Below are 57671 nucleotides of genomic sequence, written 5' to 3'. Positions count from 1 at the left end.
TTACCTGTGTGTTAGGCTGTTCGTTATCGGGTATTATCCGGTTGAGCACAATTACATTGCCCGATACCTCGTATTTGATATTTTGAGCGGTGAGCAGCTTTGAAAGGATAGCCGACAGCGTTTCATTTTTGAAATTTGCCGTTACCTTGTTGCTGGCCTGTATAAGTACAGGGCTATAAATAAAAGTGATATTGGCTTCCTTTTCAATAGAAACCAGCACTTTGCTTATCTCTTTATCCTTTGCATTAAGGCTCATTTTTTGGTCGAGGACCTGGGCCCGGGTATTGCTGGCAATGGCCCCGCTGATGAGCGTGAGGCTGAGAGCAATATTTATAACCGTTATGCGCATAATAGCAGTTAATGAATAGTTTTTTTTCATAAATTTGGTTTGGTTAATTGGATTTTATAAAAATTCGACAAAAGCCTTCCCGTACAATTTGTTGATTGCGAATAACAGGAAGAAACCGAATCATCGGCGGTGTGACAGCACTGCCGATTTCTTTTTTTAGTGCTTTTTTTGTGTATTTTTTTTACATATGGACTGGGGTTTAATTAGTTAAAATTCTATCAGTTGCCGCAGCCTTTACCTTGTATAATGATCTGGCCGCCGGTTATTTTATATTCGGCCTCAACGGCTTTGCAAATCAACTTCAGGCGCTCATCCAGGGGCTGATCAATAAGCGATGCCGTGAGCTGGCAATTGCCCATCACTTTTTCATCATAAATAATATGCACCCCATAAGCTTCTTCAATAGTTGTTACCACTTTTGAAAACGGCGTGCCCGAAAAATTAAAATGAATGGTTGTTGATTCTTTTGACAACAGCATCGGCTTGCTTAAAACAGCTTTCTCCAGCCTCAGCTCCTTCCGGTACAAAACAACCTGCTGGTTAGGGGTTAAAACTACCGCAGGCTTGCTATTTACCCCCGTGCCTTTACTGTTATGTGCCGATACCTCCACACGGCCGGTGCTTACTAATACTTTGTATTGATCATCGCTGTCATTGGCCATCACCTTAAAGCTGGTACCTACCACCCTAATTGTTAGCTCGTTTGAATACACATAAAATGGCCGGGCCGGGTTTTTACTCACCTCAAAAAAGGCCTCGCCTGTAAGGTTTACTTCGCGTTTATTCCCTGTAAAACTGTTTGGATAATTTACCTGGGCGCCGGGCTGCAATATAACCGAGCTGTTATCCGGCAGTTTTACAAGCATTGGTATTTCGCTCCTGTTAATTATATTCTGGCAGGATTGCAAATTGGCCTTGTTGTATACCTGCTTGTTTTTACCGGTATCAAAAACTACGTAGCCAAGGCCAACAGCCAGGGCAATAATGAGGATAGCCGCAAAACGCAACAGGTTATTCATCCTGAATTTAATCGGGCGAACATTATCGGCTGCAGGATAGCCGGCGATTCTGCTTTGTACATTATTTACCAGTTCATCAATTTCCGCTGCCGAAAGATCGCTCACGGGCTTAATCCTGAATGATTTTATGATAGTACAGGCCTGTTTAAAATTGTCTTCGGATGCAGGGTTATGCAAAGGAAAATTCTTCCAATAATCATCATCTTCTGTGTAATTGCCCGAGGCCCATTCTACAAAAGAATTGTCCATTAAAAAATCTTCAATTTTATGGTATTGATTGTCAAGCATGAAACAGGTATAATATGGTCTATATCTACCTACATGCAGAAAAAGGAAAAATCTACTGTAAAAATTTAAAAATAATTTTCAACGCCGCGAAACGGCGATTAAAGGCAGTAATAAACCGGGCTTTTCGCCCAATATTTTCGCAGGCTTAGTATTGAGTCGTGCATCAGGTTATACACCGATTGACGGTTGAGGTCCATCACTTCGGCTATTTTTTCCTGGGACATGCCCTCGTAAAATCTAAGGTACAGGATTTCTTTTTGACGTTTGGGAAGGCTCCCTAAAATAGACTGAAGCTTATGATAAATCTCCTGCGATAATTCTTCGCTGATGATGTTTGATTCCACATCAAATTCTATCATAAATTCATAATTATTTTCAAGAGGTTCCGCTTGTTTCCATTTTGGTTTCTCGCGGAAAATGCGCAGCCGCAGGGCCTTGTATAAATAGGATTTAACGCACTCCGCCTGCCTTATTTTATCGCGGCGGTTCCACAGCTCAAAAAACACATCCTGGATACAATCCTTTACAAAATCGGGATTATCAATAAACCTGATGCCATACCGGTACATGGGGTTACTGAAAATACGCATCAGCTCCGCGTATGAACGCTCATTCCCCAGCCTGAAATCGCTCCAGAGCTGAAGAATGCTTTCATTGGATATGTAGGTGCTGTTTGGCAAGGTAAACTGGTTTATAATATTAAATAACCGCGATTATAAATTGGGGATACAACCGGGCAAACAAATCTAAAACATTAAATCACAAATACAATCGATTGCAATAATTATTTTGAGCTACTTTTTATCAATTGAATGCTTAATCGTTTTACCAACCTATTTAAATTATTTTTTACTCCACCGATTAAAAATATTATGGGAAACTATTATTTGGCAGCCTGCTGGCCGGCTTTGATATAAGCGGCAACATCAACCATTGGAGCAATCCAGATGTCTTTAATCCAGATGTCTTTTTGGTGTTGATTAAGGTAGTGCAGCAACTTACTGTGGGCATCCAGGCTAACGTTAAGATTATGCCCGCCCCCAACGCCATGAAACAAAAATACAAGCAGGGTATGCGATTGCATGGCCTGTTTAACCAGGTTGATCAAATAGTCAGCCGATTGCCCGTTAATCATGAAGCTATCAATGTTATCCAGGTTTACCTGTTTTAATGTCTGCAGTCCGGGTGCTACCCCGCGTGCGCCTGCAAAATCGTTTTTAAGGTAATCGTAAAAATATTTATCTCCTATTTTAAGATCACCACAAGGGAATGCAAAGGTACGCGTAGTTTTACCGTCAATCGCTTTAAGCAGGGTATTGGTAGTCTTTATCTCTTTAACGGCACGTTCAAGCGAATACTTACCCAGGTCAGTTTCGGCAGTTACAAAACTGCGGCCTGGCAAACTGCCATCGCAAGGGTGATAAAGGGAATGATTGCCCAGCTCATGACCACGGGCTGCCGCTTTTCGCCATTCCGCCATCCGGTTTACCACAACCGGCGACGAGCCGATGAGGTAAAATGTACCTTTCAACTTCAGCGAGTCGAGCGCGGGCAGTACGTTATCCAGGTCGACGTCAATCGCGTCATCATAGGTTAATACAACTGCGCACTGCTTATTATTCCACAGCGGCTTATCCTGCGACCTGGAAGTTAGCGCAAGCAGCAATAAAAAAAATATGATAACGTATTTAATGGGTGTCATTTATTGTTTCGTTTTTTTTGATCTGATTACTTAGCTGCGGGCTTATCAGTACGGAAAGGTGATGCAGGCAAGCCTTCTTTATTATACAGGTTGGCCCCATCGGGATTATCGGCCCATGCATACCTTACATATAAGGGTGTTGGTACCTGATCACTCCATACCAGCACTTTATCGCCCTTAATAACGGCGCTGGCCCAAACAAACTTCTTATCGGCGCCAGCTATCGCAAATTGGGATAGTTCATCCCCATTTTTTGCAACAAGCCCTGTCCCTACATTTTTAAAAGAGAGCTCAATTTTACTCCCATCTACCCTTGCCGATTGATATATTGGGCCTGACGGAATTACATTACCATCTCCATAAGCTACATTTTGGGCGGCTATGGCCAGGCGCTCACCTACCGCTTTTTTATTCAGGGGATGTATATCGTTCCATTCGCCGGCATCAAGGGTTACAGCCATGCCTGTGTTTGGTAAGGCAAGAGCTTCCAATTGCCCCTCCCGTAATTGAGCCCAATCACTTTCTGCCGGAGAATATTGCGCCTCGTTGAAATTAGGGAGTTGGGCATATACAAATGGAAGGTTGCCCTGGCGCCATTTATCGCGCCAGTCGGCAATAAGGGCCTTTAATAAAACGCCGTATGTACTTGCGCTACCAGCGTTACTTTCGCCCTGGTACCAGGCCAGGCCTTTGATGCTGTAGTTGATCACCGGCGCAACCATGGCATTATAAAGGCCGGTCGGCTCACTTTGGCCAACAAATTCGGCAACGGGCTTAACCGGCTCAAACACCTGCCCTACTTTATACTGCCAATCGCCGCGCAGGTCGATGGTATCTTTGGCTACACTCAAATAATAGGGTTTATCGGGCACAAAACCGCCTTTACCGTTGGTGTTTACCACCCGCACAACTATAACATTTTTGCCGGGCTTTAGTAAACCGGCGGGTACGTTATATCGCCGCGGCGGATACTGGTAAGTAATGTTTCCCACAAGCTTCCCATTAACATAAGTTTGATCGGCATCAATTATCCTCCCTAAAAACAATTTGGCTGCTTTGCCATCAAAAGATGCTGGCAGGTTCACCTCCTTGCGGAACCAAACTACACCGTTCAAGCCTTTAACGCCCTGATCGGCCCAATAACCGGGGAGCCAGTAATGGTGCCAGTTATGCGGGACATACGCAGTATCATACCATGGTTTAATTTCTGTTAAGCCTTTATCACCCCCATAAACAGCTGTATTAAGCGGACTATTAGGTGCCGAATGCTTTTTTGTAACGCTATCTATAAAAACTGCATCGTCAAATTGCTTTATCCTATTATTGTAGGGTTTAATATTTTCCAATCCATTTTTACTAATCCAGGCCTCAATGGGCGTGCCTCCTACGCTTGAGTTAATAATGCCTATCGGCACGTGGTATTTTTGATAAAGTTGTTTGGCAAAAAACCATGATGTTGCACCAAAACCCAGCACCGCTTCGGGATCGGCCTTTACCCATTTACCCGGTTGCAGATCGGTATGTTGTTTGGTTACGTCAGCGTCTGTCTTCACAAAAAAGTTCCTGATTTGGGGGTAGTTGGCAGAGGCAATCTCATCGGGATATTTTTCCTTTACCCGCTCCATTTGTAAAGCCATATTTGATTGGCCAGAGCAAAACCAAACATCGCCAACTAAAATATCGGTAATCGTAATATGGTTGTTGCCCTGTATATCCATTGTGTAGGGCCCGCCGGCGGGCATCGCCGGTAAAACCACTTTCCATGAGCCATTTTTATCAGTTACCGTACGGAAAACCTTATGCTGAAATTTAACGCTAATTTTTTCGCCTGCATCTGCCCATCCCCAGATATTTACATGCGTGTTACGCTGCAACACCATGCCGTTTGCAACCAGCTGCGGCAGCCGCACCAAAGCATAGGCGGGCAATATAAAACTGGCAAACAGCGCGATAAGCAATATCTTCACTGATTTCATAATTCACAGGAACTTTTAATTTGGTGGTTTACTTTTACGAAGTAACAAATAAAAAAAGATTTGCGCAATCGATTGCACAAATCTTTTTTTACACTATTGCTCGCAACAACCATGCTATTGACCCTGCGGTTGGTTGTCTTCGTACCCACCCATGACTTATCCAATTTCCCCGTCATCCTGAATGATAAAATCTCGCGAAATTCTAAAAGGGACGTGACGTATATCGCATGGCGGCCAAGACTCACCCGGCGAGGCTACGCCCCCCACCCTCTCTTCACCTGCGGTGTAAAGAGGGGCTTGAATGCTGAATATCAAAATGTTATAAAAAATCCAAGTAATAAAATTTCAAGCCCCTCTTTCCGGCGAAGCCGAAGAGAGGGTGGCGGGCGTAGCCTCGCCGGGTGAGTCTTAGCCAGCGTTCAAAGCCAATGTTTGTGTAAATACTAAATATGTCACGAGTAGAATCCCAGACTTACGAAGTTTTAAAAACTTCGTAAGTCTTTCGCCGATTTGTCTTTCGCTCAATGCATAAAATCAAACCAAAGCGTGCCGCTCATCTTCTCTCCGTCGGCATGATTGGTTTGACTTTGAGGCCCCATCACTTTTGCAGGCTGAAATTTGGTGCCTATGGGAGCAATGGCATTTAAAAAACCGATACTTCCTTCAGGAAAAGCAGGCTCCACATTATTATTGCTCAGCGCGTCTTTTTCCCTTGCCGGGTGCAGCATTTGCAGGTAAGTGTTTTTATCGGCAGAATAAACAGTGAACGGCGACTCCTTATTTTCGATAGTTACCCAGTTTACTTCGGCATGATAACCTTTAAATTCCGGATAGCCCCAGGTTTCGCCGGTAATGGTATTATTATAGGCTTTATGCCAAACGCCAAACTGCTGGCCTTTCAGCCGGTTTTTCCAAACCCGGTACGGGCCGCGGCCAAGCCATTTCATGCCGGTAATTTCTTCTTCGGGATAGTTGAAGGTGATGCCCATAAAATCGGCATCGCCCTGCTGCGTGTATTGATATTCCAGTTTAGCCGGCCGCCCGGAAGCGAAAGTCCATTTTACGTGTAATGAACCAGCGCCCTGGTAATCGGCTTCTACCACATATTTTCCGGCGTTGGCTTTGTGTGTAAACTGTTTTAGTTCGGTTTTAACACCTGCCAATACAGGCCCACCCGATAAAGAAATTGTGGCGGCCGGTTTCACTACTTTTTGGATGTACCCAGTAACTTTATCAAAATCGTAGCTAATGCCATCGCATTTGAAGGTTAATAATTTATCTGTTTCTGTTATTTTTATAGCTGATTTACCCGGCGAAGCTGGTATTTTACCGGCGATAGCTTTCGGTGTGCTAATAGCCCAGCTCCAGGTAAATATTTCTTTTTTGTCGGGCCCGTAAGCTGCCAGGTACAGCGCATCACTTTTTTTCCACGATGCTGGCAGCGCTAAGTTCAAAGTACCCTTTTCGCCCGGTTTAAGATTAATTGGTTTAAGTAAACCTGTTGCCGTTACTATAGCAGCCGTAGTTTTATTTTGTGCCGATGGGAACTTAACCAGTTTCCACTTAAAACTACATTGATTAAGGTTAGTGAACGAATAGCGATTTTCGACAGGTATTTTACCATCAAAGCCGGCATCAATAGGTTGCGGATTAATATAAACCGGCGACCAGATCTCCTTTATCGCATAAAAGCTCCCCTCTTTTTCGCGGTGCGGCCCAACAATGCCATCGGGGGCGTGATTACCGTCGGCATCATAGGTGTTGTTTTTATCGGTACGGATTATGGCCTCATCCAAAAACGCCCAGATAAAACCACCTGCGCCGTGCGGATGTTTTACCATTTGCATCCAAAAATCATCAAGCCCGGCTGCCGCGCCGCCATCATACAGGCCATGCATAAATTCCGTCGGGAAAAAAACTTCTTGACCGTTGGCCGCCGCGTTAACCATGTAATTGTAATCGGGGTAATGTTTGGTATCGGTGCCGTTAAACTTTTCCCAGGGATGAATTACCGTGCGTTTTTGCGGATCATATAAAGCGTATTCACCGTCAAGCCCACGGTTCCAGCCGCCTTCGTTTCCATTATCCCAAAACAGGATGGAGGGATGGTTTACATCACGCACTACCAGTTCTTTAACCAGCTTGCGGCCTACCACGGTATCGTATTTAGCCTGCCAGCCGGTAAGCTCATCCAATACATATATGCCTAACGAATCGCAAACATCCAAAAAATCACGGTCGGGCGGGTAGTGCGACATGCGGACAGCATTCATGTTCATTTCCTTCATCAGCTTTGCATCCATTAAGTGAACACTATGGCTCAGGGTGCGGCCGGTTTCGGGCCAAAAGCTGTGCCTGTCGCTGCCCTTCATCACAATTTTTGCACCGTTTACATACAAACCATCGCCGGTGCACACCTCCACTGTGCGGAAACCAAATTTTTGTTTAACCCGGTGTACAACGCCCTTTTTATTCTTTATGGTAACCACAACCTGGTATAAATTAGGAAACTCGGCACTCCATAATAAAGGTTTATCAAAATTGGATTTTAATTCGAGATGATCGCCCGCGGCATTTGCATTAACAGCAAAGGGCTTTCCTACATTTTGGTCGTTAAGTTTTTGTACCTGGGCTTCAATCAGTTCATCGCCTCTTACGTTTTGCGCGTATACATCCAACCGGAAAGATCCATCGGCCCTGGCGTTTACCGCCATCCTGTCTATAAAAATTCCAGGAACAATTTCCAGGTAAACAGGCCGGTAAATTCCGCCCAAAACCCAAAAATCGCTGTTCCGGCGTTCGGCATCATTAACTGATGGATTTGCCGATGTTTTATCAACCGTTACTTCGAGCAGGTTTTGGGCCTTTGGTTTTATTAAACCGGTTATATCGTACTTAAAGCAATAAAAACTGCCCTGGTGTACCGGGCCTGCCTGCTTGCCGTTAATCATAACTTTGGTATCCGTCATCGATCCTTCAAAAACGATATATACCTTTTTGCCGGCCAGGTTATCAGCAAAAAACTCATGTTTATACAGGCCCTGCTCGTTGCTTTTAACTTTGTCATGACCATAATTATAGCTACCGAAGCCCTGTAATTCCCAGTTTGACGGTACCGCTATTTTTGTCCATACACCGCTCTTTCTTCCGCCGGTGCAATAAAAATCCCAGGGTACGGTATGATCCTTATCCGTTCCCGACAGGTATTTAACAATGGTTTCCTGCGAAAACACATCGAAGCAAACGAGCATGAGCAGTAATGGCAGTAATATCTTTTTCATAGTTGGGTTTATAAAACTGGTAGCACAGGTTTAATCAGCAAACAAGGTTAATTACTCCTGAGCGATTTAAAAAGAATACGCGTAATTAAAAGTATGCAATCGTTCCCGGAAATTATTTCAGGAAATCTGAATGGCAAAGCTTGAACTACAAAAGAGTGGAAAAAATATTTTACAGAACAGGCCATCTTCAAAACCGGCAGCATTTTAAAATCTGCTGCAGGCCTGGTTTCTGATCTGGTATCGGTAAGTCTTGAGTTTAAATAAGGTAATCACCATCAAAATTAAAAGCCCGGTAAAGTTTTAAATTTTACCGGGCTTTGCTTATTTTGTCCGTCACTATGGAAAACACCGACGACCTTTTTGACAAACCGCTAAGCGACGATCCCGAAGAAAACCTGCGGATGGAAAACGAACTGCTCCGTTTAAAATTGCAGGCCGAATTGGGTGCCGATCCGCATATGATCAATCCTGTTGACCCGGAAATTGAAAATATTTTTTTGAAGAATATTTTTGATTTTGAACATAACTACGCCAACGCCAAACGGATTAAGGTTTACGATTTGCTGGGCCAGCCCGAATTTAAACCAGCGGATGGATTAAGTGAAGCGCAGGTAAACGAGGCCTTGCAGCAGATTACCGATTTATTATTCAGCAAAAATATTGTTGTCGATTTTTCTGACGATTTGGACAACCGCACCAAATATGTTTTCATTACCGAAGAGTTGTTTGATCACGAGACTGACGATTTCTCGATACCGGGTATGACCAGCCATTTTGATTACGAAGAGTTTCATCCCAACCATAAAGCTAACATTGAAAATAAAGCCCTGGATTTTTTATCGGGATGGTTTAAACAAGACTTTAACGAACGCAGTTGGGTGCTGGGCGACTCGTTTGTGGCCCCCGACAGGAAAACCTATACCAGGATTGAAATTGTACACCAGCTAAAAAACATTTTTAGCGCGTATACAGCCTTCAACAACGAAGAGTATTTTATTTACGACGTCGGCTTTCAGTTACAGCCCGGCTCAAATTCGGGCCTTGGCCATGCCGAGGGTTCGGTAAAATATGATGCTGTATTGGAAAACAATGAAACCATCCATTTTGAAGGGCCATTTAAATTATACTTTTCGGTGGAGGATAACTGGTGGAGCATTTTTCATATTGTATTCCCTGGGTTTAAATATCCGTGAAAATAAGTCCGAAGTCGTAAGTCCAAAGTCTGAAGTCGGAGCTATCTTTTGACTTACGACTTCGGACTTACTACTCGAGACTTACTTTCGCTCTCCGGCGTTGTAAAACACCAGGCGTTTAACTTAAACTGGCGATTGAATAAAATAAGCCTGCTCAACAGTCCGGCCTACCATTCAACTGATAGGATTTCCTCACTATCTATAAGCCATTGGTTAAACAACGCAAGGTTAATTTCCCGCCCAGATATGTCAAACTCCATGATGCTTTGCATACCTGTCCGTAAAGTTTTAGTCTTGGCTATTTTCAGTTTTAGCGGCTTCGCCTGGTCATATAAAGTACTTAACCTCCAATCTTTTTTAAATACCAACCGGTAATGGCGATGTTCGAATTTATTATCTAACCAAACCTGGATAAAATCGAGGGTATACAATATAAACATAGTGGCAATCAGCGAAATTCCGGCAAGAGCAAACTCGCCAATACCTAAAAGCATTCCCAATGCGGCCGAAATCCATATAGAAGCTGCCGTAGTAATCCCCGAAACAGAGGAATTGTTACGAAATATCACCCCAGCCCCTATAAAACCCACGCCTGTAATAATGTTGGCCGCTATCCGGTCGCGGTTGGTTTCTACCCCAAGCAGGTATGAGCATATGGTAAAAACAGTAGCGCCCAAACAGATCAGGGCCAGGGTTCTGAACCCCGCCGATTTGCCCCTGATCTCGCGTTCCAGGCCAAGAACACAACCGGTTACCACGGCAAGAAACAGTTTTAGTATTTCGTGGCCATATATGTTATGGTTGGGGTTAAGCAAAATGGTACTGTCGAAGTTCATGGGGACTTGATTAGCTGCATAAATTGCTATTAAAAGTAAATATTTAGCACATTAAACTTACTATAAATGCGTATGTATTTTCTATCGGGCTTTTTTGTTAACGCGATAGCATTCGGATTAATAAGTAATATATTTATTCCGCAATGAAAATGACCGAGGCACAATTCCAAAAATCAATTGAGACGGGCGAACTTCAGTTGAGCGCCTTTGGAAAATTTAACCATTGGAGCCCTATCTTCTTTCTTATGCTCGCTCCGATGGTTATATTGATCTCTATTGCGGTGAGTATAATAAGCCAACATTCATATCATTTTTCCGAACCTGAGTTGCAGATAATTATAATCCCCTCTGTTTTGAGTCTTTTAATTTATTTACTTCAAAAAAGGAGGTTGAAATTTAAGATGATAAAAACAACCTTATCCCAACCCGAAATATTAAAAATCATTAAACAGGTTAGTACAGACTTAAATTGGATTCCGGATACTCATTCAGCAAATACTTATATTGCTACTACAAACCCCGGCTTTTTTTCAGGGAGTTGGGGTGAACAAATAACTATTTTGTTTCATGGCAACCAAATTTTCGTAAACAGCGTGTGTAATCCCGAAGACAGACCATCTTTAGTTTCCTTTGGGCGTAACAGGAACAATATAGAAACGTTATTTACCCGCATTACCGAGACCAATCAAGTTTAAATTCGGATAAATTAGACGTTTAGAACAGTATACCCATACAATAATTTTGAATAATACGATGACACATCGCATAGGCACAAATATACGCAGCTACAAAAACCTCATCCACTAAACCAATTTAGCTATTATATTAGCGATCTCAAAACATACAACCTATTATGAAAACGGGCATTTATCATACAATCCTTTTAACAACTATTACGGTTGTAGCAATGGCAGCACCAAACCGGCAAGCTTTGGCGCAGGATAAAAAAACATCGGGCAACCCGGTTGTTGAGGGCTGGTATGCCGATCCGGAAGCTAAAATTTTTAATAAACAATATTGGCTATACCCAACTTACTCGGCCAAATACGATGAGCAGGTTTACATGGACGCCTTCTCTTCGCCCGACCTGGTACATTGGACCAAACACCCCCACATTGTTGATACCAGCGGTGTAAAATGGGTTCGCTGGGCACTTTGGGCGCCCGCGGTTACAGAAAAGGGTGGTAAATATTATATCTTCTTCGGAGCCAATGATATCCAGAACAATAACGAAAAAGGCGGCATCGGCGTAGCTGTAGCCGATAACCCGGCAGGCCCGTTTAAAGATTACTTAGGTAAGCCGCTGATTGACCAGATTATTAACAAAGCCCAGCCTATTGATCAGTTTGTTTTTAAGGATGATAACGGCCAATACTACATGATTTACGGCGGCTGGGGCCAATGTAATATTGTAAAGCTAAAAGACGATTTTACAGGCATAATACCCTTTGAAGATGGTGTTACCTACAGAAAAATAACCCCCAAGGGCTATGTAGAGGGCCCGGTAATGTTTAAACGCAAAGGCAAATACTATTTTATGTGGAGCGAAGGCGGCTGGACAGGCCCCGATTACCGGGTAGCTTATGCCGTTGGCGATACCCCATTCGGTCCGTTTAAACGGATAGCTACTATTTTAAAGCAGGATGCCAGTATTGCCACCGGCGCGGGCCACCATTCGGTTATTAACGTGCCAGGCACGGATGAATGGTACATTGTATACCACCGCCGACCATTGACCGAGACCGACGGCAACCACCGCGTAATGTGCATTGATAAAATGTACTTTGATAAAGATGGCATGATACAGCCGGTGAAGATTACCAATGAAGGCGTAGCGGCGAGGAAGGTAAAATGATTTGAAGATTTGAGAATTTGAAGATTTGAAAATGAAATTATCTGAACCGGAATTCATCGAATTAAAGAATTTTTAGAATTCTGTTAATTCAATAAATTCCGGTTCAGACGAAAATTACCTCAACTTACTCAAGGCTGCTTTCACCCTTGGGATCAATTGCTCAATGTCCTGTAAAGTACTTGCACCTACAGATGCACGGAACCAGTTAACCGAATCATCTGTTCCGAAGGCCGAGAATGGCACCAGGGCCACTTTAGCTTCTTTGATGAGGTAAAAGTTAATATCGGCCGAGTCCTTTAATACCTTACCATCGGGTGTGGTTTTGCCAGTATAATCAATTTTAAGGGTAAGGTATATGGCGCCCATTGGGGTTATCGAATCTACGCTGAACCCTTCGGCTTTCATAGCCTGGAAACCTTCATGCAGGGTTGTTAAGCTGGCACGGATTTTCCCCTTCAAATCATCCAGGTAAGCATCAACAGCGGCGGTATCGGCAATAAAATGAGCCATGGCAACCTGCTCGGCCTTTGGCGACCATGCCCCCATGTGGCCAACAATGGCTTTCATATTATCAATAATATTTGCCGGGCCAAAACCCCAGCCTACGCGTACGCCTGTTGAGGCAAAACATTTGGATGCGCCATCAACAAATACGGTATATGGCCTTAATTCGGGGCGTAAAGTAACCGGATCGTAATGTTTAAAATCGCCGAAGGTTAATTGAGAGTAAATTTGATCGTACAACAGGTACAAGGGTTTTTCGCCGGCTGCACGGCTTTTGTTTTCGGCAATTACCAGGTCGCAAATTTCTTCCAGGTCTTTTTTGTTAAACATGGTGCCTGTTGGGTTCAGTGGCGAGCAAAGCGCCAATAAAGTTGCGCCTTTTAAATGCGGTGCAATTTCATCTGCCGTAGGCATAAAATTATTTTCGGGCTTGGTTTCAACAATAATGGCTTCGGCACTGGTAAGGTCGCTGTAGTGGTTATTGTTCCATGAGGGTGCCGGGAAAACTACTTTATCGCCCGGATCAACCAGGGCCAAAAAGGTTGAATAGATCAACGGGCGCGACCCGCCCGAAATCAGGATCTCGTTAGCTTTATAGTTTAAACCCATCCGGTTGCTTAAAAACACCGATACACTTTCGCGCAGGTTAAGCATGCCGTCAGCCGGCGGATAATTGGTTTGGTTGTGGTTATAAGCATCAACAATGCCATCCTTAAGGTCGGCAGGAATTGGATAAATATTGGAGTCGAAATCGCCGATAGTTAGGTTGGCAATATTTTGCCCCTGGCGTTTTAATTCATTTATCTCGCCCGCAATCTTAATGATCTCCGAGCCACGTAAATTTTGAGCTAATTTAGAAACACTCATGTTGTGAATTTTATGAGCGGCAAATATAGGGGGAAAAAGGTGAAAGGCTAAAGGTTAAAGGCGAAAGGTGAAAAAAGTGAAAGTCAGAAGGCAAAAGGTGGTTATTAGGGGATCAGGCTAAAATTGGCTTAAAACAAAAAAGCGAAAAGCCAATCCAACCAGATCACTTTTCGCTTTTATATATGGGCAAAAAACCTTTTACCTTTCGCCTTTATCCTTTTACCTTCTATAAATATGCTTTCCTCAGCCTGATAATATGCATCCAGTGCATTAATTTCATTACGGGGTAAACAGGGTCAATCTCGAACCATTTGGCGCCGAAGTTGGCACGGTTGGGGCGTTTGTGGTGATTATTCTGGAATAATTCGCCAAGCATTAAAAAATCAAACGGGGTGGTGTTTTTTGATTTGTCGCCGTTATCAAAATTGGCATAACCATATTTATGACCGCACCAGTTAACAATAGCACCATGGATAGGGCCCATTAAAAAGTGTACGGGGATTAACAGGTAAAACCACGGCGAAGTAGCAAACACAACGTAAAAAGCAATATATAAAACACCAAATGCTATACGCGATACCATAGACGAGCCAATGTAATCAACCGTACGCCATTCGGGAATATTTCCCTTAAAGCGTTCTTCAGGATCTTTCAGCCTTTTTTCGTGCATGCGGTAACTTTTGGCGGTATACACCATCATCTGGAAAACATCCCTGAAAAAATGTGGCGAATGCGGGTCCTTTTCCGTATCGCTATACGCGTGGTGCTCACGGTGCATAATTGCATAGGCACGCGGGTTTAAAAACGATGAACCCTGACAAATAAATGTCAGCAGATAAAATGTTCCCTCAAAAAATTTATTGGTAGTGAACATTTTATGAGATGCATACCTGTGTAAAAAGAACGTTTGGAAAAAGAGCGACAGGAACCAGTGCCCGATGAAGAATATTATTATTATCACTGAATTAGAATAGTTAGAATAATGAACTGTTATTTATAATCTTTCCAAAGATACGATTAAAACGCATAAAAAGTTTTAACCAATTTTTTTTTGAACCTATTTTATTTCCAAAAAAGGCCCTCCATATATACATAAACAGCCTTTTGGGGTAAAATATTTATTTTGTTTAATTACTGTAATTCAAATTGTTGGGCCAGTAACCGGTACGATTGCAGCCTGTCGTCAAAATCTTCGCAGATGGTAACGGCCATAATTTCATCAACATCGTAATCGTTGGCCAGCCAGGTTAGCTTTAGTTTAATTTGGGATGGGGTGCCGGTAATTACCCGGTAACGGTTGTGGCGGATGCGTTCCTGGTCATGCGCGGTGTAAACTTCGTTCTTTACATCATCATAACTTAAAGGGATTATCGGTCCGCCTTTTTCAAACTGCAAAAAGCGATGGTCCATTACCGCCTGGTGCTGTTTTATCTTTTCTTCATCCTCGCTGCAAAAAACAAAAACGGCCACATTAACTTCGGGCCGGGCAAGGTCGTCCGAAGGCTGAAAACGCTCACGGTACAGCTTCACGTTTTGCGGGCCGCCGTTTGGATTTATAAAATGGGCAAACGAAAAACCCATACCAAAATGCGCCGCAAATAAGCCGCTTTGCCCACTCGAGCTGAGCAGCCACTGCGCCGGAACCGTTTTAACCTGTGGAATAGCCCGTATTTTGGCCATTATGGTACCGGGCTCGTAAGTATCATGAAAATAGTTGTTTAAATCGGTAAGCTGCTCCACAAAATCCTGCTCTTTAAATTGGTTTGATGGGTTTAGCACCGATGCCGTAATCCTGTCTGTACCCGGCGCGCGGCCCATGCCCAGATCTATACGGCCGGGAAATAATGCTTCCAGCATCCGGAAGTTTTCGGCAACTTTTAATGTACTGTGGTTGGGCATCATGATGCCGCCCGAGCCAATGCGCATATTTTGCGTTTGACCGGCCAGGTGGGCTATCAATATTTCCGGGGTCGAACCTGCCAAAATACCGGTGTTATGGTGTTCGGCTACCCAATAACGGGTGTAGCCTAACTGATCGGTAAGTTTGGCCAACGCTATAGTTTCCTGTACGGCAAGCTCGGCAGTTGCACCTTTCCTGATAGGCGACTGATCGAGCACACTCAGGCGAATTTTTTTTGTATCCATAGTTATATCAGCACAAAAATAAACATAGCGTTGCCGCCGGAATAATGGTTTAGGTTTTATGGCTTTGGGATTACTTTTGTTAAATGCTATATGTATTGTAACAAATTTATTACATGCATTGCTTAAAGTCCGGGCCGGTTGGAACATTCCATACCATAGCTTTTGGTATTTCATGCTTTGGTACGTCGCTATCCGGCAATAGGCTAAATATTGCTCCAGGCGCTGGGTTAATGCGTTTATCCCGGATAAAAACTATCTTCACCAGTTAAACCGTCATTATCACGGTTTAATTTATCAGGGCATAAAATATTTTAGTAAAATACCGTTTTTGGGGGTATAACCTTTTAATTTAAGGTTCCGTATAAAGCATATCGATTTTAAGCGTATTATGACAATTAACACAAAATCCGTTAGTGTATTATTGGTTGATGATGATGAGATAAATAACTTCATCTCCATTAAATTGATAAAGAAAGCTTTATTAAACACAGAGATCATGGCCTGTTTGAACGGTAAATTTGCTATCGAGCAATTATCCGAAATTCAACAAAAGGACCCGGCTAAACTGCCCGATTATATTTTGCTGGATATTAACATGCCCATTATGAATGGTTGGGAGTTTTTGGACGAGTACAAACGTTTAAACCTCGATCCGCTGGGCAAAAGCAAAATTTTTATTATTTCGTCATCAGTATTCAGCAACGATATTAACAAAGCGCGCTCATACCCGCTGGTAAAAGATTTTATCAGCAAACCATTAAACGTCGAAAAAATTAAAGAGCTTTTTGAAGTTCAACCACAAGACTAAGCCGGCGTTACCTTAAAGTGCTCGCCGCCATCATCAGTGCTTACATTGCCAATGGCAAATGTTTTGGCATGATAAAACAGGCAGGTCCATCCTTCTTCGGATGCTAACTTTCCATATTCCTGGCGCAATTCCATCGCTTTGCGCCCATCCATATCATATTTAGCTATAAATTTTCGTATCAGTTGCTCCGGTTCGGGTAGTTCGTCGCCGCCAAACAACACTTTTGTACCTTCTATATCAATCCAGAATACCTGGTGATAAGGACAATGCCCGCCCGATAATTCATAACGGATACCTGGAATAATTTCGCCGCTGCCTTCAACAAACGCAATATCAACGCCTTGCAGGGCTTCAAATATCTCTTTATGGTATGATGATGATTTGCCGGTAATACCAAATTCCCATTCCCCTTTTTGTATCACGTGTTTGGCTTGCGGAAAACTGGGCTCCAGCTTGCCGTTGCGCTCAACCACCAAACCACCCGAATGGTCATAATGCAGGTGCGACATGAGCACCAGTGTTACATCATCCGGATCGAACCCCGCGTTACGGATATTCTGGTGCAGCAGCAATTCATCGCGGGTATCTTTAAAACCAAGGCCGGTATCCAGCACAATAAGGTCATGAGTGGTTTTTATCAGGAAAGGGTTTACATGGATAAACAATGAACCCGGCCGGTCCCTGAAATTGTCGGTTTCTGGATTAAAAGGGATAAATTTTTTAGTCGAATCAACTGAATATGAGCCTTCTCCTAACGCGAAAATTTCCATAGCTGCGATGTATCAGATTTTGAATGTAACTTTGGCCGTTTAAATACCAAAAAAATTATATTTACTGTTATAAAAGCTACAAAGATATGAATAAACGTTGGGCGATAAGGGATAATGCCGATGAGGATTTGGTACTCAAATTATCTGCCGAACTGAATATTGATACCGTTTTAAGCAGCCTGCTGGTACACAGGGGCATAAGTGATTACGAGGGTGCCCGGTACTTTTTCAGGCCCGATCAGCGCCACCTGCACGATCCTTTTTTGATGAAGGATATGGAGGAAGCCGTTATACGTATTGAAACCGCCATTGCCGCCGGCGAAAAGATCCTGGTTTATGGCGATTACGATGTGGATGGTACTACCGCGGTTGCCACTGTTTACAGCTTTTTTAGCAAGCAGTATAAAAACATGGAATATTATATTCCGGATAGGTATAAAGAGGGTTATGGCATATCAACCCAGGGGATTGATTATGCCGCACAAAATGGCTTTAGTCTTATTATTGCGCTTGATTGTGGCATTAAATCGGTAGATAAAATTGATTACGCCAATACCCTGGGGATAGATTTTATTATTTGCGATCACCACCTGCCGGGAGCACATTTACCCGCAGCCGTAGCGGTGCTTGATCCCAAACGTGCCGATTGCGAATACCCTTATAAAGAATTATCGGGCTGTGGTATTGGCTTTAAGCTGATACAGGCTTATGCCGAAAAAAACGGGATCCAGTTTGAAGCGGTAGCCCAATATCTTGACCTGGCCTGCATCAGCATCTCCTGCGATATTGTACATATTACCGGCGAGAACCGGGTGCTGGCACACTTTGGCCTGCAAAAAATAAATACCGACCCGTGCATCGGTGTAAAAACGCTCATTGAAGTTGCCGGCAAAACACCCGGAAACTTAACTATATCCGACGTAGTATTCCTGATAGGCCCACGGATAAACGCCGCGGGGCGTATTGACGATGCCAAACACGCCGTTGAATTACTGATAGCCTGTGATGAAAACGTGGCCAGGGCAAAAGGCCTCATGATAAACACCCGCAATACCGAGCGCAAAGGGCACGACCTAACAATTACCGACCAGGCGCTTGACATGATAGATGGCGATGCTGTGCTGATAGGCCGAAAATCAACCGTGGTATTTAACAAGGATTGGCACAAAGGGGTTATCGGCATTGTGGCGTCGCGCCTTACCGAAAAATATTACCGCCCTACCATTGTGCTTACCCAGTCAAACGGGCATGTGGCGGGCTCGGCACGTTCCGTTTTGGGGTTTGATCTTTACGAGGCGCTTTGCGAGTGCAAGGATCTGCTCATCCAGTTTGGCGGCCACAAGTATGCGGCCGGGCTAACCATGTACCCCGAAAACATAGAAGCTTTTAAAACCAGGTTTGAAGAAGTGGTGAGCGCTACCATATTGCCGGAACAATTGATTCAGCAGATACAAATTGATGCCGAATTACGTTTAAGCCAGATAGAACCGAAGTTTTTTAGGATACTGAACCAGTTTGCGCCTTTCGGGCCCGAAAATATGGCGCCGGTTTTCATAAGTAAAAATGTGTATGTTAGCGGTAATGCAGGCCTGGTAGGCCAGGCCCACATAAAAATGGCCGTAACACAGGAAGGCTCGCCGGCGTTTGATTGTATCGCCTTTAACCACGGCGAATACCTGCCGCAGCTAAAACCAGGCGTACCGTTTGATATTTGTTACAGCATTGAAGAAAACATTTGGCGCGAGAGAAGAACGATACAGTTGAATATAAAGGGGATCAGATTTTAAGTCAAAATTAAAAAGTCAAAAGTCAAAATTTTGGCTGGGGATTGGCTTGGGGCTGGAATTTTAATCTTGCGAAATTTTAAAGGGGGGAAATGACATTCAAAATAAAAGACTGTCATCCTGAGGAACGAAGGATCTATTCGCGAACTTTTCTATCGGTCATGCACAACTGATAAATCCTTCGTTCCTCAGGATGACAAGTTTAAAAACAGAAGTCATCCCGAACTTGTTTCGGGATCCCACAGGGCAGGTGACCCGCATGAAGTACACTTAGCATGTGGGGTGCCGAAACAAGTTCGGCATGACATAAGGAAAGTCAAAATTAAAAAGTCAAAAGTCAAAAATTTGGCTGGAGAAATATAGATATAAGTTGAAAGCAAAGGCAAAGCGACAGGTTTTTACTTTTGAATTTTGACTTTTGAATTTACAAAATGATACTACGAGCAGAAAATTTAGTAAAAAAGTACAAGCAGCGCACCGTTGTTAACGATGTATCGTTTGATGTGGCGCAGGGCGAAATTGTGGGTTTGCTGGGGCCGAATGGAGCAGGTAAAACCACTTCGTTTTACATGATAGTTGGGTTGATAAAGCCCAACGAAGGCACTATTTTTCTGGATGATAAAGATATTACCCAGGACCCTATGTACCGTCGCGCGCAAAAAGGTATTGGCTACCTTGCACAGGAAGCATCGGTGTTTCGCAAGCTATCGGTTGAGGATAATATCAAGGCCGTGCTTGAAATGGGCGGCATGTCAAAAGACAGGCAAAAAGACAAGCTGGAAGAATTGATTGATGAGTTTAGCCTGCATAAAGTTCGCAAAAACCGGGGCGACCTGCTCTCCGGCGGCGAGCGCCGCCGTACCGAAATTGCCCGTGCCCTTGCTGCCGAGCCCAATTTTATTTTGCTGGATGAGCCCTTTGCCGGGGTTGACCCTATAGCGGTTGAAGAGATCCAGGCGATGGTGGCCAAGCTAAGGCACCGCAACATCGGCATCCTGATAACCGACCACAACGTACAGGAAACCCTCTCTATTACCGACCGCGCTTACCTGCTTTTTGAAGGTAAAATATTAGAATCGGGCGTGCCCGAGGTATTGGCCGAAAATGAGATGGTGCGAAAAGTATATTTAGGTGCTAACTTTGTATTGAAGAGAAAAGTATTCCCCCAATAATAAGCCCGCTGTATGACAATTTTTAACTCCGTATTTACATGGTTCATGAAAAAGCGCATCCACCAGATTGAGCTTTTTATGAAATACCCCAACGAAGTACAGGAGGAATGGTTTGAGCAGCTGATATCCATGGCCGAGAGCACCGAGTGGGGCCGCAAGTATCAGTATAAAAGCATCGAAAACCTTACCCAGTTTAAGGAGCGGGTTCCCATCCAAAATTACGATACGCTGAAGCCTTATATAGAGCGCATGCTCAAAGGCGAAAAAAATGTGTTATGGCCGTCAGAAATCCGCTGGTTTGCCAAATCATCGGGCACTACTAATGACAGGAGCAAGTTTATCCCGGTAAGCGAGGAAGCGCTGGAAGAATGCCACTTTAAGGGCGGCAAGGATGTGCTTACCATTTATTTTAATAACCAGCCCAATGCCCGCATGTTTACAGGTAAGGTGCTTACGCTTGGCGGCAGCCACCAGGTAAGTACCATAAACCCGGATGCTTCTTTTGGCGATCTGTCGGCAGTGATTATGAAAAACCTGCCTCTTTGGGCCGAGCTTCACCGCACACCGCAACTGGAAATTGCCCTGCTGGATAACTTTGAAGAAAAATTAGAGAAAATAGCCCAGGCCACCAAGGATGTAAACGTAACCAGTATTGGCGGCGTACCTACCTGGAACCTGGTGTTGTTTAAACGCATATTAGAAATAACCGGCAAAAAAAACATGCTGGAAGTTTGGCCCAACCTGGAAATGTATTTTCACGGCGCGGTTAACTTTGGCCCCTATCGCGACCAGTTTAAAGCGCTAATTCCCAGCGACGATATGTACTACCTGGAAAATTACAATGCATCCGAAGGTTTCTTCGGCATACAGGATACCAGGGAACCGGGCGATATGCTGCTGATGCTGGATTATGGCATTTTTTACGAGTTTTTACCGCTGGAAAACCTACACGACGAAAACCCTGAAACGCTTACGCTGGATGAGGTGGAACTGGATAAAAACTACGCGCTCATCATTAGCACCAATGCCGGGCTTTGGCGGTATATGATAGGCGATACCATTAAGTTTACATCGTTAAGCCCTTTCCGTATCCGGGTAACCGGCCGTACCAAACATTTTATCAATGCCTTTGGCGAAGAAGTGATTATTGACAATGCCGAGCAAGCATTAGAAGAAGCCTGCCAACAAACCGGCGCCGTCATTCGCGAGTATACCGCCGCACCTGTTTATTTTAACGGTAAAGATTGTGGCACCCATGAATGGATAATTGAATTTGAAAAGAAACCCAGCGAGTTTGAACGTTTTGTGGATATTCTTGACGAAACCCTGCGCCGCATCAATTCTGATTACGATGCCAAACGTTTTAAAGACATGGCCCTGCGCCGCCCCATAGTGCGCCGCGCTCCCGATGGTACTTTTTTTAACTGGATGAAAGAAAAAGGCAAATTAGGCGGTCAGCACAAAGTGCCCCGCCTGGCCAACAACCGGGAGTATGTGGATGCTATTTTGAAGGTGATGGAGCTGGTGGTTGAATAGAGTCAAGAAGTTAGAATCAAGAGTTAAGACAAAAAAATAAAGACTGAATCTCCCGCGAGGTTAGCGCAGCGTAACTCGTGGGTAAAACTGGTTGAAGCCTTTGGCTTCAGTTCAGCTGAAAGCTGAAACCATGTTTAGCCACGAGTTGGAAACCTCGTGGCAGATAGAAGTTTTACCCCTGGTGCCCGTGCCGCGTGGCTTTGTCTGCTATGACCCATAAACATGTTACATTTTAATAAAATTTTATGCTATTGTACTTATCTTTCATGAATGTTAGCCACTAACGACGCATCAATAGCAAGTTTGATAAAATATTTTAGCAACTACTTTCCACTTAATAGTAAGGAATGTGATGAATTGAAATCGCGGTTCACCGAACGTAAGGTTAAACGTCGTCAATTCATTTTGCAGCAGGGTGATGTGTGCAGTCACTTTACATTCGTTGTTTCCGGCTGCCTGAAAATGTATGCTGCAGACAAAGACGGTAAAGAACATAATATTGAGTTTGCAGTGGAGAATGATTGGATTATTGATTTGAGTAGCTTCTATTCTGAAAAGTCAAGTCAGTTGTACATAGAAGCCATCGAACCAACGATTGTGTTGCAGATTAAGCATGATGATCTTTTACATTTATATACCAGCTATCACAAATTCGACCGCAACTTTCGAATCATCATAGAGAAAAAATACATTGAGCTACAAAACAGGGTACTTCAAAACATAAGCTCGACGGCTGAAGAACGATACGAATTTTTCCTAAAGCAATATCCCAACCTTTCTAACCGCCTGCCCAATACACAAATCGCCTCTTACCTGGGCATTACTCCTGAATTTCTAAGCACAATCCGCAAAAACCTTGCTTATAAAAGCTGACCCTTAAACTATCTTAAGGGTATTTCTTAAAGTTGTTTATTGGTTAAAAAGGCCCCGAATGGTCACCTTTGTCCTGTTTTAACAGATAGTCCAATTATAACAATATATTCAAACATGGCAATCGAAAATAATAAAGCCGCTATGCATCGTTTTGTAGAGTTCATCAATTCCGCCAATGAAGCAATGGCTGAAGAGCTAATTTCCGCTGATGCCGTATTTTACGTACCGGGACGCCCTACCCCCATGCGTGGGCCCGCAGGCTACTTAGAAATTGTAAATATGATGCGTTCGGGCTTCCCGGATATTCAATGGACACTGGACGGCATGATAGCCGAAAACGACCAGGTGGCGGCTCGTTATACAATGCGCGGAACACATCAGGGCACTTTTTTTGGTGTACCTGCCACCGGCAAATTAATTGAAGTAGGTGCTATCAATTTCTACCGTTTTTCGGGCAGCCAAATAATTGAAGAATTCGGCCAGCCCGATCTCCTGGACCTACTTCAGCAAATTGGCGCTGTATCTTGAATCTCCCACGAGGTTAGCATAGCGTAACTCCTGGGTAAAACGGGTTGAAGCCTTTGGCTTCAATTCAGCTGAAAGCTGAAACCGTGTTTGGCCACGAGTTGGAACCTCGCGGCAGCCGGGAAATTCTCTTTATTCCAATTTTAATTTCAGCAGGTTTATATCATCCCAAACAATCCAGTGCGGGTTTAAAAAACTGCCGCCATATTTCAGGTAAAATTGTTGATATGGGTTTTCCGGGGCTATGCCCACACACAAACTTTTGGCATTAAGGTTCATAGCCCAACTTATGGCCTCCTTTAAAAGTGCTGTACCAATCCAACCGCGTTGATGTTCTCTCAATACATAAAACGATTGAATTTCGGCATCCTTATCATAGCGGCTTGTAAGATGCACCGCCAAATAGCCTATCATCCTGTCCTGGTCAATAGCCTTTAATATAATCCTTTGCGGCCTGGCGCTGGCGGGCGACTGTTTTGCAAAATAAGTTTTCCACCGGTAAGCTCTTGTTTCAAAGTCGATATCGTGCGGCTCCATCAATTCGGGAAACGATTGTAATTTACTTGCAATCTCCACATGGGTTATCGCCTCAATATCTGCCACTGTAGCTACCTGGATCTCCATCGCGATTGATTATTGGCAAGCCTCCCAAATCTTCACAGCTTCCACAGCTTCCTTCACATCATGTACCCGCAAAATATTGGCGCCTTTACTTAGAGCGATGGTATTTAAAACAGTTGTACCGTTAAGTGCATCGGCAGCGGTACTCCCCAATAATCCGTGCACCATTTTTTTGCGGGAGATCCCTGTCAGCAACGGCAGCTCCAAAATATCAAAATCCTGCATCCGCTTCATCAGTGCATAATTATGTTGCTGGTTTTTAGCAAAACCGAAACCGGGGTCGATGATCACATCATGTACGCCCAGTTGTTTTAGTTGCTGATACTTACTTACAAAATAATCCAATACTTCGTTAAAAACATCATCGTACTGCGCCATTTGCACCATAGTTTGCGGTGTACCTTTCATGTGCATTAAAATATAGGGAACCTGCAGCCGGGCCACCGTAGCAAACATACCAGCATCCAATGTTCCGCCCGATATATCATTAATCATATGCGCACCGGCTTTAACTGCCGCTTCGGCAACCCGCGCGCGGAAAGTATCGACCGATAAAACAGCATCGGGGAAAGTAGCTACAATTACCTCAACAACTGGCAACAGCCTGTCGGTTTCTTCTTCAACAGTAATATCTTTGGCGCCCGGGCGGGAAGAATAAGCCCCGATATCTAAAAACGCAGCGCCATCTGCCAGCATCTTTTCGGCCTGTTGCAAGGCCTCATCAACAGATGGCTTGCGGCTGCCGGCATAAAAAGAATCGGGCGTAATGTTGATAATGCCCATTACCTTCGGCGTAGCCAGGCTGATAAGTTTCCCTCCTGCATTCAGGGTTATCTTTTTACGAAAAAATGTATCTTTAGCCACTTTGTTTGTTGTAATATTGACAGGGGTTAATGTGGTAAAGTTAATAACTTTATAGCGGTAGCATATCCCCGTAATTACAACGCCCCAACTTTAAAATATTCAGACCATTGGCTAACACATCAGCAGAATACGACGCGGTAATAAACAATTGTAAGGGCCTTTTCATGAAAAAGACCCGCGACTATGGTACCGCCTGGCGCATCCTTCGTTTGCAATCTATCACCGATCAAATTTTTATTAAAGCGCAACGCATCCGCACACTCGAAGAAAAAAAGATTTCGAAAGTGGGCGACGATATTACCGGCGAATACATTGGTATTGTAAACTACTGCGTTATAGCCATGATGCAGCTGGACAGCTCGCCCGAAACACCGCAGGAACTGGCAGTTGACCATGTTGAACGCATGTTTGACGACAGGGTGCTGGAAACCAAAGAGCTCATGTTTGCCAAAAACCACGACTACGGCGAGGCCTGGCGCGATATGCGCATCAGCTCATTAACCGACCTGATACTCATGAAGCTGCTGCGTGTAAAACAAATTGAAGATAACCAAGGCCTTACCGAAGCATCTGAAGGGGTAAAAGCCAATTACCAGGACATGCTGAACTACTCGGTATTTGCCCTTATAAAACTTGGAGTAAAATGAAGAACGCTTTGATTTGGTTTTGCAGGATAGCGGTAGGCCTGCTGTTTATATTTTCGGGGCTGATAAAAGCCAATGATCCGCTGGGCTTTTCTTATAAACTGGTGGAGTATTTCGAGGTGTTCCATATCACATTCCTGAACGATCTGTCGTTAACCACAGCTATTTTGCTTTGCGCCCTGGAAATGATCCTGGGTTTTGCCCTGCTTATTGGCGTACGGCCAGTAAAAGTAGCCTGGGGCTTATTGCTGCTCATTATCTTTTTCGGCTTTTTAACTTTCTACTCGGCCTTTTTTAAAGTGGTACAAACCTGCGGCTGCTTTGGCGATGCTATACCACTTACCCCTTGGCAATCGTTTAGCAAGGATATGGTTTTACTGGTTTTAGTCGCGGTAATATTTGTAAACCGGGCTAAAATAAAACCCTTGTTTAGCGCAAAGGCCGGCGACAAATGGCTTATCGGCGCTGCCCTTGTATCGGTGGGATTTGGCCTGTATACCTATAACTTTTTGCCGGTGATTGACTTTTTACCATATAAAATAGGCGCCAATATTTCGGCCGAAATGGATACCCCGCCCAATGCGCCTAAAGATGTTTTCGTGCTTACTTATAAATTAAAAAATAAGAAGACCAAGGAAACCAAGGTAATGACCGACAAGGAATACCTGAGCTCCGGCATCTGGAAAGATGCCAATTGGGAAACCGATGGAGATCCGGAAAACCGCCTGGTAACAAAAGGCTACGAGCCGCCAATCCGCGACCTGTCTATCCAGGATGCCCAACGTAATGATTTTACTAAAGAGCTGTTGGCAAGCCCTTTTTACAGCATCATCATTGTAGCTTATGATCTGGATAAAACCAACGACGATGCTATAAACAAACTAAATGCCCTTGCTATCAACGCCACCCAAAACTTTAATATCCGCACCATGCTGCTTACCGCAAATTCGCCGCAAAGCGCGCAGGCGTTCGTAAAAAAGCACCGGATGATCAGCGAGGTATTTTATGCCGATGGCGTACCGCTTAAAACCATGATCCGCTCCAACCCGGGGGTAATCCTGCTGAAGAATGGTGTCGTAGTTAATAAATGGCATTTCCATTCGGTCCCTAAATATGACGACCTGGCGAAAACCTATTTTCAAAAACAATAACGATGATCAGCTACCTCATCCGCAAATTATTTTACGGGCTGGCAGTAATGCTGGGGGTGGTGCTGGTAGTTTTCTTTTTGTTTAATATTTTACCGGTTGACCCCGCCCGCATGACGCAGGGGCAGCGCGCCGACGTGCAATCGTTACAGGCCGTACGCAAGGAATTTGGGTTGGATAAGCCCAAGCCGGTACAATTTCTTTACTACATCAATGATCTTTCGCCCGTAGGCATCCACCTGAATACCGCCGAAGAACAGCAACGTTATCATTACGTAAAACTATTTACTGTAAGCGAAGCTAAAGTGCTTGGGCTAAAATGGCCTTACCTGCGCCGCTCCTACCAAACCCATAAGGATGTGGCAAGTTTGCTGTTGGAAGTTATTCCTAACACTATGGTATTGGCCACTACAGCCATGATCTTTGCCATTGTTATCGGCGTATTTTTAGGTGTACTAAGCGCCGTACATAAAGATACCTGGATTGATAAGCTGGCAATAGGCTTTTCTACGCTGGGCATCTCCGCGCCGGCTTTTTTTGCGGGTATCATCATCGCCTGGATATTTGGTTTTGAATTGAGTAAATACACCGGCCTCAACATGTCGGGCAGTTTGTTTAGTTACGATCCCTTCCGGGGCGAGGTGATGACGCTTAAAAACCTGGTGCTGCCGATGATCACCCTCGGCTTGCGTCCGCTGGCCATTATTGTACAGCTTACCCGCAATGCCATGCTTGATGTTTTGGGGCAGGATTATATCCGCACAGCCAAAGCCAAGGGATTAAGCAACAATACCATCATTTATAAGCACGCGCTAAAAAACGCGCTTAACCCGGTAATAACCGCCATTGCCAACTGGTTTGCATCGCTGCTGGCCGGTTCATTTTTTGTGGAATACATTTTTGGCTACAACGGCCTGGGCAAGGCCACGGTTGATGCCCTGGAAATGTCGGATTTTCCGGTGGTGATGGGTTCAATACTCTTTATTGCCTTTATATTTGTAGTGATCAGTATCCTGGTAGATATAATTTACGTTTGGATAGATCCGCGGGTAAAATTAAGCTGAGGTAGTGTGGCTTAATTGACTTAATAGCGTAGGCCTATGTGCGAATCCCCTCTTGAGAGGGGTGGAGGGGTGTGTTGTACGACTCAAAAGAACGCCGGCTAACACACCCCTGCCACTGCTCGGCCAAACGCGCCCCCTCTCAAGAGGGGATTTATAAGTTCTGGTATTCATTGAAAAATGGACGTCAATTAGTAAGATATTATTATGAAGTATTTTTTAGTCGGGTTTATGGGTTGTGGCAAAACCACCTGGGGGCGTAAGCTGGCTGCTAAATTAGGTTACGAATTTATTGATCTTGACCACGCGCTGGAAGCCAATGTGGGCATGAGCATAGCCGAATATTTTTCAAGTTTTGGTGAAGATGCCTTCCGCAGGATGGAATCAGATCTGCTGAAGCAAACGGAATATCCCGAAAACGTGGTGGTATCAACCGGAGGAGGCCTGCCCTGCTTTTTTGATAATATGGACTGGATGAATGCCAACGGCAAAACCCTGTACGTAAAACTATCGCCCAAAACACTGGCCGACAGGCTGGAAAACAGTAAAACGGTTCGCCCGGTACTGCAAGGCAAAAAAGGCGACGACCTGATTGAATTTATTACCGGCAAACTGGCCGAGCGCGAAGGGTTTTATTTGAAAGCACACCACCATGTAGATGGAATTGACATGTCGGTAGAGAAGCTGGAAGGCGCTTTGGGTGAAGTGGTGTAGATGGGAAGTTGAAACGTTGAAGAGGTCTTAATAAAAGATATTTGTGATTTCGAATAATTAAATACACAAATTCTGAAGGGTAAATGACACTGAAAATAAAAGACTGTCATCCTGACGAAGGAAGGATCTGTCCGCTATGCCTCGCCGAAATGTATGGTCAGTAGAAAAGTTCGCAGATGCTTCGTACCTCAGCATGACAAACTTTAAGGGACATTACTTACCCTTCAGAATCGGCGTTTTTTACGACTCCCGACAACAGGGTTAGAATTTTATCACACCAATAAATTTATCACCATGGAAAACCGCGTTGAAGTAAGGCATCTTTTTAAACCATTGGATGGAAAACTGATGGAATTGCTGGAGTCATTAACCCCGGCAGATTGGGATAAGCAAACCGTGGCCAAAGCCTGGAAAGTGAAGGATGTGGTATCGCACCTGCTGGATGGTAACATCCGCGCCTTATCCATTCAGCGCGATAAATATTTTGGCGACCTGGCGCCTGCCAACAATAGCTATCATGACCTGGTTGACTGGCTAAATAAACTCAATGCCGATTGGGTGAACGCTACCAAAAGAATAAGCCCCGATATATTGCTCCTGCTGCATAAAACAACCGGGCGGTTGGCATCTGCCTATTATGAATCGTTGAACCCTAATGACACCGCCATATTTTCCGTTGGCTGGGCGGGCGAACAGGAAAGCCTTAACTGGATGCACCTTGCCCGCGAGTACACCGAAAAATGGCATCACCAGCAGCAGATAAGGGAAGCAACCGGCCGGGATGGCATCATGACGCGAGAGCTTTTTTATCCTTTTATCGATACTTTTTTTAAAGGATTGCCCCATACTTTTAAAAATACGGGTGCCCCGGTAAATACCCTTATAAAAATCACTATCACATCCGGAATTGGCGGTAACTGGTACCTTAAGAAAATAAAAGATGGCTGGCATTTATCAAAAGAAACCGATAACGACAACTTTGCTGCCACGGTAAAGATCCCACCTGATATTGCATGGAAATTGTTTTCTAAAAGCATCCGCCCGGACGATGTAAAAACGCGGGTTGAAATAACCGGAAATGCTACGCTTGCCGGGCAGGCGCTTAATATGGTATCGGTGATGGCTTAGCGCAAAGTCCGAAGTCTATAGTCTTTAGTCAAAAGTTTGAAGTAATGCTATTTTTGGGGGGCTAAAGACTCCTGACTTTGAGCTTAAGACTATATTCAAGCCTCATCTTTAGTATTGCGCACCAGGCTGATACCTGTAAAGAAAAATAAAATAGCTATTATAGCTACAACAATTAGTGTGGTAACCTGGCTACTATGGTTTATAACACCAATGCCTGCATAAATTAAGCCTATGATACCGAGTACGGTAAGTATGGCTCCGAAAGTACGTTTTAAGTTCATGATAGTGTGTGCTGTTTTAATAAGCTTTTTTATAAAAACAAATAGCACACCAATAATTTACCTATATTTATTTAATTAATAATAAGCCCTTATGACAGGTTCAATCATCACATTAATTATTGTATTTATCTTTTTGGTAATCATACTTTCCTCCTTTGTGTCTGTAAAACAGGGCACTATAGTGGTAATTACCATATTTGGCAAGTATCGCCGTATACTTACGCCTGGGCTTAATTTTAAGCTGCCGTTTATCGAAAACATTTATTCCAAAATCTCTATCCAGAACCGCTCTGTGGAACTGGAATTCCAGGCGGTAACTTTTGACCAGGCTAACGTTTACTTTAAGGCGATGCTGTTGTACTCGGTTCTGGACCAGCAGGAAGAAACCATCAAAAACGTAGCTTTTAAATTTGTTGACGAGCGTAACCTGATGCAGGCGCTTATCCGCACCGTTGAAGGTTCAATCCGTGCCTTTGTGGCCACCAAGCGCCAGAGCGAGGTATTGATATTGCGCCGCGATATTGTGGAGCATGTAAAGGAACAATTGGATGTGATACTGGAAGGCTGGGGCTACCACCTGCAGGATTTACAGCTGAACGACATCACTTTTGATGATGTAATCATGAAATCGATGAGCCAGGTAGTGGCATCAAACAACCTGAAGGCCGCCGCCGAAAACGAAGGCCAGGCCCTGCTGATCACCAAAACAAAAGCTGCAGAAGCAGAGGGTAATGCCATCAAGATTTCGGCCCAGGCCGAGCGCGAGGCTGCACAGCTGCGCGGCCAGGGTATAGCCTTATTCCGCGAGGAAGTAGCCCGTGGTATGACAGTTGCCGCCAAAGAAATGGCCGGCGCCAACATGGATACCTCGGTGATATTATTTACCATGTGGACAGAATCAATCAAACATTTCTCTGAAAACTCAAAAGGGAACGTGATTTTCCTGGATGGATCAACCGATGCCATGCAGCATACATTAAAAGAAATGATGGCCTTAAACCTTTTACATACCGACGACGTCAAAAAGTAAAAGTTTTAACCCCTGCACTTAATGGAAGTACGATTAGTGAAGTTGATTGGCGCAATCGCCATATGTTTAATGACAATAGGCGCAAACGCGCAACAGTACCAGCGCTATCATCCGCTAACTACTAATGATTTTATGGGCACCCCACGGCCAAATGCCCGTGGGGTGGTTGCATACACCAACTGTACCATCGATTTTAAATACGAGGCCAGTAACCGCAGCGGGTCCTATATCCTTACAGCAACTGTAAACCTGCTGCTCAATAACTACAAATCATGGCTCGACAGGAGCCGCGTAACATCGCAGGAGTTGCTTGCCGAAATACTGAAGCACGAACAAGGCCATTACCTGATAGCCTACCTGGAACAACAGGAAATATTAAGGCAAATAAGCAAAACCCGTTTCAGCAACAATTACCGCAATGAAGCAATGGCGCTTTTTAACCGCATAGATGCCAAATACAAGCAGCTCAACTCCAATTACGACGAAGATACCCAACACATGACCAACCGCCAGCAACAACACAGCTGGGATTTATACTTCCAAAAACGACTGGAGTATGAACCATCTGAAGAGTGAGTGGTCAGTGGTCAGTGGTCAGTGGTCAGTGGTCAGTGGTCAGTGGTCAGTGGTCAGTGGTCAGTGGTCAGTGGTCAGTGGTCAGTGGTCAGTGGTCAGTGGTCAGTGGTCAGTGGTCAGTGGTCAGTGGTCAGTGGTCAGTGGTCAGTGTGAAAAGTTGATTTGACGAAGATTGTTTTAACTATTTAACAAATCCAACTTACTACTGACTACTCACTACTCACTACTCACTACTCACTACTCACTACTCACTACTCACAACTGACTACTCACAACTGACTACTCACCACCGGGTTTACTCAGTAAATTCACAAACAAACGGTAAGCCCCCGGCACACCTGCGGGCAGTTCCCTGAAAAAGGCCAGCGAAGTATAAACAAACCTGCCCTTGCCATAATCGCCAACTATGAGCGATCCGTTTAGGGGCGATTCTCCTTTGTCATTCATCTGCAAAATGGCTTTGTATTTGGGGTCGATATCGCTTACAAAGTATAGGCCGCGCTCCTGTATCCAGCCTTTAAAATCATCCTGTGTAATTTTGTTGGGGTAGTTGAGTACCGGGTTTGGCTGATCTAAAACTGTTACTACCGCATCCTCATCTGTAACCCGCCTGTTAACTACAGTAAATGGATATGGGCCAATTTGTTTGGTAACCAGGCCCGAGTTATTGTTGTATTGTACTACCAGGTTGCCGCCATTTTTTACGTATTCCATTAGCTTAGGCTGCTCAAAAGCAAGGCGCTCGTTTACGTTGTAGGCACGCACCCCGGTAATAATGGCATCATATGCTGATAAATCGCCATTCATGATCTCGTTTTCTGATAGCATGTGTACATCATAACCTACCTGGCGCAAGGCCTCGGGCATCAAATCGCCGGCGCCGGCAATGTAACCTAATTTTTTGCCACCGGTTTTCAGATCGAGGCTTACCAGTTTGGCCTGCGCCTGCGGGAACAGGGCTATATTGGGCACGTGATCGTACTTGATCTCTTTGATCTCGTAGTTATACATACGTGAATCCATATCAACCGTAACGCCCGCCTCGGCAACACCGTTTTGGGCATTGGCAGATGGGGTTATAATAAAACGCTCAGTCCATTCATCCCCTTTGTTCTTATTGGTAAAATCAACCTTTTCGGGGATCGATTTCCAGCCTGCGGGCAATCTTAAGCTGATACTGCCTATGCCCACCTTTTTAAAGCTTTTGAGGTTTACCTGTACAGTTTGCGGCGTTGGACCATATGATATAAACACATGGCTGGCAATATTAGCGGTAACCGGCGGCGTAATTTCCAGTGGCTGGTAAACCTCGCCCCTTACAGGGTCTACATATTTATAAACCAGGCGGCGCTCAAAACTTACCGGTTTGCCTTGGATGATGAATTGAAAATTAACTTTCGACATATCCGGATTTTCGGGATTGCCAGCTGCTGTATCCGCAATAGTATAAATACCAATAGGATGCGGGGCTGCCAGCCAATAAGGCTCACTCATTTTATAAGCAACAGCTGAACCATTAAAAGTTTGCTGCTGGTTGGCAGGTATCACTTTCGAATTTAAACTGGTGGTGTTATACATATCCCCAATCGAATTGATCTTTACTTTATCATTATACCTGCTTACAACCAGGGCGTTAAATTTAATGGTATCGTGAATGGCATAAGTTGGCACCGTAGCATAGGCCTCAAACCATAAACCCGCGCAGGCGGCTATCAGGTCGCTCAACTCCTTTGTTTTCTGGGTTCGCCAATAAATGTCCGATACCTTTTCAACCTTGCTTAATAATGCAACCATTGCTGGTACCGATTTTTCAGGCGCGTGGGTGTCAAAATTCCGGGTGATGATCTTGATAGATTCTGCCATATCCGCGCCGTCTTTAACACGCTTCCAGCCGGTTTCTACCCCATCCATCAGGTCGGTTTGCGGGGCATCGCCCAAAATAGTTTTAAAAAATTCAAACGACTCGCCCCGTTGCTTAGCCGAGCCAAAGCCCTGGGTTTTATGGTTGCTGCGGCTTTCGGCGGCTATTTCGCCATAGCCTTTGCCAAGGGTAGTGTTGTACACGCCAACATCAATCTTAAACTGATCGGCGGCAGTAGTATTGGTGCTGCCAAAGTTAAAGGTGTTCCACATGAGGCGTTTGGCCTGCCATGGTTTTACATATTTTAATTGTTCAGGATACCGGGCTGGGTCGGCAGCCGCGCTAAAAGCCTCCTGGGCTAATATGGCCGACGAAGTATGATGCCCGTGGCCACCCTCGCCTGTAGTGGGGAAACGGCAAATGATCACATCCGGCCTAAACTTGCGGATAACCCAAACCACATCGCCCAAAACTTTCTCCTTATCCCAAATTTTCAATGTTTCTTCGGGCCCTTTGGAAAAGCCAAAGTCGTTGGCACGGGTAAAAAACTGCTCAGCGCCATCCACCCTGCGGGCAGCTAGCAACTCCTGCGTACGGATAAGCCCCAGCAACTCGCTTTGCTCGTTACCTATTAAATTTTGTCCGCCATCACCACGGGTAACCGATAAATATCCCGTACGGTAATGCTTTTCCTGCGCCAGGTAGGCCAGCAGGCGGGTATTTTCATCGTCGGGGTGGGCGGCTACGTACAATACGCTGCCCAGGGTATTTAGCTTTTTAAGGTTTTGCTGGATGGTCCCGATATCCGTAGGCGGCGACGTTTGGGCGGTTACACAGGTATAAAGGAATAATAAGGCTATAATAAAGGTGGTACGCTTCATGAAAACAAATATATTGAAAGATACCTATTTACAATTTTCTGTATCAATAATATAACATTAGGCCGACTTTTGGAAAAACCATGAAGAGTCCCCCTGCTATTTTTTAATTTATCCCTGGCAACCCCACAACCGCCTTTACCAATCCAGCTTCGCTCGTTGCGTTTACATTCACCAGGTAAAATGGTTTACTGCCTTTGGCTGCTTCCCATCGCCATTCAAGCTGGCTAACGGTTTTAAGGCTGCCATTATCAAACCACCAGGCCGAGTAAATCTTATCCGCCCCTTTGGTAAGGATGCCCGAATATACCTCGCGCCCGGCTATGGTTTGCTTGCAAATGCTGGTAAAATTGTATCCACTGCCCTGCCAGCAAATCATGGGGTTATGTTCGGGGCCGTAAAAGGGTGTGGGCTTCAGGTACACCAATTGGCTGGGTTTATCAAACTTGATCACGCCGCTTTCCAACACTTGCTTTTTGTAGCCGCTTAGGGTTACCGCATCAGCCCCTTTTTTACTCAGTTCATCCATGCTTTTTAAATTGAATGTGACGAGGATGAGCGCTGCCGCAAATATCAAATGAATAAAAGGATACCTTACCTCATCAGGTACCAGCCGGATCAGCTGGTTCCGGCGCGGGTGCATCTCAACTTTTGCCGACCTTTTCAGGTAAAAATTACTCAGCCACAACAAGGGGAGTATTACGTATACCAACAGGCAAATAATGCCGGTTATGTCATGAAAAACATTATCAGGAGGTATTTTAAACAGTACCAGCAGCATAATGCGGCACAGGTTGCCAGCAATATTCAGCAAAAAGGTGAGCGCCAGCAGCAGCGCAATTTTTATAAAACCAAGCTGTTTAACTGTTTGGCGCTGGCAATGGGCTATTGCAAAAAGGCATATAATAAGCGACGTAGACAGCATGTGCAAACCCGCGCAGGCCTGGTCTACCGAAAATTCGGCGCCGTTAAGTTCAATGATATTGCCCGATGCATGTGCCGTAATTCCACCCATGCTTAAAATGCCGGCCACTACCTCGCTCAGCCAGATCCTGATAGGGAAGCTGATAGCGTTGCTGATGTGCGTAAACAACGGCGAAACCAGCAATAGCAGAAAAAACAGAACCAGGCTCACCTGCCCTTTAAAATTCTCAAAAAACAATAGTACGGCAAACAACAGGGCGACAAACAGCGTGGTTTTAACCGGGAAAATAAGCGCTGTAACACTAAACACCAAGGCAGGTAAAAAGTACCGCATGGAATATTCCCCATGCTTTATGCGGCATATATAGGGTGCAAGCGCTATGCCCAGTAACAGATTGGCATCCCACAAAAAATAAATGGAAAGTAATTTTATGGCGATGACGATATATACCAGGCAACAACCGTTTATCAGCAAACGGTTGTTGCTCATTTGCCAACCCGCAAAGGGCCGCTTAAATATCCTGCTTAGCATATTTGGCGCGGTATACTAAAAAGTTAATCACCGCAAGTGCTATCAGCACCAATAACCACTCGCCAGGTTCGGGTACTGCACCTGATGATTTCATGGAGGCATTTTTAAGACTATCCTTATTTTCACCGATGCCGAAACGCTCATAATCGGCCTGTGTTTCCAGCACGATGAGGCTGGATACCGGCGAGGCGATGTAAGCCTGTTCGGCCTCCCGGATGATATCCGGCTGCACATAGGTTTTATCAAAATAATGCGGACCAACCTTTTTCATGATATCGTTATAGGCAAACAGGCGCAACAAATGATCGGGTGCATTCCCTTTTGCGGTATCGGCAGTTTGAGTAATGATAAGGCCCGATTGGTCCAACACCACATGCCCGGCATCTTCCTGCGATTGAATGAACCGGTGCTGGTTAAGTTTATCTAACAAGGCTGGCAATTCGCCGCTATCATTAATAAACACCCGCATTTCTTTTAAAGCTTTTAAGTACGGCGTAAGCCCGGTGCCGATATTGAACATCCGCACGGGCTTCGCGGTTGCCAGGTAGGCGGTAAGCCGCCGCTGAAATTCTGAATCGTCCAGGTCGCCCAGGTTGGGCGAAATATCGGGGCATTTGGTAATTAGTAAGGCCTTTTCGGCATCTTTAATCTCGTTAACGGGGAACAGGCTAAAATTCAGTTTCTGCGCCCTGGCAAATACTTCGGCCTTGTTTTCTTCCGTCACTTTTTTTAGTTCGCCGTCGTAGTAATACACCTTTTTTGTTTTGATGGCCTGCCATAGGCTATCAAATTCGGTTATATTCCAGGAGCTGTTCAAGTCAAGGTACACGGCTGCCGGGTCGAAAGCAGCGTACTGTGGTTTATAATTTTCCAGCTTGTAGCCTGCCCCGGCAAAGGTAAATGACGCATTGGCCAGCGGCGGTGCTTCAAAAGCGATCTCTTCATCGGCCCGGTATTTTCTGTCGGCTGTAAAAACGCCTTCTGTCAATTCATCAAATCCGGGCAGGCTAAACAGCGAGGGCTTCTTTGAAAAGGCAACTTGTATGGTTTCATCGGCGCCAATGGCCGGCGGCCCGTCAAAATAAATACCTTCATAAACCAGTTCCGCTCCCTGCTGCCTGAGTGGACTGGTGACGCCTATCCTGAACTTCCGTGCCTCGGTTGGGGTAACCGGAAAAACCCGTACGCTCACGGTATTGCCTTCCTGCCAGTGAATTACCGACGGATCGTGCTGCTCCACCCCAACCACCGTTTTATAGGCCGAATCGGCCCTGGCCTTGGTAGTTAACCGTGACTTTGCCTCCTTGCCATCTATCCATAATGATAACGAGCTCACAACCGAACCCTCGGGCAGGTGAAAGGTATAAATGGCCTCTTTACTGGGCCACCAGGCATTGGTTTCACTGCTTTTTATAAACAAGGTCTTTTCGGTATAAGCCAGCCGGTATTCGGGGAATATTTTAACATTGGTTACTACCGATGCGGTTTTCAGTTTATCGCCGCTCCACAACCTGTCCTGCGCCTTGTGCCGTGCATCATACATGGCCTCTAATATTTTGATGCGCTCGTGCTCCTCTAAATTGGTTTGGCCGCAAAACAGGCTGGCCAATACCACAAGCGGATCATGCTTTAAAGGTTCGTCGAAAGATGCGTTATGAAAATTGGTATTCCATAACCAGTTTTCCTGCAGGCTTACGGTTTTGTAAACCAGGTTGGCTTTAATGATGCGCTCGGCAATGCTGTTTTTAGGAATATTTTGACTGATAACCACCCACGACGGTAATTTACCTTCGGCCAAAGTGTTGTGATTAACGGCCAGGTTAACCTGTTTGTTGATGCTATGCCATTGCCATATAAATAGTGTACAAACTAAAACCGGGACAAGCACACCCGCGGTAAGCGCCATTTTTAACGACCGGCTGCCTGCCACATTCCGTTTAATTATGATAAAAGTAACCACAGCCAATGCAACCGGCGCAAAAACATGCAGCGAGATGCCGATGGCTATGGCGGCTACGAGGCCCATAATATACATGGAGGTAAGGTAAAGGCTGTAATAAACAAACAATAAAAAGGCCGATCCCAGCAAAAACATTACCAGGTGCTTAATAGCGTTGTTCAGCTGGTCCATAAACAAGGACAGCATTAAAGCTATGCACGATAGGCAAATAACTACACAAAGCCAGGGCACCGAAATATCAAACACATTCATGCTGCAGTTTAAAGCAAACGCGCTGATAAACCAAAGCATAAAAAGCAGTACCCAGTAGGCCAGCCGCTTGGGTCGTTTAAACACTACAACAAAAAAATAGGTTACAGAAAATACATAGTTGATAAAAAACGCGCCAAAGGCAGTGCCATCATTCAGTTCAAACAAGCTGGTTTCGGTAATACCAAACAAGGCAGCCGAGGCCAGTACCAGCACCAGCCCGGTTTTAATCACCCTGTCTTCGGATAAAATTGCTTTAAGGATTTTCATTTTTTATTGTTTTAAAAGAACTTTGAAATACAAAGTACATGGATAAAAAAATTACAGCTTTTGCTGCTTTATTAAATTTTCGAGGGCAAGCAGGTGCAGCCTGAATGCGGCGCGGCCTTTCTCGGATGCAAGGTATTTGGTGTTGGGCTTGCGGCCAATAAAACTTTTTTGCACCTGGATGTATTCTTCCTTTTCCAGCGCTTTCAGGTGCGATGCCAGGTTGCCGTCGGTAAGGTTAAGCAACTCTTTAAGCGCATTAAAATCATAACTTTCATTGGCAACCAGTACGCTCATAATTTGCAGGCGTATCCGGTTTTCAAAGGCTTTATCAAATTGTTCTAACGAGATCTTCACTTATCGTATTTAAAATGCATTACCGTACCGTAAATAATGTGGAGCAAACCAAAACCTACCGTCCAGAAAATTAAACCGTAGCCAGGCATCAATGCACAAAGCAAACCTAATAAAATCTCCAATATCCCCAAGCCTTTTACACCAGAATAGGTGTAATGACTGCCTGCAACCAGCGCCAACCCATAAAAAACAAGTGTAGACGGCGCAACGATGCCGTAATAACCACGATAAATTAAAATAAACGTGAATAACCCACCGCTCAACAAAGGTATAGCCATATGAATGAGCAGGCGCTTGCTCCCGGTATTCCAAAAGGGTTGCCCGTTCTTTTTTGCTTTACGGATAGACAGCCAGATACCGGTCCCGATTGAAAATATCAATACTGCAAGGGCGATGAAAAACAGTTTGGCAATAACAAGGTATTCATCCACATAATGGTTACGGGCAAGCGCCGCCCACTCTTCTTTAAGCACCATGCGCCCAAGCGCTGCCCCGATAATAGCATAAATACCCGCCATAATGCCCGACAGGCCGCTCAGCGAAATAAATTTGGCCGACCGCTCCATCAGGTCCCGGATAGAGCTTAATTCTGCATGAATGTCTTGATCTTTCATTAAAAGCACTTTGTTTTTCAAAGCTATGTATTAATTTTAGAAATACAAGGGGATGGCGGGAAATATTTTTTGAAGGGGAGAAATATATAAGCCTCTGTGATTGTGATATGGTTTTAATTAACAATCGAAGTATCTTCATACCTGCTATTTCATTTGCATCACCGCGGCCATGGTTGCTATGCCTTGCCAAAGGTAGCTCACCCTTACGTTTTCATTTTCGGCGTGCTGGTTGTTATCGTAATTAACTAATGGCACCGTGATAACCTTCGCGCCTAATTCCCGTTCAAAAATAAACAGGGGCAAGCTGCCGCCCGAACTTGGCGAAAGCACCACCGGATAATCAACTGTACCCTGAACGGCTTTTACAACAGCTTGCGCTATCGGCAAATCAAGCGGCGTACGTTGTGCATTGTAACCGGCGTCGTGGGTTATTTTGATAATCTTGGGGTAGGTAGTTCTTTCAAGGTCGGTCGGTTCCTTGTCTATAACATAATAGCCCTGGGCGCGTATATGGTCGGTTACTTTTTGAATTTGCCTGTCCATATCATTGCCGGGTACCAGGCGCAGGTCGAGCACGGCCTCGGCTTTCACCGGGATTACATTTGATGCCTGTTTGCCAACATTGCCACTTGCCATGCCATTAATATTAAGTGTTGGCAGCATAAATGCATTCACCAGCGGGCGTGTTCCGCCTTCGGGGCGGGCTATACCCAGTTCTCTTTTTAAACCCGGCTCAACCGGCGGTACTTTGGCCAGTGCATCGTTTTCACTTTGGCTTAACGGGGTTACATCGTCATAAAAACCTTTAATGGTTACACGGTCGTCATCATCCTTCATTCCTGCCAGTAATTTGGCCATAGCCAGGCCGGGGTTTGGTGCCCAGTTACCAAAGTTGCCACTATGCAGGGGGCGTTTAGGGCCATAAATAGTAAGCCACATGTTTACATCGCCCCTTACACCAAATACCACTATATTTTTGCCCGATGGATGCCTTGCCCCATCGCAAATAATCCAAAGGTCGGATGTGAGCTTTGGTTTATACTTTCTGAATATTTCAGCAAGCTTTGGCGAGCCTTTTTCTTCCTCGCCCTCAAAAAAGAATTTGATGTTGCATCCCGGTTTTATTTTGCTTTTTATGAGTGCGTCATAAGCGTTTATAATACACATTACACCGGCCTTATCATCGGCACTGCCACGGCCACTCAGGCGCCAGCTGGTATCAATGGCATCGCCGCGTTTATAGTTAACAATGTGGCCGCCCTGCTCAATTGGCGCAGTAATAAAAACCGGGTCGAATGGTTTTAAACCGGGCGCCCACTGTTTGGGGTTTACCGGCTGACCATCATAGTGGGCATAAAAAGCGATGGTTTTGGTTGCCCCCGGCACTTTTACCTCGCCAAAAACGGCTGGGTTGCCGTTGGCAATGGTAAGCAGTTCGGCTTTAACGCCACGTTTCTCCAGCATGTTTTTAACAAATACAGCGTTGAGCCGGATATTAGCCGAATCAACTGTTTCATTAGGGATAGCTACAAAGTCCAGGTATTCGTCAAAAATTTCTTGTTGATTTGCTTTTATAGCCGTATTTATTTTTTGCTGATTAGTTTGGGCGGATAGTAGTTGAACCCCGAAAAACATCAGGGCGATAAAACAGGTATTTGTTTTCATAGTGATGGTAAAAGACCAATATAAGCAAATTATATGTTCAATCATTTGGATATATTTGACATGCTTAATAACGCCATACCGTTATTAAAACAACTGTAAACCGCTAAGTTAAACCGTACCCATTTAAACGCTAACTATGAAAAAAGCATTGCTATCAATCCTCATGGGGATTATATTATTAGCGCCAGCCATTAAAGCCCTTGCGGCAGAAGGCACTATATCAACGGGAAGCCAGCCACAGGTTAGCGCCGATAATAAAGGCACCGTCCGGGTGGTATTTGGTGATAAGGATAATATTTTTTGTGCGACATCTGCCAACCAGGGTGTGTCGTTTTCAAAACCGGTGCTGGTAGGCCATGTGGCAAACATGCATTTGGGCATGTCGAGAGGCCCGCAGCTGGCCAGTTCGGATAATTACTCGGTAATAACCGCAATGGACAAATTGGGTAATATCCACTGGTTCCGGTTAAAACATTCCTCTTCAAAATGGGAAAAGATTGGTGTAATAAATGACATTAACCAATCGGCGCCCGAAGGACTGATGGGCATTACGGCAGATAAAAAAGATAATTTTTATGCCGTTTGGCTGGATACCCGGATAGAGCAGCGCAACCAGGTTTACTTTTCAAAACTAATGGCCAAAACTAACGCATGGTCAAAAAATATATTGGCCTATCAATCACCGGATGGGCATGTGTGCGAGTGTTGCAAGCCCAACATAGCGGTACATGGCCAGGAAGTGGCCATCATGTTCAGAAACTGGTTGAATGGTTCGCGAGATTTGTATGTAACCAAATCAGTAAATGGCGGCAGGGTTTTTCAACCGGCGCAAAAAATGGGTACCGGCACCTGGCCGCTTAATGGCTGCCCGATGGATGGTGGCGGTGTTGTTATTGACGGCACCGATAAAATCCATACTGCCTGGCAACGCAAGGGCGATATTTTTTACGCGCAGCCGGGTGGTTCAGAGACGCTTATTGGCAAAGGAAGAAACTGCACTATTGCCGCGGTCGGTACTAAAACTATAATTTCATTTCAGAACAACGACACGTTAAAGGTTGTATCCATGGCCGATAAAAACGCCATCATGGTAGGCAAAGGGGCTTTTTTAAAATCCATATTACTGGCCGGAAACAAGATGCTTTGCGTTTGGGAACAGGATAACGTGATTAAATTTAAAAAGATTTAATTTATTCTGTTCCGGTTGCCAATTCCTTTAGTTATTGGTTACCCCGGGTGTAACTAATGGCGCCAGGGTATACGATGATTTACGCGACGAGCGCAAAAAACGGCGTAAGTTTGTTTTTATGGTAGTGATAAACTCATAATCGGTGGCGGTTTTTACCAGGAAGTAGCCGGGGCGGTAGCGCTGCATAAAATCAGTAAGCTGCTGGTCTTTAAGCCGGGTTACGCTGGCCACAAACGCCCGGTTAAAGCGGAAGTCAATCTCGCGCTGGTGGTAATCCTCCTCAATAGTGGTACGCAATTTGGCGGCATTGCGGCCGCTGCGGCTGAAGGCGTTGTACAACGCATCAATGCCTATGCCTGCTCCCAGACCCGGCGCAACCGACAAAAGACTTTGGCTATATTCCGATCCGTAAATTTTGGTAAAATCGCGCTTGGTGGCCGCAAATTGCTTTTCGGGCGTAAGCGCGGTATCACGAATATATACTTCCCTAAGCATAATTGCCGACCGCTTCATGTAAACGGCCATCGCGTTATTAGTTTGCACCTTCAGGGTATCGCTGTAATGATCGGGCTTCGTAAATATCAGCACATCGCCGGGCTGTGCATCTATTGTAAATTCGCCTTTAAGGTTGTTATAAAAAGATTTTCCGGTGGTGGCATTAACTATGTTTACCTTGGCAATACGGTCCTTACTGTCTTTATCAAACACAATTCCCTCTACCTGCTTTTGCTGTGCAAAAAGCGGAACAGTTAACATGCAGAAAAACAGGAACAACCATAATTTCATTGTGGCGCCAAAAATAAACGTTAGGCTTTAATTAGCCATGTTTTTAACAACAATTAACTTTTAGGGGAGGAAGAATCAAGAGTTAAGACTTTTGCCGGGATATTTAATCTTTAGTGGCATTGACGAGCTGTAAAACTCCCAGACTTACAAAGTTTTAAAAACTTCGTAAGTCTTCACCTGCTCCTAACCTATCCCTTAGCATCGCCGGATTTTACAACCCACCATAGCGATTTTTGCCTTATCTTGATTCTTGACTCTTGATTCTTGACTCTCTCTTCACTTAACAACTACCAGTTTTTGCCCGATGTGTATATTATTATCGGGTATACTGTTTAACGCTTTTAGCTCGTCGACAGTTATACCAAAACGTTTAGATATGTTGTATAGTGTATCGCCCTGTTTTACGGTGTATATCTTATCGTCGGGTTTGGTTTTGGTAAGGGTATCTGTGTTGGGTTTGCCAATGCTGTCATTAATCTGCGATAGTACACGGTCTTCGCGTTTTATTTTGGCTGCCTCGCCTTCGGCGCGATCATACTGGTCAAGGTTGTATTTTACAATAAGGTTAATGAGCAATTCGGGGTATTTGGGGTTGGTAGCGTAACCGGCCGCTTTCAGGCCCCTGGCCCATCCTTCATAGTCGTTTTTATCCAGCTCAAACAGTTTGGCGTAGTTTTTCCGTTTTAAAAATGTGGAGTGATCGCGGAACGAGTCTTCGGGGTTATCATATACCCTGAAGCAATCATTCACCTGGTCATCATCTTTATAATAGCTTTTGCCTTGCCAATCGGCTGTGCATTTTATACCAAAATGGTTGTTGGCTATGCGGGCCAGCTCGCTGTTGCCGGCACCCGATTCAAACAGGCCCTGGGCCAGCGTAATACTGGCGGGGATGCCATACTGGTTCATTTCCTGTATGGCAATGGCCTTAAAACGATCGATATAATCTAAACTCGACAGGGATTTATAGCCTGCCATAGAAGCGCTGTTGGCTTTTTGGATGTTGCTGTTATTGCGACGTACATCGCGGTTGGAAATAGAATTCCTGGATTTGTTTCGTGATGATGTTGTTTTGCGTGCCGAGCAGGAACTAAAAAAAACAACCGATATTAAAAATACAGTACTTATTTTTCGCATACAGATAAACCTTAATACAAGGCATTTATTAAAATGCCAAAATAAGATTTTATTGTTTAGCTTCTGCTAATTCTTTAGGCTGGGTTGCAGGGTTTTCATCCAGGTCGTTCAAATCGTATTTTTTGATGATGCCTAACACCTGTGCGGCCCATTTGCGACTGCTGGCATAACCGCTGCGCTGGATGCCTTTTGCCCAGCCGGTATAATCGTAATGGGTAAGCGCATCGGCCAGGTGGCTGAATTGCTTGCGCTCGGTCATGATGCGGGCAAAATCCTGGAATGAATCTAAAACCGAATCGTATTTTTTATAGGCCGAACGTACTTTTTTGTTGTGTTTGATAAAAACTACACTACCTCCACCTTTTACTCCAAACTGATTATTAAGGTTTTGTGCTATGGTGCTGTTGCCACAGCCGGATTCATGCATGGCTACACCTAAAACGATGCTTGCCGGGATGCCGGTTTCGTGCATAATACGAATGGCATCATCTTTGAACTTCTCGATATAAGATTGTGAAGTGTTTTTTTGTGCTGAAGCAGCAATTGTTGAAATCAACAGGGCGGTAATCAGTAAGGTTTTCTTCATAATTATTTTTTTCTGATAACCAGTAAGCCGTCGCGTACAGGCAGGATCAGTTTTTCTACCCTGCTATCAACAACTATGTGGTCATTTAGTTTGCGGATATTCTCGGTATCGGCATCATTTTCGGGGCCGTACACCTTTCCTTTCCACAAAACGTTATCAATTATTATTAATCCTCCGGATCTGACTTTGTCAAAAACCAATTGAAAGTAAGTAAAATTATTTTTTTTATCAGCATCAATAAACACCAAATCGAAAATATCAGCCTGTAAATCAGCAATAATGGCCTCTGCCTGCCCAAAATGCAGCTTTATTTTATTTTCAACATTTGTTAGTTTAAAGTGTGAATTGATGATATCCTCCATTTCACGGTTCACTTCGATGGTGTGAAGGATGCCCCCCTCGGCCAATCCTTCGGCCAGGCAAATGGCCGAGTAGCCGGTGAAAGTACCAATTTCCAGGATGCATTTGGGCGCCACCATTTTGCTCAAAAAGCTCAGTAACCTGCCCTGGTAATGGCCCGACAGCATGTGCGGGCGCAGCACCTTTAGGTGCGTTTCGCGGTTCAGTTGCTGCAAAGCTTCCGGCTCCGGATCGCAATGGTCATCTAAGTATGCCTGTAGGGCAATAGGGAGAATATCCATACCACAAAGATACGGAATTTAATATTTATCTGGTGTTCGGTTTTGTGCAGGCGTGTTCGGGTGTTCGGGGGCGAACAGTTATACTATTGAATTACAGTAATTTAAGTATTAGTAAGCATTAAAAGAGCGGCTGTTTCTTTTGCCTTGTAATAGTAAAATCCATCCTTTTTTGATTTTGCCCCGGATAAAATAACCGGCAGTTTTATACCATAAAACTACATTTCCGAGCTATTTTATTTCAAAAATATTCAACTTTTTGACACTTTTATACAAGTTTTGAGCACATAGTGTTTTTGCAACTAAATTTGCCTGTACCGGCAATAGATTAATCCATCCTGAAAAGCTTGCGAAACAATGGTGTTCCTATATCTCCCGCACATCCGCCGCGCTCACCCAGCCTTCGTTGCCATTGGCGAGTTTGATTTTTACCCAGTCTGATTTTTTATCGAGGATGTTAACCTTGGTACCCTCGTGTAGTACAAAGCCATTTTTGGCAGTATTGGCGGGTGCGTTTTTAACGTTTACTGATGAGTTGAAGATAATACCATCATGATGCGCCTCAAAATAGGCGGCCTGCCTGCCGGATATGAATATGGTACCGATACCCAGCAACAATAAAATTAAGGCCAAATAAAACGATGCCTTTTTTATGCCCACGGAGCCCGAAAAACGGTAAAGAATAAGCAGGCCCGAGGCCACCAAAAAAAGCAGCACACTGAACACCGCAAGGGTATTGGCCGGGAAAGCCAGGATGAAACCATTCCACCATTTGGTGATAAAAAACTCGGGGACGGCCTCAATTTTATCGGTAGTTTTTGAATTGGCAAACTGAATGTTTATGCGGATATCTTCATCGCCGGGCGATAATCTGTGGGCTTTTTCATAATACAACAAGGCAGGGGCTATGTCGCCATTTTTGTAATAAGCATTACCCAAATTAAAGTAAAGGCTGGCCGATTGGTAGCCATCATCAACCATTTTTTGATAGGCAGCCGCGGCTTCTTTATAATTTGCCTTTTGGTACAGGTTATTGCCTTTTTTAAACAGGGCGGGGCCTGCGTCATCGCTAAAGGCCAGCAATGGCGCAATAATCAACAGCAACAGGTATATCAGGCGCTTTAGCATGTTATATTTTATCTTCAATGTTATTGATCATATTTTTTGCCTTCTCAAACACCTCCTGCTCCGATATGCCCGAAACGGGGGCAAAGCGGGCCATATCGCAAAGGTCTAATGTTTCCAGCAATTCGTTTATAGTCGGCTCGTCCAGCTGGCGGGCCTTTAGTTGGGTAGCTATTTTTTCGCGGTTAAGGTCGGCGGCGGCAATGTTTAGTTTATCGCTTAGGTAGCCATACAACCCTTTAAACACATTTTCGTAAAATACCGGTTTGTTATTTGCCGATAGCTGCGCTTTTGCGCTGGCCAGGTGTTTGGCGGCAATTTTACCGGCCTTGCGGCTTTTTACCTTCACCACATCGCTGTTATTCATCTCGTACACCTTACCAAATACTAAAGCGCCGGCAAATGCCAGCGGCCCCAGCAACAGCAGGAAATAATACAATCCCGATCCGTAAAAACCTTCGTCGTCTTTCCGGATATCACTTCCATCAGTTTTTATATAGCGGATATCTTTATTCAACAGTTTAACATCCTGCTTATCGGCGCCAAGGGAGGTAACATTATTTTCGGTTGCGCCTTTGGCTACGTTAATAGTAAACCCTTTGGTTTGCTGGCTTACATATTTGCCTGCCGATAAATCATAGTACGAAAACTTGATGGGGTCGATATTGAATTTGCCGCCATGGCGCGGTATCAACAGGTAAGTATACACTCGGGTGCCCGACTCGCCATTTTCATTATCGGTTATGGTATCGGTTACCTTTGGGTCGTACTTATCAAAATCAAGCGGAAATTCGGGGGCCATTGGTTTCAGCAGCTTCAGGTTGCCTTTGCCCTTCAGGGTAATTTTGTAGTTGAGCGGCTCGTTGGCCTTCAGGTCGGTTTTATCAACCGAAGTAGTTACCGAAAAGCGACCGACCGCACCGCTAAAGCTTGCTGGCTTGCCGCTTTCGGGCAATGGTTTTACATGGATAACCACGGGGCTGCTTTTAATTTTGTATTTAACATCATTATAACTGCCACCGCCAAAAAAGTTATCAAAAGGATCGGCCGATGGCACGGTTTCCCTCACAATGAAATCCATGATCATCGGGTCGATGGTGATGTTGCCCGCGCGCTCGGGGAAAAGGATATTTTGCTTTATCTCGGTAACATTATATTTTATCCCTTTTATAGTTTCAATACGCCATTGAACGGCATTGGGGTTATTTACGCTTTTAATTTCCTGGCTATAAAAACCATTCTGGTCCGACATTTTTTCCAGTTCGCTGCCAACCAGCGCTACCCGCGTGTAAAGGCGGTAGCTCAGGGTAAGCTGCTCACCGATATAGGCGGTGGTTTTATTTACATCGGCCCTTATAAAAAGGTCTCTATTGATATTTTTTGAATGACCGCCCACAATACCCTTCCCTTGCGCCTCGTCCTGTAACTGCTGCTGCCGTTTTGCCGCGTTGTTTTGTGCTGCCGATGGACCCTTTAAAACTTTAATTTTAATTGGATTGGTGCTCAGCTGCTTACCGTTTACTACAATTGTTGCCGGACCTATAGAGTAGATACCTTCTTTTACGGCTACAAGGTCATAACTGTAAGCCATGCTTGCTGATGACGCGCCGTTGATGATGGTCATGCTCTGAGAAACATTTGGCCCCGAAACCACTAAAAAGCCGTTAAAGTTTGGCGGTACAAACCTTTCGCCGTTGCTGTTTATGGTAAATGTAACCTCGAATTGCTCGGTAGTGCCCACTTCGGTTTTATTAACAGAGGCGGTGAATTTTACACCCTGCGCAAAAAGCACGGTGGTACAAAACAGCAGGAGCAACGATATGTAGTACTTTAACTTCATGTGCTATAAATATAAGGCTTACCAGTCTTTTGAGATATTGGCCCTGGCGCCTTTTAACTTTTTATTTTTCAGTTTGTCCTGCGTTGCTTTTTCGTCGTTTTTCAGGGCTTCCAGCATCCGCTCGGCATCATCTTTTGATACATTGTTGGGTTGCGGCTGTTGTTGCTGCTGATCTTTATTATCAGGTTTATTCTTGTCCTTGTCGTCTTGATCTTTTTTATCCTGATCCTTCTTATCCTGGTCTTTTTTGTCTTTATCCTTATTATCCTTGTCTTTATTCTTATCGTCCTTATTTTTATCCTTGTTCTTGTCTTTATCTTTATTCTTGTCGTTTTTGTCCTGGTTCTTTTTATCGTCCTGTTGCTTTTTCAGCATTTTTTGGGCGTACGACAGATTGTAGCGGGTTTGCTCATCATTCGGGTTGTTAAGCAACGATTTTTTATAGGCGGCAATACTCTCTTCCAGTTTTTTATTTTCCAATAAGGAGTTACCTATGTTATGGTAAGCATTGGCTAGTACCTGTTTGTCTTTTGAGGTGGATGCTATTTTATCAAACTGCTGCTGTGCCTCGTCAAACTTTTTTTGTTTGTATAAAGCATCGCCCAGGTTAAAATTACCCTCTACTGTTTTGTTGTTGGATTTTGCCAGTGCTTTACGATACTTATCCTCGGCTTCTTTATAGTTTTTAGCCTGGTAAAGCTGGTTGCCTTTCCTGATGTCCCTTTTTTCCTGCTGGGCAAAAAGGAATGAAGCCTGCAGTACTAATAATACAACTATAGTTAATTGCTTCATGGCTTTTTTACTTCAAATAATTTAATGCCGCTTAAACGCATGTTTTTACGGTTTGATATAAAGAACTCAACCAGCAGCAATACAAACGCGATGGCCAAAAAGAACTGGAACCTGTCTTCAAAATCCTTGAACGACCGGCTATCCACCGTTTTGCGCTGCATTCTGTTAATCTGGTCCATAACAATGCCCAGGCCGCTGTTGGAGTTATTGGCGCGTACATAAACGCCGCCGCCTGCGGCCGAAATTTCCCTGCACATATCCTCGCTCAGCTTAGTTACTACCTGCTGGCCGGTCTCATGATCAGTACGGAATCCCGTTTGGTGCCCCTGCTCATCATACATTGGTATGGGCGCACCGTTGGCCGAACCAACACCTACCACATGAACCGATACATCTTTTGATTTGGCAGCAGCGGCAGCCTCAACGGCGTTATCCTCGTGGTTCTCGCCATCGGTAATCACAATCATGGCTTTGCCCGTGCCGTTCTTAAAATCGAACGATTGCATGCCCAGCTCAATGGCCGCGCCAATGGCTGTACCCTGCGTTGGCACCATCTCGGTATTAATGGTGCTCAGGAAAAGCTTGGCGGCCGAGTAATCGGTAGTAATCGGCAGCTGTACATAGGCCTGGCCTGCAAACACAATGATGCCAATACGGTCGTCATGCATGCGGTCAATCAATTGGGCAATGGCTTGTTTGGCGTTTTCCAGGCGGCTGGGCGCCAAATCCTGCGCCAGCATACTGTTTGATACATCAAGCAGTATCATTAAATCGGCGCCTTTGCGTTTTACCTCTTCGGTTCTTGAACCAATCTGCGGGTCGGCTATGCCTATGATCAGCATCGCGTAAGCCAGCAAAAAGAAAATAAACTTAATCCACGGCCTTGATAACGATACCTGCGGCATCATCATCATCACCACCTTTTTATCTCCTAATGACGAGATGGCTTTCTTTTTCCAGACACTTACCGCCAAAAACGCGATGATAAACACCGGGATAATTACCAGCCCCCATAAATATTCTATATGTGCAAAACGTAGCATCTGTTAGGTTAAAGCCCCTTTAAACAGGGTGTTTTTTAATATAAATTCTAACGACAGGAAAGCCAGCGCTATAATTGCCCAGGGTAAAAACAGTTCTGTTTTTTTGTGATACTGGGTAACATCAATTTTAGCTTTTTCCAGCTTATCAATCTGCTCGTAAATGTTTTTAAGTGTTTCGTTATTGGTTGCCCTGAAATACTTACCACCGGTTAGGCTTGCAATTTTTGATAAGGTACCCTCGTCAATTACAACAGGCACCTTTTGGTACTGAATGCCCATTGGGGTTTGTACGGGGAAGGGCGCAAAACCATTGGTACCCAGGCCTACCGTATACACCCTTATACCAAACTGCCGCGCAATTTCTGCCGCGGTTATCGGCGGTATCGACCCTGCATTGTTTGATCCATCTGTAAGTAATATCACCACCTTGCTTTTAACCTGGCTGGTACGCAGGCGGTTAACCGCTGTTGCCAGGCCCATGCCTATGGCGGTACCATCGGTTATCATCCCGTTTTTCACATCCGCAAAAAGGTTCACGAGTACGCTATGGTCAATAGTAAGCGGGCATTGCGTAAAGCTTTCGCCGCTGAAAATCACCAGGCCTATGCGGTCATCCGGGCGGCCTTTTATAAAATCGATGGCTATTTGTTTACCGGCTTCCAGGCGGTTAGGCTTAAAATCTTCGGCCAGCATACTGCCCGAAATATCTGAAGCAATGATGATATCGATACCTTCGGTAGTACTGTTTTGCCAGCTTAATGACGATTGCGGCCTGGCCAGCGCAACAATCATAGCCGATAAGGCTAACGACCGTAATACAATACCGCTATGCCTAAACTTTGGCAGCATGCTTTTTTTAAGCGTAAAGCCCCGCAGGGTAGGCACATTAAGGTTGCCCTGCAGCTGCCGTTGTTTCCATATATACCAGCCCACCATGAGTGGTATGCTGATGAACAGCCAGAAAAATCCCGGGTGGGCAAATTCTATTCCTCTAAACCAGCTCATTTACCCTCCTCTTGTTTATCGGCCAGTGGCTGGTATGCCTGCTGGGTTTTGTTTACAAAGCTGATGGCATTATCCATGCTTTGTTCGTTTTCAAAATGCAGCGGTTTCTCTTTCGCAAATTTTACCAAATCGGCAAGTATCAATACCTGGCGCAGCAGGTTTTTGTTATCGTCCGCAATGTCCAGCGTCCGCAGGCTTGCAAAAATCTCGTCGGATGTTTGCTCATGCGTTTTTATGCCATAGCGCTTTTCTAAATATTCGCGCAGTATTTCGCTCAGCTCAATATGGTATAATTTTACATCCTGCTCGTAAGCTTTCTTGCCGCGCAGTTCCTGTAGTTTTTGCAGGGCGATGATGTGCGGCGGCACCTTGGGTTTCGGCGGCTCAACTACTACTACCTTTTTAGGCCTGCTTACAAAATAGTAAATAATGCCCGCAATAATCAGCAGTACCAAAAAGCCAATGGCTACCCACTGCCAGTTATCGTGCAGCCAGTCAAAAAACGAATAATTGACTACAAGCGGCTGCTTAATATCATAAAAACCCTTGGTGGTATCAACCGCAACGGTTTGTACGGTTAATGTTAATGGCTGCGTATAAACCGGGCCTGTTGTGGTTTTAAACGCGTAGGATGGTATTACATAAGCCCCGCTATCAAACGCGGTAATATTGTATGCGCGGTGAACGGTCTCGATGCTTTGATCCTGCTTATCAAAAACAGTATCGGCTTTACTGCTTACAATCTGAATTTTGCCGGCGATAGAATCAACCAATGACGGAAACTCTATTTTATCCTTTATGTTATGCCTGATGCTTAGGTTAAGCTTGGTTTGCTGGCCAATTAAAATGGTGGCCTTATCCAGTTTTGCCTCGGCCTGCGGGGCCTGTGCAAAAGCGGTATAAAAAGTACCTGTGAGCAGCAATACCAGGAAATATTTAAAACATTTGATCATCTCCTGCCTTCCCGTTTTTTAAATAGTGTCATTAATGGTTTTACGTATGATTCGTGTGTGCCGATGCTGGTAAAATCAACACCGCATTTTTTAAAAGTATCGCCCATGGCTATGGTGCGGTTACGGGCCTCGAGGCTGAATGCGTAGCGCACCTCCTCATCAGCGGTATTTATCCATACCACCTCGCCGGTTTCTTCGTCCTTCATCGGGATAAGGCCCAGGTTGGGGAATACTTCTTCGTGCTTATCAAAAAGCCTCACAGCTATAATATCGTGCTTTTTGTTGGCTATTTTCAGCTCGTTTTCAAACGCCGGGCTTACAAAATCCGACAGGATAAAGGCGGTGCATTTCTTTTTAATAACGCTGGTAAAGTACTTTAAGGCCACGCCTACATTGGTGCCCTTGTTTTCGGGCTTAAAATCAATCAGCTCCCTGATGATCATCAATATGTGCGACCGTCCTTTTTTTGGAGGGATGAATTTTTCTATCTTATCGCTAAAAAATATCACCCCAACTTTATCGTTGTTCTGGATAGCCGAAAATGCAAGCACGGCGCAAAGCTCGGTAGCCAGGTCCTGCTTTTGCTGGCCCTGGGTGCCAAAGTTTTCAGATCCGCTCACATCCATCAGCAGCATTACGGTAAGCTCGCGCTCTTCGTCGAACACTTTTACGTATGGGTGATTAAAACGCGCGGTAACGTTCCAGTCGATGGTACGGATCTCGTCGCCAAGCTGGTACTCACGCACCTCGCTAAAGGCCATACCCCGCCCCTTGAAAGCCGAATGATATTCGCCCGAGAATAAGTGGTTACTTAAACCCCTGGTTTTTATCTCAATCTTCCTTACTTTTTTTAAAAGATCCTTGGTTTCCATAAGAAGCGAAGCCCCCTCTAAATCTCCCCCTGAAGGGGGAGACTTTTGAAAAGTATGTTTTTTAAACTCTGTTATAAACTATAATAATATTTTTCGTTACAAAAAATCACGTCATTGCTTCGTACCTACCCATGACATGTTTCATTTTCTGTCATCCTGAGCGATAGCGAAGGATCTATCAGCTGTGCATGACCGATAGAACAGTTCACGGTTAAATCCTTCGTACCTACCCAATTTTCCTGTCATCCTGAGGCACGAAGGATCTATCAGCTGTGCATGACCGATAGAACAGTTCACGAATAGATCCTTCGTACCTCAGGATGACAGTCGTTTATTTGAATGTCATTTTCCCGGCAACGCTTCGCTGGCCGACCCTCTCTCCGGCTGCGCCGCATAGAGGGTAAACCCCTTTGTTTTTTTTCACCCTCTTTGCGCGAAGCGGAGAGAGGGTGGTCGGGCGTAGCCTCGACCGGGTGAGTCTTCGCCGCTATGCTATAAACGTCATGCAATTGTCGGCATATAGGCTCCTTACGGTACCTCTATCGCGTTCAGTATCCCGGTGATAATATTTTCGCTGGTGATGTTTTCTGCTTCGGCCTCGTAGCTTAGGCCAATACGGTGGCGCATTACATCGTGGCAAATGGCGCGTACATCTTCGGGTATTACATAGCCGCGGCGTTTAATAAAGGCATAGGCCTTTGCTGCCAGCGCCAGGCTGATACTTGCCCTGGGCGATGCGCCAAAAGTAATGAGATTTTTGTAGTGCGCCAGTTTGTACTGCTCGGGGAAACGGGTAGCGAAAACAATATCGATAATGTATTGCTCAATCTTCTCGTCCATATACACCTCGCGAACGATTTTGCGGGCACGGATAATTTCTTCGGGCTTAATAACCGGCGATGGTTTTGGCATACCGCCCGGCAGGATGCTGGAGCGGATAATTCTTTTTTCCTCTTCGCGCTCGGGGTAGGTGATAACTACCTTCAGCATAAAACGGTCAACCTGTGCTTCGGGCAACGGGTAAGTACCTTCCTGCTCAATAGGGTTTTGGGTAGCCAGTACCAAAAACGGATTGGGCAATGGGAAGGTGTTATCGCCAATAGTTACCTGGCGTTCCTGCATGGCCTCTAACAGAGCGCTTTGCACTTTGGCAGGAGCACGGTTAATCTCATCGGCCAGAATAAAGTTGGAGAACAATGGCCCTTTACGAACAATGAATTCTTCTTTCTTCTGGTTGTAGATCATGGTACCCACCAAATCGGCAGGTAATAAATCGGGCGTAAACTGGATGCGGCTGTAATCGGCCTGGATACATTTGGCCAGCGTATTGATAGCCAAAGTTTTTGCCAGCCCCGGAACACCTTCCAGCAAAATATGCCCATCGGCCAATAAACCGATCAGCAAACGTTCAACCATATATTTTTGACCCACGATCACTTTATCCATCTCCATTTTAAGCAGATCGATAAAAGCGCTTTCGCGTTGTATCATTTCGTTAAGCGCCCTGATATCTGTTGAATACGATGTACTGCCGGTAACAGCGCCCGATGAAACATTTTCTGTACTACTTTTAAATTCTTCCATGAACCTTTTTTATTTCGAGAGCAAACTTAAACACACAAACTTTTTTCTGCTAAAAAAATTCCATGTTTAATTGTTAAAATTTGTTAAATCTTTATGTGTTAGCTGTAAATATAGGTTTTTTATCGGGTTGGGGGGATCGGAGGTGTTTCTCGCAAAGACGCTAAGGCACAAAGGGGGTGCTTGGTTTTTGTTTTTATCGGGATAAAGAATATCCCTCATTGCGAGGTAGTTTTAGGGCATTAATTATTACCGATGCCAATAACAGCAAAAAACAGGTTGCCATTTTGGCTTACCTCCCTTTTAATTAAGCATACTTCATTAAAAAAACAAAACGCCATTGGCTCTATAAGCGCAATGGCGTTTTGTTTTATAAGACAGAAAGCTTTTTAGGCTTTCTCAGTTTTTGATTGTTGGTTAATGCCGGCTTCGGCTATTTGAGTAAGCAGGCTGTCGCAGTTTTTTTCTTCCTGCAAGGTCGAATCTAAAAGTTCAGCGGCTTCGCCGTAGCCCAGCACGGTAGCCAGAGTTTTGAGCGTACCATATGAGGCAATTTCGTAATGCTCAATTTTTTGAGCGGCCGAAATAATACCGGCATCGCGGGTCATGCTGCCTTTTTCGGTTTCGGCAACAATTTCTTCGCCCTCTTTAATTAAACCGGCCATCGCCTCGCATTTTACAGCTACGGCTTTTTCGTCTATCGATGCAAAAGCATCTTCCAGGCGGATAATTTGCCTTTCGGTTTCGCTTAAGTGGTTTTCAATAGCGGCGCGCAATTTATCAGACGTTGCCGCTTTTGCCATTTTGGGTAAAGCTTTGGTTAAATGTTTTTCGGCCCAATAAATGTCTTTCAATTCATCTATAAACAGTTCATTCAATGCCGAGTCCTGTACCTCCAATGTTTGTTCAGGAGCTTTTGTTTTGGTAGTTGCCATGAGTAAATGTTTTTTAAGTTTATGTGAAAAATTAAATGCAAAGGCAGTGCCAATTAATCTATTTATCAATAATATTAATTATTATGAAACAACCTCAGCGAATGAACGCGTGTTCCGGGTAATGTTTTGTATAGTTTTTAAACTCACCAGTGTATCGAAAATAGTACCATATACGCTACGACATTTTCAGGAATTAAGTCATGACGTTTCAAGGTTTTTCGGGGGAATAAAAAGCCCTCATTTCCAGGTACCCACCCATCAGGTATTGGAATTTACATAAACATTTCGCACAAACGCTGGCTAAAACTCACCCGGTCGAGGCTGCGCCCTCTTTCTGAAATTTTACCCCACCCTACAATGAAATGCCTATAAGTTACTGACTACCAATATAAAATCCGTCATTGCGAGGCACGAAGCAATCCCCGACTTGCTAAGTCCCACATAGCTCGGGATTGCTTCGTGCCTCGCAATGACGGTGTGTTTTTTTAATTTTAGCAGCTTTAAAACTTATTGTCGAAAAAAGCCAACCGCACTTCCCTGCCTTTAAAACAGAAGCCATATATATTCCGCTATAATTGTTATTATTGCGGCAATGGGGTTTTTACAGCTGCCCGGCCTGGGCAAAGTGCATTTTCATGAATATGGTACCGGCTCAAAACCGTTACTCGCGTTCCACGGTTATGGGATGACCGGCAGGCAGTTTCATGTGCTCGAAAAATCGTTGCTAACTAAATACCACGTATATGGTTTCGATCATTTTTTTCATGGCGAGAGCCGTTTAGATGGGTGGACAGATAAACAGATCCGCGCCGGGATGACAAAAAAAATGATGTATACCTATTTGCAGGAATGGTTTAAGGTTTACGGAGAGCAACGGATCTCGATATTAGGCTATTCGTTAGGTGCAAACCTGGGGCTTACACTGGCCGAAGAATATGCACATTTAATTGATGACCTGATACTTATTGCACCCGACGGGCTTAGCGTACACACCGGCTTTTATATTTTAACACACCATGTATTGGGGAAACCGCTTTTCCGCCTGGCTACAAAAAGCAAATGGCTGGCGCCCTTTATATTAAAAACCGTAAAGGCCTTTGGCGTTATTGACGAAAGCCTTTACCAGATTGCCTATAACGAAATAGATACCGAACAAAAGCGGCTTGATGCCTATTATACTTTAAATTTGATAAAGTTGCTAAGGCCCGATGTGGCAAAATTAGCCGCGCTTGTTAATCAATATAACATCAATTGTACACTGATATTTGGCACGGGCGACCACCTTTTTCCAAAATCGGTTGCTAAAAATTTTATTGCCATGATAAACAATCCCAAAGTACACGAAGTTAAAATGGGGCATTGGCTGGTTACAAAAGCATTGGATGAACATTTGATACGTTAATTTATGCTACCTACACGCAAAACCGATTTTTGGAGCGCCATGTTTTTACGTTATGTAAGGTTAAGCACAGGCCGAAACTTTAAAGCCGTGCACATAATTCCGTTTGAGCCCAAACCCGGTCATTCTGTTTTAATGCTTTGCAATCATTTTAGCTGGTGGGAAACTTTTTTAACCAACCTGAGCGCCGCCGATAGCCTTAAGCGCCGCTGGCATGGCATGATGCAGCAGGACCAGGCTATGAAACATTGGTACCTGCGTTATATAGGGTTGTTTGGCATCAAAAAAGGATCGCGGGAGATACTGGCCTCGCTAAACTATGCGGCCGGTTTGTTGCAGGATAGCCGGAACATGATTGTTGTATGCCCCCAGGGCGAGATCCGCTCAAATCATGAAACGTATATCCATATTGAAAAAGGGGTTTATAAATTAACCCAGTTAATTGAAGCGCCTTGCCAGGTGGTTTATCACTGCATATTAATTGATTATTTTGAAAGCCTGAAACCAAGCGCGTATATTCACCAATTTGACTGCGGTGTAGCCGGCGAATTCACTTTCGACGAGCTAAAGCAACGTATTAATGATTTTCACCAACAGGCGCTTACAAACCAAATTAACATGAAACACTAATTTTAAGGCAGTAGGCAGTAGGCAGTAGGCAGTAGGCAGTAGGCAGTAGGCAGTAGGCAGTAGGCAGTAGGCAGTAGGCAGTAGGCAGTAGGCAGTAGGCAGTAGGGGCAAGTTGACTTAACGAAGATTGTTTTAACTATTTAACATAATCACAACTCACAACTCACAACTCACAACTCACAACTCACAACTCACAACTCACAACTCACAACTCACAACTCACAACTCACAACTCACAACTCACAACTCACAACTCACAACTCACAACTCACAACTCACAACTCACAACTCACAACTCACAAC

At 44.5% G+C, this 57671-nt stretch carries 53 protein-coding genes and 1 pseudogene (1 of these 54 running past the window's edge); 21 read left to right on the top strand and 33 right to left on the bottom strand.

Translation table 11 applies throughout. From position 1 onward, the window contains the following. From AC1DXF_RS20535 to AC1DXF_RS20510, 6 genes are all read right to left on the bottom strand, one after another. Window positions 1-379: the 5' portion of a TonB-dependent receptor gene (locus AC1DXF_RS20535; RefSeq protein WP_477450572.1), read on the bottom strand. 3065 nt of this gene lie to the left of the window's left edge; 379 of the gene's 3444 nt are visible here — the first part of the coding sequence; the start codon lies at window positions 377-379; its stop codon lies off the left edge, out of view. A 188-nt stretch (window positions 380-567) separates the two neighbouring features. Continuing rightward, a complete protein-coding gene (locus AC1DXF_RS20530; RefSeq protein ID WP_477450571.1) occupies window positions 568-1656 on the bottom strand; it encodes a FecR family protein in 1089 nt (362 codons plus the stop codon). A 98-nt stretch (window positions 1657-1754) separates the two neighbouring features. Further along, window positions 1755-2336, bottom strand: a complete 582-nt coding sequence (locus tag AC1DXF_RS20525) for an RNA polymerase sigma factor (RefSeq protein WP_477450570.1) — start codon at window positions 2334-2336, stop codon at window positions 1755-1757. 203 nt (window positions 2337-2539) lie between these two features. Then, on the bottom strand, window positions 2540-3358 hold the full coding sequence (locus AC1DXF_RS20520) for a polysaccharide deacetylase family protein (protein ID WP_477450569.1): 819 nt from the start codon (window positions 3356-3358) through the stop codon (window positions 2540-2542). A 26-nt stretch (window positions 3359-3384) separates the two neighbouring features. Next, on the bottom strand, window positions 3385-5334 hold the full coding sequence (locus tag AC1DXF_RS20515) for a sialate O-acetylesterase (protein WP_477450568.1): 1950 nt from the start codon (window positions 5332-5334) through the stop codon (window positions 3385-3387). Between the two features lie 521 nt (window positions 5335-5855). Then, window positions 5856-8615: a glycoside hydrolase family 2 protein gene (locus AC1DXF_RS20510; RefSeq protein ID WP_477450567.1), complete on the bottom strand. Its 2760-nt coding sequence runs from the start codon at window positions 8613-8615 to the stop codon at window positions 5856-5858. A 338-nt stretch (window positions 8616-8953) separates the two neighbouring features. On the opposite strand from AC1DXF_RS20510, the gene AC1DXF_RS20505 reads away from it, so the two are divergent. Further along, entirely contained in the window at window positions 8954-9808 is an 855-nt protein-coding gene (locus tag AC1DXF_RS20505) for a hypothetical protein (RefSeq protein ID WP_477450566.1), read from the top strand. A gap of 167 nt (window positions 9809-9975) precedes the next feature. On the opposite strand, the gene AC1DXF_RS20500 is transcribed toward AC1DXF_RS20505, so the two are convergent. Beyond that, entirely contained in the window at window positions 9976-10644 is a 669-nt protein-coding gene (locus tag AC1DXF_RS20500) for an MgtC/SapB family protein (RefSeq protein WP_477450565.1), read from the bottom strand. Between the two features lie 149 nt (window positions 10645-10793). Between AC1DXF_RS20500 and AC1DXF_RS20495 the strand changes: the two genes are divergently transcribed. Then, window positions 10794-11339: a hypothetical protein gene (locus tag AC1DXF_RS20495; protein WP_477450564.1), complete on the top strand. Its 546-nt coding sequence runs from the start codon at window positions 10794-10796 to the stop codon at window positions 11337-11339. 158 nt (window positions 11340-11497) lie between these two features. Further along, window positions 11498-12499: a glycoside hydrolase family 43 protein gene (locus AC1DXF_RS20490; RefSeq protein ID WP_477450563.1), complete on the top strand. Its 1002-nt coding sequence runs from the start codon at window positions 11498-11500 to the stop codon at window positions 12497-12499. A 114-nt stretch (window positions 12500-12613) separates the two neighbouring features. On the opposite strand, the gene AC1DXF_RS20485 is transcribed toward AC1DXF_RS20490, so the two are convergent. The 3 genes from AC1DXF_RS20485 to AC1DXF_RS20475 form a co-directional block, all read right to left on the bottom strand. Next, complete coding sequence (locus tag AC1DXF_RS20485) at window positions 12614-13870, bottom strand: pyridoxal phosphate-dependent aminotransferase (RefSeq protein WP_477450562.1); 1257 nt, start codon at window positions 13868-13870, stop codon at window positions 12614-12616. Window positions 13871-14096: 226 nt separating this feature from the next. Beyond that, entirely contained in the window at window positions 14097-14831 is a 735-nt protein-coding gene (locus tag AC1DXF_RS20480) for an acyl-CoA desaturase (RefSeq protein WP_477450561.1), read from the bottom strand. A 170-nt stretch (window positions 14832-15001) separates the two neighbouring features. Further along, window positions 15002-16015, bottom strand: a complete 1014-nt coding sequence (locus AC1DXF_RS20475) for an LLM class flavin-dependent oxidoreductase (RefSeq protein ID WP_477450560.1) — start codon at window positions 16013-16015, stop codon at window positions 15002-15004. 388 nt (window positions 16016-16403) lie between these two features. On the opposite strand from AC1DXF_RS20475, the gene AC1DXF_RS20470 reads away from it, so the two are divergent. Beyond that, window positions 16404-16823, top strand: a complete 420-nt coding sequence (locus tag AC1DXF_RS20470) for a response regulator (RefSeq protein ID WP_090641044.1) — start codon at window positions 16404-16406, stop codon at window positions 16821-16823. Here the strand turns inward: AC1DXF_RS20470 and AC1DXF_RS20465 are convergent. Beyond that, window positions 16820-17593, bottom strand: coding sequence for an MBL fold metallo-hydrolase (locus tag AC1DXF_RS20465; protein WP_477450559.1), 774 nt, complete (start codon window positions 17591-17593; stop codon window positions 16820-16822). The two genes, AC1DXF_RS20470 and AC1DXF_RS20465, sit on opposite strands and share 4 nt — an antisense overlap. An 86-nt stretch (window positions 17594-17679) precedes the next feature. Here AC1DXF_RS20465 and recJ point away from each other — a divergent pair, with 86 nt between their 5' ends. The 5 genes from recJ (at window position 17680) to AC1DXF_RS20440 (ending at window position 23486) form a co-directional block, all read left to right on the top strand. Beyond that, entirely contained in the window at window positions 17680-19380 is a 1701-nt protein-coding gene (recJ, locus tag AC1DXF_RS20460) for a single-stranded-DNA-specific exonuclease RecJ (protein WP_477450558.1), read from the top strand. Window positions 19381-19808: 428 nt separating this feature from the next. Beyond that, on the top strand, window positions 19809-20549 hold the full coding sequence (lptB, locus tag AC1DXF_RS20455) for an LPS export ABC transporter ATP-binding protein (protein WP_477450557.1): 741 nt from the start codon (window positions 19809-19811) through the stop codon (window positions 20547-20549). 12 nt (window positions 20550-20561) lie between these two features. Next, on the top strand, window positions 20562-22085 hold the full coding sequence (locus AC1DXF_RS20450; protein ID WP_477450556.1) for a GH3 auxin-responsive promoter family protein: 1524 nt from the start codon (window positions 20562-20564) through the stop codon (window positions 22083-22085). Between the two features lie 270 nt (window positions 22086-22355). Further along, a complete protein-coding gene (locus AC1DXF_RS20445; protein WP_477450555.1) occupies window positions 22356-22958 on the top strand; it encodes a Crp/Fnr family transcriptional regulator in 603 nt (200 codons plus the stop codon). 114 nt (window positions 22959-23072) lie between these two features. After that, window positions 23073-23486: an ester cyclase gene (locus tag AC1DXF_RS20440; RefSeq protein WP_477450554.1), complete on the top strand. Its 414-nt coding sequence runs from the start codon at window positions 23073-23075 to the stop codon at window positions 23484-23486. Between the two features lie 129 nt (window positions 23487-23615). Here the strand turns inward: AC1DXF_RS20440 and AC1DXF_RS20435 are convergent, their stop codons facing one another. Beyond that, the gene (locus tag AC1DXF_RS20435) at window positions 23616-24107 is read right to left on the bottom strand and encodes an N-acetyltransferase family protein (RefSeq protein ID WP_477450553.1); all 492 of its coding nucleotides are present in this window, start codon (window positions 24105-24107) and stop codon (window positions 23616-23618) included. Between the two features lie 9 nt (window positions 24108-24116). Then, window positions 24117-24968: a dihydropteroate synthase gene (folP, locus tag AC1DXF_RS20430; protein ID WP_477450552.1), complete on the bottom strand. Its 852-nt coding sequence runs from the start codon at window positions 24966-24968 to the stop codon at window positions 24117-24119. A 164-nt stretch (window positions 24969-25132) separates the two neighbouring features. On the opposite strand from folP, the gene AC1DXF_RS20425 reads away from it, so the two are divergent. From AC1DXF_RS20425 to AC1DXF_RS20405, 5 genes are all read left to right on the top strand, one after another. Next, window positions 25133-25615 (top strand): DUF1599 domain-containing protein, encoded by a 483-nt coding sequence (locus AC1DXF_RS20425; protein ID WP_477450551.1) that lies wholly within the window; start codon window positions 25133-25135, stop codon window positions 25613-25615. Then, entirely contained in the window at window positions 25612-26763 is a 1152-nt protein-coding gene (locus AC1DXF_RS20420) for a BT_3928 family protein (protein ID WP_477450550.1), read from the top strand. Before AC1DXF_RS20425 ends, AC1DXF_RS20420 begins: the two co-directional genes overlap by 4 nt. Before the next feature lie 2 nt (window positions 26764-26765). Then, window positions 26766-27824, top strand: coding sequence for an ABC transporter permease (locus tag AC1DXF_RS20415; protein ID WP_477450549.1), 1059 nt, complete (start codon window positions 26766-26768; stop codon window positions 27822-27824). Window positions 27825-28028: 204 nt separating this feature from the next. Then, entirely contained in the window at window positions 28029-28535 is a 507-nt protein-coding gene (locus tag AC1DXF_RS20410; protein ID WP_477450548.1) for a shikimate kinase, read from the top strand. A 294-nt stretch (window positions 28536-28829) separates the two neighbouring features. After that, window positions 28830-29663 (top strand): maleylpyruvate isomerase N-terminal domain-containing protein, encoded by an 834-nt coding sequence (locus AC1DXF_RS20405; RefSeq protein ID WP_477450547.1) that lies wholly within the window; start codon window positions 28830-28832, stop codon window positions 29661-29663. 95 nt (window positions 29664-29758) lie between these two features. On the opposite strand, the gene AC1DXF_RS20400 is transcribed toward AC1DXF_RS20405, so the two are convergent. Next, the gene (locus tag AC1DXF_RS20400; protein ID WP_090641022.1) at window positions 29759-29944 is read right to left on the bottom strand and encodes a hypothetical protein; all 186 of its coding nucleotides are present in this window, start codon (window positions 29942-29944) and stop codon (window positions 29759-29761) included. A 91-nt stretch (window positions 29945-30035) separates the two neighbouring features. On the opposite strand from AC1DXF_RS20400, the gene AC1DXF_RS20395 reads away from it, so the two are divergent. The 4 genes and pseudogenes from AC1DXF_RS20395 (at window position 30036) to AC1DXF_RS20380 (ending at window position 31711) form a co-directional block, all read left to right on the top strand. Then, entirely contained in the window at window positions 30036-30974 is a 939-nt protein-coding gene (locus AC1DXF_RS20395; protein WP_477450546.1) for an SPFH domain-containing protein, read from the top strand. Window positions 30975-30995: 21 nt separating this feature from the next. Further along, entirely contained in the window at window positions 30996-31550 is a 555-nt protein-coding gene (locus AC1DXF_RS20390) for a DUF922 domain-containing protein (protein WP_477450545.1), read from the top strand. Next, window positions 31531-31635, top strand: a pseudogene (locus AC1DXF_RS20385) (hypothetical protein); the annotation flags it as partial. The gene AC1DXF_RS20390 and the pseudogene AC1DXF_RS20385, both read left to right, overlap by 20 nt. Continuing rightward, the gene (locus AC1DXF_RS20380) at window positions 31586-31711 is read left to right on the top strand and encodes a hypothetical protein (RefSeq protein ID WP_477450600.1); all 126 of its coding nucleotides are present in this window, start codon (window positions 31586-31588) and stop codon (window positions 31709-31711) included. The pseudogene AC1DXF_RS20385 and the gene AC1DXF_RS20380, both read left to right, overlap by 50 nt. Before the next feature lie 118 nt (window positions 31712-31829). Here the strand turns inward: AC1DXF_RS20380 and AC1DXF_RS20375 are convergent, their stop codons facing one another. The 6 genes from AC1DXF_RS20375 to AC1DXF_RS20350 form a co-directional block, all read right to left on the bottom strand. Continuing rightward, on the bottom strand, window positions 31830-34292 hold the full coding sequence (locus AC1DXF_RS20375) for a PIG-L family deacetylase (RefSeq protein WP_477450544.1): 2463 nt from the start codon (window positions 34290-34292) through the stop codon (window positions 31830-31832). Between the two features lie 103 nt (window positions 34293-34395). Then, window positions 34396-35745, bottom strand: a complete 1350-nt coding sequence (gene xrtN / locus AC1DXF_RS20370; RefSeq protein ID WP_477450543.1) for an exosortase N — start codon at window positions 35743-35745, stop codon at window positions 34396-34398. After that, complete coding sequence (locus AC1DXF_RS20365; protein WP_477450542.1) at window positions 35726-38224, bottom strand: XrtN system VIT domain-containing protein; 2499 nt, start codon at window positions 38222-38224, stop codon at window positions 35726-35728. The genes xrtN and AC1DXF_RS20365 overlap by 20 nt, the downstream gene beginning before the upstream one ends. 51 nt (window positions 38225-38275) lie before the next feature. Next, window positions 38276-38578 (bottom strand): winged helix-turn-helix domain-containing protein, encoded by a 303-nt coding sequence (locus AC1DXF_RS20360; RefSeq protein WP_090641804.1) that lies wholly within the window; start codon window positions 38576-38578, stop codon window positions 38276-38278. Next, complete coding sequence (locus AC1DXF_RS20355; protein ID WP_477450541.1) at window positions 38575-39192, bottom strand: hypothetical protein; 618 nt, start codon at window positions 39190-39192, stop codon at window positions 38575-38577. The genes AC1DXF_RS20360 and AC1DXF_RS20355 overlap by 4 nt, the downstream gene beginning before the upstream one ends. Window positions 39193-39336: 144 nt before the next feature. Continuing rightward, on the bottom strand, window positions 39337-40857 hold the full coding sequence (locus AC1DXF_RS20350; RefSeq protein WP_477450540.1) for a M20/M25/M40 family metallo-hydrolase: 1521 nt from the start codon (window positions 40855-40857) through the stop codon (window positions 39337-39339). Between the two features lie 136 nt (window positions 40858-40993). On the opposite strand from AC1DXF_RS20350, the gene AC1DXF_RS20345 reads away from it, so the two are divergent. After that, the gene (locus AC1DXF_RS20345) at window positions 40994-42046 is read left to right on the top strand and encodes a hypothetical protein (protein WP_477450539.1); all 1053 of its coding nucleotides are present in this window, start codon (window positions 40994-40996) and stop codon (window positions 42044-42046) included. Window positions 42047-42073: 27 nt separating this feature from the next. Here AC1DXF_RS20345 and AC1DXF_RS20340 read toward each other — a convergent pair whose 3' ends face one another. The 13 genes from AC1DXF_RS20340 to AC1DXF_RS20280 form a co-directional block, all read right to left on the bottom strand. Next, on the bottom strand, window positions 42074-42832 hold the full coding sequence (locus AC1DXF_RS20340; RefSeq protein WP_477450538.1) for a hypothetical protein: 759 nt from the start codon (window positions 42830-42832) through the stop codon (window positions 42074-42076). A 276-nt stretch (window positions 42833-43108) separates the two neighbouring features. Beyond that, window positions 43109-43969, bottom strand: coding sequence for a glucosaminidase domain-containing protein (locus AC1DXF_RS20335; RefSeq protein WP_477450537.1), 861 nt, complete (start codon window positions 43967-43969; stop codon window positions 43109-43111). A 49-nt stretch (window positions 43970-44018) separates the two neighbouring features. After that, complete coding sequence (locus tag AC1DXF_RS20330) at window positions 44019-44555, bottom strand: glycoside hydrolase family 73 protein (RefSeq protein WP_477450536.1); 537 nt, start codon at window positions 44553-44555, stop codon at window positions 44019-44021. 2 nt (window positions 44556-44557) lie between these two features. Next, complete coding sequence (locus tag AC1DXF_RS20325) at window positions 44558-45196, bottom strand: O-methyltransferase (protein ID WP_477450535.1); 639 nt, start codon at window positions 45194-45196, stop codon at window positions 44558-44560. 363 nt (window positions 45197-45559) lie between these two features. Further along, window positions 45560-46321, bottom strand: coding sequence for a tetratricopeptide repeat protein (locus AC1DXF_RS20320; protein WP_477450534.1), 762 nt, complete (start codon window positions 46319-46321; stop codon window positions 45560-45562). A 1-nt stretch (window position 46322) separates the two neighbouring features. Further along, window positions 46323-48158 (bottom strand): BatD family protein, encoded by a 1836-nt coding sequence (locus tag AC1DXF_RS20315; RefSeq protein ID WP_477450533.1) that lies wholly within the window; start codon window positions 48156-48158, stop codon window positions 46323-46325. Window positions 48159-48176: 18 nt separating this feature from the next. Beyond that, a complete protein-coding gene (locus AC1DXF_RS20310) occupies window positions 48177-48950 on the bottom strand; it encodes a tetratricopeptide repeat protein (RefSeq protein WP_477450532.1) in 774 nt (257 codons plus the stop codon). Further along, window positions 48947-49993 carry a vWA domain-containing protein gene (locus tag AC1DXF_RS20305; protein ID WP_477450531.1) on the bottom strand — a complete coding sequence of 349 codons (1047 nt, stop codon included), beginning with the start codon at window positions 49991-49993 and terminating at the stop codon, window positions 48947-48949. The genes AC1DXF_RS20310 and AC1DXF_RS20305 overlap by 4 nt, the downstream gene beginning before the upstream one ends. Window positions 49994-49996: 3 nt before the next feature. Continuing rightward, window positions 49997-50998 (bottom strand): vWA domain-containing protein, encoded by a 1002-nt coding sequence (locus AC1DXF_RS20300; protein WP_477450530.1) that lies wholly within the window; start codon window positions 50996-50998, stop codon window positions 49997-49999. After that, window positions 50995-51951 carry a hypothetical protein gene (locus tag AC1DXF_RS20295; protein ID WP_477450528.1) on the bottom strand — a complete coding sequence of 319 codons (957 nt, stop codon included), beginning with the start codon at window positions 51949-51951 and terminating at the stop codon, window positions 50995-50997. The genes AC1DXF_RS20300 and AC1DXF_RS20295 overlap by 4 nt, the downstream gene beginning before the upstream one ends. Beyond that, a complete protein-coding gene (locus AC1DXF_RS20290) occupies window positions 51948-52823 on the bottom strand; it encodes a DUF58 domain-containing protein (RefSeq protein ID WP_477450527.1) in 876 nt (291 codons plus the stop codon). The genes AC1DXF_RS20295 and AC1DXF_RS20290 overlap by 4 nt, the downstream gene beginning before the upstream one ends. A gap of 528 nt (window positions 52824-53351) precedes the next feature. Further along, window positions 53352-54407, bottom strand: coding sequence for an AAA family ATPase (locus tag AC1DXF_RS20285; RefSeq protein WP_477450526.1), 1056 nt, complete (start codon window positions 54405-54407; stop codon window positions 53352-53354). 386 nt (window positions 54408-54793) lie between these two features. After that, entirely contained in the window at window positions 54794-55339 is a 546-nt protein-coding gene (locus tag AC1DXF_RS20280) for a YciE/YciF ferroxidase family protein (RefSeq protein WP_477450525.1), read from the bottom strand. 592 nt (window positions 55340-55931) lie between these two features. On the opposite strand from AC1DXF_RS20280, the gene AC1DXF_RS20275 reads away from it, so the two are divergent. Both AC1DXF_RS20275 and AC1DXF_RS20270 read left to right on the top strand, forming a co-directional pair. Beyond that, a complete protein-coding gene (locus AC1DXF_RS20275; RefSeq protein WP_477450524.1) occupies window positions 55932-56741 on the top strand; it encodes an alpha/beta hydrolase in 810 nt (269 codons plus the stop codon). Between the two features lie 3 nt (window positions 56742-56744). After that, the gene (locus AC1DXF_RS20270) at window positions 56745-57368 is read left to right on the top strand and encodes a lysophospholipid acyltransferase family protein (RefSeq protein ID WP_477450523.1); all 624 of its coding nucleotides are present in this window, start codon (window positions 56745-56747) and stop codon (window positions 57366-57368) included. Window positions 57369-57671 lie beyond the last annotated feature (303 nt).

The organism is Mucilaginibacter sp. P2_A5 (assembly GCF_056404995.1).
This window is presented reverse-complemented; position numbering and strand designations above follow the sequence as displayed.

Coding starts and splice junctions, on each gene's coding strand:
- AC1DXF_RS20355 (WP_477450541.1), bottom strand. CDS start 39,192: ATGAAAGATCAAGACATTCATGCAGAATTAAGCTCTATCCGGGACCTG.
- AC1DXF_RS20340 (WP_477450538.1), bottom strand. CDS start 42,832: ATGAAATTATGGTTGTTCCTGTTTTTCTGCATGTTAACTGTTCCGCTT.
- AC1DXF_RS20530 (WP_477450571.1), bottom strand. CDS start 1,656: ATGCTTGACAATCAATACCATAAAATTGAAGATTTTTTAATGGACAAT.
- AC1DXF_RS20395 (WP_477450546.1), top strand. CDS start 30,036: ATGACAGGTTCAATCATCACATTAATTATTGTATTTATCTTTTTGGTA.
- AC1DXF_RS20315 (WP_477450533.1), bottom strand. CDS start 48,158: ATGAAGTTAAAGTACTACATATCGTTGCTCCTGCTGTTTTGTACCACC.
- AC1DXF_RS20450 (WP_477450556.1), top strand. CDS start 20,562: ATGACAATTTTTAACTCCGTATTTACATGGTTCATGAAAAAGCGCATC.
- AC1DXF_RS20510 (WP_477450567.1), bottom strand. CDS start 8,615: ATGAAAAAGATATTACTGCCATTACTGCTCATGCTCGTTTGCTTCGAT.
- AC1DXF_RS20440 (WP_477450554.1), top strand. CDS start 23,073: ATGGCAATCGAAAATAATAAAGCCGCTATGCATCGTTTTGTAGAGTTC.
- AC1DXF_RS20275 (WP_477450524.1), top strand. CDS start 55,932: ATGGGGTTTTTACAGCTGCCCGGCCTGGGCAAAGTGCATTTTCATGAA.
- AC1DXF_RS20490 (WP_477450563.1), top strand. CDS start 11,498: ATGAAAACGGGCATTTATCATACAATCCTTTTAACAACTATTACGGTT.
- xrtN (WP_477450543.1), bottom strand. CDS start 35,745: ATGCTAAGCAGGATATTTAAGCGGCCCTTTGCGGGTTGGCAAATGAGC.
- lptB (WP_477450557.1), top strand. CDS start 19,809: ATGATACTACGAGCAGAAAATTTAGTAAAAAAGTACAAGCAGCGCACC.
- AC1DXF_RS20435 (WP_477450553.1), bottom strand. CDS start 24,107: ATGGAGATCCAGGTAGCTACAGTGGCAGATATTGAGGCGATAACCCAT.
- AC1DXF_RS20375 (WP_477450544.1), bottom strand. CDS start 34,292: ATGAAGCGTACCACCTTTATTATAGCCTTATTATTCCTTTATACCTGT.
- AC1DXF_RS20465 (WP_477450559.1), bottom strand. CDS start 17,593: ATGGAAATTTTCGCGTTAGGAGAAGGCTCATATTCAGTTGATTCGACT.
- AC1DXF_RS20290 (WP_477450527.1), bottom strand. CDS start 52,823: ATGGAAACCAAGGATCTTTTAAAAAAAGTAAGGAAGATTGAGATAAAA.
- AC1DXF_RS20470 (WP_090641044.1), top strand. CDS start 16,404: ATGACAATTAACACAAAATCCGTTAGTGTATTATTGGTTGATGATGAT.
- AC1DXF_RS20285 (WP_477450526.1), bottom strand. CDS start 54,407: ATGGAAGAATTTAAAAGTAGTACAGAAAATGTTTCATCGGGCGCTGTT.
- recJ (WP_477450558.1), top strand. CDS start 17,680: ATGAATAAACGTTGGGCGATAAGGGATAATGCCGATGAGGATTTGGTA.
- AC1DXF_RS20445 (WP_477450555.1), top strand. CDS start 22,356: ATGTTAGCCACTAACGACGCATCAATAGCAAGTTTGATAAAATATTTT.
- AC1DXF_RS20310 (WP_477450532.1), bottom strand. CDS start 48,950: ATGAAGCAATTAACTATAGTTGTATTATTAGTACTGCAGGCTTCATTC.
- AC1DXF_RS20405 (WP_477450547.1), top strand. CDS start 28,830: ATGGAAAACCGCGTTGAAGTAAGGCATCTTTTTAAACCATTGGATGGA.
- AC1DXF_RS20295 (WP_477450528.1), bottom strand. CDS start 51,951: ATGATCAAATGTTTTAAATATTTCCTGGTATTGCTGCTCACAGGTACT.
- AC1DXF_RS20500 (WP_477450565.1), bottom strand. CDS start 10,644: ATGAACTTCGACAGTACCATTTTGCTTAACCCCAACCATAACATATAT.
- AC1DXF_RS20300 (WP_477450530.1), bottom strand. CDS start 50,998: ATGAGCTGGTTTAGAGGAATAGAATTTGCCCACCCGGGATTTTTCTGG.
- AC1DXF_RS20495 (WP_477450564.1), top strand. CDS start 10,794: ATGACCGAGGCACAATTCCAAAAATCAATTGAGACGGGCGAACTTCAG.
- AC1DXF_RS20280 (WP_477450525.1), bottom strand. CDS start 55,339: ATGGCAACTACCAAAACAAAAGCTCCTGAACAAACATTGGAGGTACAG.
- AC1DXF_RS20305 (WP_477450531.1), bottom strand. CDS start 49,993: ATGCTACGTTTTGCACATATAGAATATTTATGGGGGCTGGTAATTATC.
- AC1DXF_RS20505 (WP_477450566.1), top strand. CDS start 8,954: ATGGAAAACACCGACGACCTTTTTGACAAACCGCTAAGCGACGATCCC.
- AC1DXF_RS20390 (WP_477450545.1), top strand. CDS start 30,996: ATGGAAGTACGATTAGTGAAGTTGATTGGCGCAATCGCCATATGTTTA.
- AC1DXF_RS20270 (WP_477450523.1), top strand. CDS start 56,745: ATGCTACCTACACGCAAAACCGATTTTTGGAGCGCCATGTTTTTACGT.
- AC1DXF_RS20520 (WP_477450569.1), bottom strand. CDS start 3,358: ATGACACCCATTAAATACGTTATCATATTTTTTTTATTGCTGCTTGCG.
- AC1DXF_RS20400 (WP_090641022.1), bottom strand. CDS start 29,944: ATGAACTTAAAACGTACTTTCGGAGCCATACTTACCGTACTCGGTATC.
- AC1DXF_RS20330 (WP_477450536.1), bottom strand. CDS start 44,555: ATGAAGAAAACCTTACTGATTACCGCCCTGTTGATTTCAACAATTGCT.
- AC1DXF_RS20365 (WP_477450542.1), bottom strand. CDS start 38,224: ATGAAAATCCTTAAAGCAATTTTATCCGAAGACAGGGTGATTAAAACC.
- AC1DXF_RS20345 (WP_477450539.1), top strand. CDS start 40,994: ATGAAAAAAGCATTGCTATCAATCCTCATGGGGATTATATTATTAGCG.
- AC1DXF_RS20420 (WP_477450550.1), top strand. CDS start 25,612: ATGAAGAACGCTTTGATTTGGTTTTGCAGGATAGCGGTAGGCCTGCTG.
- AC1DXF_RS20485 (WP_477450562.1), bottom strand. CDS start 13,870: ATGAGTGTTTCTAAATTAGCTCAAAATTTACGTGGCTCGGAGATCATT.
- AC1DXF_RS20335 (WP_477450537.1), bottom strand. CDS start 43,969: ATGCGAAAAATAAGTACTGTATTTTTAATATCGGTTGTTTTTTTTAGT.
- AC1DXF_RS20410 (WP_477450548.1), top strand. CDS start 28,029: ATGAAGTATTTTTTAGTCGGGTTTATGGGTTGTGGCAAAACCACCTGG.
- AC1DXF_RS20320 (WP_477450534.1), bottom strand. CDS start 46,321: ATGCTAAAGCGCCTGATATACCTGTTGCTGTTGATTATTGCGCCATTG.
- AC1DXF_RS20475 (WP_477450560.1), bottom strand. CDS start 16,015: ATGGATACAAAAAAAATTCGCCTGAGTGTGCTCGATCAGTCGCCTATC.
- AC1DXF_RS20415 (WP_477450549.1), top strand. CDS start 26,766: ATGATCAGCTACCTCATCCGCAAATTATTTTACGGGCTGGCAGTAATG.
- AC1DXF_RS20350 (WP_477450540.1), bottom strand. CDS start 40,857: ATGAAAACAAATACCTGTTTTATCGCCCTGATGTTTTTCGGGGTTCAA.
- AC1DXF_RS20515 (WP_477450568.1), bottom strand. CDS start 5,334: ATGAAATCAGTGAAGATATTGCTTATCGCGCTGTTTGCCAGTTTTATA.
- AC1DXF_RS20425 (WP_477450551.1), top strand. CDS start 25,133: ATGAAAAAGACCCGCGACTATGGTACCGCCTGGCGCATCCTTCGTTTG.
- AC1DXF_RS20325 (WP_477450535.1), bottom strand. CDS start 45,196: ATGGATATTCTCCCTATTGCCCTACAGGCATACTTAGATGACCATTGC.